Annotated in this window: 54 protein-coding genes and 2 tRNA genes (1 of these 56 cut by a window edge); 36 read left to right on the forward strand and 20 right to left on the reverse strand. The window is 46.1% G+C overall.

The genetic code is table 11. The features are described from left to right. Positions 1-38, reverse strand: partial view of a DNA repair helicase XPB gene (locus AN963_RS20495; protein WP_055746430.1) — the 5' portion only. The gene continues 1,639 nt to the left of window position 1, outside the view; only the first 38 of its 1,677 coding nucleotides appear in the window; the start codon lies at positions 36-38; the stop codon falls past the left edge of the window. 141 nt (positions 39-179) lie between these two features. Between AN963_RS20495 and AN963_RS20500 the strand changes: the two genes are divergently transcribed. From AN963_RS20500 to AN963_RS20520, 5 genes are all read left to right on the forward strand, one after another. Continuing rightward, complete coding sequence (locus tag AN963_RS20500) at positions 180-1,496, forward strand: hemolysin family protein (protein WP_055746431.1); 1,317 nt, start codon at positions 180-182, stop codon at positions 1,494-1,496. 240 nt (positions 1,497-1,736) lie between these two features. Then, entirely contained in the window at positions 1,737-2,747 is a 1,011-nt protein-coding gene (locus AN963_RS20505) for an ABC transporter substrate-binding protein (protein ID WP_055746432.1), read from the forward strand. Positions 2,748-2,840: 93 nt separating this feature from the next. Next, on the forward strand, positions 2,841-3,893 hold the full coding sequence (locus AN963_RS20510; protein ID WP_055746433.1) for an ABC transporter substrate-binding protein: 1,053 nt from the start codon (positions 2,841-2,843) through the stop codon (positions 3,891-3,893). A 28-nt stretch (positions 3,894-3,921) separates the two neighbouring features. Then, positions 3,922-4,854, forward strand: a complete 933-nt coding sequence (locus tag AN963_RS20515; protein ID WP_055746434.1) for an ABC transporter permease — start codon at positions 3,922-3,924, stop codon at positions 4,852-4,854. Next, complete coding sequence (locus AN963_RS20520) at positions 4,847-5,644, forward strand: ABC transporter ATP-binding protein (protein ID WP_055746435.1); 798 nt, start codon at positions 4,847-4,849, stop codon at positions 5,642-5,644. The genes AN963_RS20515 and AN963_RS20520 overlap by 8 nt, the downstream gene beginning before the upstream one ends. Before the next feature lie 11 nt (positions 5,645-5,655). Here AN963_RS20520 and AN963_RS20525 read toward each other — a convergent pair whose 3' ends face one another. Further along, positions 5,656-6,879, reverse strand: a complete 1,224-nt coding sequence (locus AN963_RS20525; RefSeq protein WP_055746436.1) for an MDR family MFS transporter — start codon at positions 6,877-6,879, stop codon at positions 5,656-5,658. Between the two features lie 108 nt (positions 6,880-6,987). Here AN963_RS20525 and AN963_RS20530 point away from each other — a divergent pair, with 108 nt between their 5' ends. From AN963_RS20530 to AN963_RS20560, 7 genes are all read left to right on the forward strand, one after another. After that, a complete protein-coding gene (locus tag AN963_RS20530) occupies positions 6,988-8,811 on the forward strand; it encodes an SgrR family transcriptional regulator (protein ID WP_236708042.1) in 1,824 nt (607 codons plus the stop codon). A gap of 127 nt (positions 8,812-8,938) precedes the next feature. Then, the gene (locus tag AN963_RS20535) at positions 8,939-9,364 is read left to right on the forward strand and encodes a tellurite resistance TerB family protein (protein ID WP_083497011.1); all 426 of its coding nucleotides are present in this window, start codon (positions 8,939-8,941) and stop codon (positions 9,362-9,364) included. 81 nt (positions 9,365-9,445) lie between these two features. Continuing rightward, positions 9,446-10,246: a 5'/3'-nucleotidase SurE gene (surE, locus tag AN963_RS20540; protein ID WP_055746437.1), complete on the forward strand. Its 801-nt coding sequence runs from the start codon at positions 9,446-9,448 to the stop codon at positions 10,244-10,246. Between the two features lie 4 nt (positions 10,247-10,250). Further along, positions 10,251-11,291, forward strand: coding sequence for a hypothetical protein (locus AN963_RS20545; RefSeq protein WP_055746438.1), 1,041 nt, complete (start codon positions 10,251-10,253; stop codon positions 11,289-11,291). A 149-nt stretch (positions 11,292-11,440) separates the two neighbouring features. Then, a complete protein-coding gene (locus AN963_RS20550) occupies positions 11,441-11,929 on the forward strand; it encodes a hypothetical protein (RefSeq protein WP_055746439.1) in 489 nt (162 codons plus the stop codon). Between the two features lie 98 nt (positions 11,930-12,027). Further along, complete coding sequence (gene thpR, locus AN963_RS20555; RefSeq protein WP_055746440.1) at positions 12,028-12,624, forward strand: RNA 2',3'-cyclic phosphodiesterase; 597 nt, start codon at positions 12,028-12,030, stop codon at positions 12,622-12,624. Positions 12,625-12,672: 48 nt separating this feature from the next. Then, a complete protein-coding gene (locus AN963_RS20560) occupies positions 12,673-13,341 on the forward strand; it encodes a hypothetical protein (RefSeq protein WP_055746441.1) in 669 nt (222 codons plus the stop codon). 23 nt (positions 13,342-13,364) lie between these two features. Here the strand turns inward: AN963_RS20560 and AN963_RS20565 are convergent, their stop codons facing one another. Then, positions 13,365-14,264, reverse strand: a complete 900-nt coding sequence (locus AN963_RS20565; protein WP_236708043.1) for a M23 family metallopeptidase — start codon at positions 14,262-14,264, stop codon at positions 13,365-13,367. Between the two features lie 398 nt (positions 14,265-14,662). Here AN963_RS20565 and AN963_RS20570 point away from each other — a divergent pair, with 398 nt between their 5' ends. After that, entirely contained in the window at positions 14,663-15,343 is a 681-nt protein-coding gene (locus tag AN963_RS20570) for a stalk domain-containing protein (protein WP_055746442.1), read from the forward strand. 280 nt (positions 15,344-15,623) lie between these two features. Beyond that, positions 15,624-18,371, forward strand: coding sequence for a BMQ_0737 family morphogenetic spore coat protein (locus tag AN963_RS32290; RefSeq protein WP_269084404.1), 2,748 nt, complete (start codon positions 15,624-15,626; stop codon positions 18,369-18,371). 133 nt (positions 18,372-18,504) lie between these two features. Here the strand turns inward: AN963_RS32290 and AN963_RS20580 are convergent, their stop codons facing one another. The 6 genes from AN963_RS20580 to AN963_RS20605 form a co-directional block, all read right to left on the reverse strand. Continuing rightward, positions 18,505-20,055: a vanadium-dependent haloperoxidase gene (locus AN963_RS20580; RefSeq protein ID WP_055746443.1), complete on the reverse strand. Its 1,551-nt coding sequence runs from the start codon at positions 20,053-20,055 to the stop codon at positions 18,505-18,507. A gap of 261 nt (positions 20,056-20,316) precedes the next feature. After that, the gene (locus tag AN963_RS20585; RefSeq protein WP_055746444.1) at positions 20,317-20,796 is read right to left on the reverse strand and encodes a chemotaxis protein CheW; all 480 of its coding nucleotides are present in this window, start codon (positions 20,794-20,796) and stop codon (positions 20,317-20,319) included. A gap of 100 nt (positions 20,797-20,896) precedes the next feature. Next, on the reverse strand, positions 20,897-21,214 hold the full coding sequence (locus AN963_RS20590) for an AzlD domain-containing protein (protein ID WP_055746445.1): 318 nt from the start codon (positions 21,212-21,214) through the stop codon (positions 20,897-20,899). After that, entirely contained in the window at positions 21,211-21,951 is a 741-nt protein-coding gene (locus AN963_RS20595; RefSeq protein WP_055746446.1) for an AzlC family ABC transporter permease, read from the reverse strand. The genes AN963_RS20590 and AN963_RS20595 overlap by 4 nt, the downstream gene beginning before the upstream one ends. Further along, on the reverse strand, positions 21,948-23,375 hold the full coding sequence (gene pdxR / locus AN963_RS20600) for a MocR-like pyridoxine biosynthesis transcription factor PdxR (protein ID WP_055746447.1): 1,428 nt from the start codon (positions 23,373-23,375) through the stop codon (positions 21,948-21,950). Before pdxR ends, AN963_RS20595 begins: the two co-directional genes overlap by 4 nt. A gap of 161 nt (positions 23,376-23,536) precedes the next feature. Next, positions 23,537-24,058 carry a hypothetical protein gene (locus AN963_RS20605; protein ID WP_055746448.1) on the reverse strand — a complete coding sequence of 174 codons (522 nt, stop codon included), beginning with the start codon at positions 24,056-24,058 and terminating at the stop codon, positions 23,537-23,539. Between the two features lie 95 nt (positions 24,059-24,153). Here AN963_RS20605 and AN963_RS20610 point away from each other — a divergent pair, with 95 nt between their 5' ends. Continuing rightward, on the forward strand, positions 24,154-24,828 hold the full coding sequence (locus AN963_RS20610) for a TerC family protein (RefSeq protein ID WP_055746449.1): 675 nt from the start codon (positions 24,154-24,156) through the stop codon (positions 24,826-24,828). A gap of 45 nt (positions 24,829-24,873) precedes the next feature. Here AN963_RS20610 and AN963_RS20615 read toward each other — a convergent pair whose 3' ends face one another. Both AN963_RS20615 and AN963_RS20620 read right to left on the reverse strand, forming a co-directional pair. Further along, positions 24,874-25,962 (reverse strand): HD-GYP domain-containing protein, encoded by a 1,089-nt coding sequence (locus AN963_RS20615; RefSeq protein ID WP_055746450.1) that lies wholly within the window; start codon positions 25,960-25,962, stop codon positions 24,874-24,876. Between the two features lie 111 nt (positions 25,963-26,073). Then, positions 26,074-26,691: a MerR family transcriptional regulator gene (locus AN963_RS20620; protein ID WP_055746451.1), complete on the reverse strand. Its 618-nt coding sequence runs from the start codon at positions 26,689-26,691 to the stop codon at positions 26,074-26,076. A gap of 225 nt (positions 26,692-26,916) precedes the next feature. Here AN963_RS20620 and AN963_RS20625 point away from each other — a divergent pair, with 225 nt between their 5' ends. The 3 genes from AN963_RS20625 to fabI all read left to right on the forward strand — a co-directional run bounded on the left by AN963_RS20625 (position 26,917) and on the right by fabI (position 28,711). Then, a complete protein-coding gene (locus AN963_RS20625; RefSeq protein WP_055746452.1) occupies positions 26,917-27,639 on the forward strand; it encodes a ZIP family metal transporter in 723 nt (240 codons plus the stop codon). 68 nt (positions 27,640-27,707) lie between these two features. Continuing rightward, complete coding sequence (locus AN963_RS31230; protein WP_161827296.1) at positions 27,708-27,848, forward strand: hypothetical protein; 141 nt, start codon at positions 27,708-27,710, stop codon at positions 27,846-27,848. Positions 27,849-27,937: 89 nt separating this feature from the next. After that, positions 27,938-28,711 (forward strand): enoyl-ACP reductase FabI, encoded by a 774-nt coding sequence (fabI, locus tag AN963_RS20630; protein ID WP_055746453.1) that lies wholly within the window; start codon positions 27,938-27,940, stop codon positions 28,709-28,711. 136 nt (positions 28,712-28,847) lie between these two features. On the opposite strand, the gene AN963_RS20635 is transcribed toward fabI, so the two are convergent. Together AN963_RS20635 and AN963_RS20640 are read right to left on the reverse strand one after the other, a co-directional pair. Continuing rightward, positions 28,848-31,193, reverse strand: coding sequence for a UvrD-helicase domain-containing protein (locus AN963_RS20635; protein WP_055746454.1), 2,346 nt, complete (start codon positions 31,191-31,193; stop codon positions 28,848-28,850). A gap of 81 nt (positions 31,194-31,274) precedes the next feature. After that, positions 31,275-32,639 (reverse strand): hemolysin family protein, encoded by a 1,365-nt coding sequence (locus tag AN963_RS20640; RefSeq protein ID WP_055746455.1) that lies wholly within the window; start codon positions 32,637-32,639, stop codon positions 31,275-31,277. 253 nt (positions 32,640-32,892) lie between these two features. Between AN963_RS20640 and AN963_RS20645 the strand changes: the two genes are divergently transcribed. Both AN963_RS20645 and AN963_RS20650 read left to right on the forward strand, forming a co-directional pair. Continuing rightward, a complete protein-coding gene (locus tag AN963_RS20645) occupies positions 32,893-33,645 on the forward strand; it encodes a YitT family protein (RefSeq protein WP_055746456.1) in 753 nt (250 codons plus the stop codon). A 31-nt stretch (positions 33,646-33,676) separates the two neighbouring features. Continuing rightward, a complete protein-coding gene (locus AN963_RS20650) occupies positions 33,677-34,597 on the forward strand; it encodes an MBL fold metallo-hydrolase (RefSeq protein WP_055747808.1) in 921 nt (306 codons plus the stop codon). Here AN963_RS20650 and AN963_RS20655 read toward each other — a convergent pair. Beyond that, positions 34,567-34,929: a hypothetical protein gene (locus AN963_RS20655; RefSeq protein WP_055746457.1), complete on the reverse strand. Its 363-nt coding sequence runs from the start codon at positions 34,927-34,929 to the stop codon at positions 34,567-34,569. The genes AN963_RS20650 and AN963_RS20655 overlap by 31 nt on opposite strands. Positions 34,930-35,035: 106 nt before the next feature. Here AN963_RS20655 and AN963_RS20660 point away from each other — a divergent pair, with 106 nt between their 5' ends. Then, on the forward strand, positions 35,036-35,884 hold the full coding sequence (locus tag AN963_RS20660; protein ID WP_055746458.1) for a PHP domain-containing protein: 849 nt from the start codon (positions 35,036-35,038) through the stop codon (positions 35,882-35,884). A 90-nt stretch (positions 35,885-35,974) separates the two neighbouring features. On the opposite strand, the gene AN963_RS20665 is transcribed toward AN963_RS20660, so the two are convergent. The 4 genes from AN963_RS20665 to AN963_RS20680 all read right to left on the reverse strand — a co-directional run bounded on the left by AN963_RS20665 (position 35,975) and on the right by AN963_RS20680 (position 38,194). Beyond that, positions 35,975-36,400 carry a DUF3995 domain-containing protein gene (locus tag AN963_RS20665; RefSeq protein ID WP_055746459.1) on the reverse strand — a complete coding sequence of 142 codons (426 nt, stop codon included), beginning with the start codon at positions 36,398-36,400 and terminating at the stop codon, positions 35,975-35,977. Positions 36,401-36,506: 106 nt separating this feature from the next. Further along, positions 36,507-37,019: a TetR/AcrR family transcriptional regulator gene (locus AN963_RS20670; RefSeq protein ID WP_055746460.1), complete on the reverse strand. Its 513-nt coding sequence runs from the start codon at positions 37,017-37,019 to the stop codon at positions 36,507-36,509. 134 nt (positions 37,020-37,153) lie between these two features. Further along, on the reverse strand, positions 37,154-37,603 hold the full coding sequence (locus AN963_RS20675; RefSeq protein WP_055746461.1) for a GNAT family N-acetyltransferase: 450 nt from the start codon (positions 37,601-37,603) through the stop codon (positions 37,154-37,156). An 81-nt stretch (positions 37,604-37,684) separates the two neighbouring features. Beyond that, positions 37,685-38,194 carry a YjcG family protein gene (locus AN963_RS20680; RefSeq protein ID WP_055746462.1) on the reverse strand — a complete coding sequence of 170 codons (510 nt, stop codon included), beginning with the start codon at positions 38,192-38,194 and terminating at the stop codon, positions 37,685-37,687. Positions 38,195-38,353: 159 nt separating this feature from the next. Here AN963_RS20680 and AN963_RS31575 point away from each other — a divergent pair, with 159 nt between their 5' ends. Then, positions 38,354-38,512: a hypothetical protein gene (locus tag AN963_RS31575; protein ID WP_169791937.1), complete on the forward strand. Its 159-nt coding sequence runs from the start codon at positions 38,354-38,356 to the stop codon at positions 38,510-38,512. A gap of 2 nt (positions 38,513-38,514) precedes the next feature. On the opposite strand, the gene AN963_RS20685 is transcribed toward AN963_RS31575, so the two are convergent. After that, entirely contained in the window at positions 38,515-39,219 is a 705-nt protein-coding gene (locus AN963_RS20685; protein ID WP_055746463.1) for an alpha/beta hydrolase, read from the reverse strand. A 270-nt stretch (positions 39,220-39,489) separates the two neighbouring features. Here AN963_RS20685 and AN963_RS20690 point away from each other — a divergent pair, with 270 nt between their 5' ends. The 5 genes from AN963_RS20690 (at position 39,490) to AN963_RS20710 (ending at position 43,338) form a co-directional block, all read left to right on the forward strand. Then, the gene (locus AN963_RS20690) at positions 39,490-40,080 is read left to right on the forward strand and encodes a phosphatidylglycerophosphatase A family protein (RefSeq protein WP_055746464.1); all 591 of its coding nucleotides are present in this window, start codon (positions 39,490-39,492) and stop codon (positions 40,078-40,080) included. A 398-nt stretch (positions 40,081-40,478) separates the two neighbouring features. After that, positions 40,479-40,555, forward strand: a tRNA-Ile gene (locus tag AN963_RS20695). Between the two features lie 43 nt (positions 40,556-40,598). Beyond that, positions 40,599-40,674: transfer RNA gene (locus AN963_RS20700), tRNA-Val, on the forward strand. Between the two features lie 665 nt (positions 40,675-41,339). Continuing rightward, positions 41,340-42,833: a hypothetical protein gene (locus AN963_RS20705; protein WP_055746465.1), complete on the forward strand. Its 1,494-nt coding sequence runs from the start codon at positions 41,340-41,342 to the stop codon at positions 42,831-42,833. Next, entirely contained in the window at positions 42,799-43,338 is a 540-nt protein-coding gene (locus AN963_RS20710; protein ID WP_055746466.1) for a hypothetical protein, read from the forward strand. The genes AN963_RS20705 and AN963_RS20710 overlap by 35 nt, the downstream gene beginning before the upstream one ends. A gap of 318 nt (positions 43,339-43,656) precedes the next feature. Here the strand turns inward: AN963_RS20710 and AN963_RS20715 are convergent, their stop codons facing one another. Then, positions 43,657-44,733, reverse strand: a complete 1,077-nt coding sequence (locus AN963_RS20715; protein WP_055746467.1) for a site-specific integrase — start codon at positions 44,731-44,733, stop codon at positions 43,657-43,659. A 148-nt stretch (positions 44,734-44,881) separates the two neighbouring features. Between AN963_RS20715 and AN963_RS20720 the strand changes: the two genes are divergently transcribed. From AN963_RS20720 to AN963_RS20760, 9 genes are all read left to right on the forward strand, one after another. Then, positions 44,882-45,268: a DUF6979 family protein gene (locus AN963_RS20720; RefSeq protein WP_055746468.1), complete on the forward strand. Its 387-nt coding sequence runs from the start codon at positions 44,882-44,884 to the stop codon at positions 45,266-45,268. Positions 45,269-45,579: 311 nt separating this feature from the next. Next, the gene (locus AN963_RS20725) at positions 45,580-46,944 is read left to right on the forward strand and encodes a toll/interleukin-1 receptor domain-containing protein (protein ID WP_055746469.1); all 1,365 of its coding nucleotides are present in this window, start codon (positions 45,580-45,582) and stop codon (positions 46,942-46,944) included. Positions 46,945-47,336: 392 nt separating this feature from the next. Beyond that, a complete protein-coding gene (locus AN963_RS20730; RefSeq protein WP_055746470.1) occupies positions 47,337-47,576 on the forward strand; it encodes a restriction endonuclease subunit S domain-containing protein in 240 nt (79 codons plus the stop codon). A gap of 72 nt (positions 47,577-47,648) precedes the next feature. Further along, on the forward strand, positions 47,649-47,963 hold the full coding sequence (locus AN963_RS20735) for a hypothetical protein (protein ID WP_161827297.1): 315 nt from the start codon (positions 47,649-47,651) through the stop codon (positions 47,961-47,963). Between the two features lie 596 nt (positions 47,964-48,559). Beyond that, a complete protein-coding gene (locus AN963_RS20740) occupies positions 48,560-49,474 on the forward strand; it encodes a DUF5655 domain-containing protein (RefSeq protein ID WP_055746472.1) in 915 nt (304 codons plus the stop codon). Positions 49,475-49,923: 449 nt separating this feature from the next. Further along, positions 49,924-50,490 (forward strand): site-specific integrase, encoded by a 567-nt coding sequence (locus tag AN963_RS20745; RefSeq protein WP_055746473.1) that lies wholly within the window; start codon positions 49,924-49,926, stop codon positions 50,488-50,490. Positions 50,491-50,533: 43 nt separating this feature from the next. Further along, entirely contained in the window at positions 50,534-52,126 is a 1,593-nt protein-coding gene (locus tag AN963_RS20750) for a type I restriction-modification system subunit M (protein ID WP_055746474.1), read from the forward strand. After that, positions 52,116-53,345 (forward strand): restriction endonuclease subunit S, encoded by a 1,230-nt coding sequence (locus tag AN963_RS31720; protein ID WP_055746475.1) that lies wholly within the window; start codon positions 52,116-52,118, stop codon positions 53,343-53,345. The genes AN963_RS20750 and AN963_RS31720 overlap by 11 nt, the downstream gene beginning before the upstream one ends. A 21-nt stretch (positions 53,346-53,366) precedes the next feature. Continuing rightward, positions 53,367-56,537 (forward strand): type I restriction endonuclease subunit R, encoded by a 3,171-nt coding sequence (locus AN963_RS20760; protein WP_055746476.1) that lies wholly within the window; start codon positions 53,367-53,369, stop codon positions 56,535-56,537. Positions 56,538-57,671 lie beyond the last annotated feature (1,134 nt).

Below are 57,671 nucleotides of genomic sequence, written 5' to 3' on the forward strand. Positions count from 1 at the left end.
CTTTGCACAATCATGGGCAAATCTGGACGGTAAGACAAGTGACTCACCTCACTCGCAAGCTACATATTCATACAGAGCTATGTTATCACAATCGGGAAAAGAAAGAAAAACAGACAGGTAACATTTGTCCTGTGGTGGGAAACAATATCCCAAAGTACGGACGGAAGGGAAGGAGGGTCATGGCGATGTTGGGGACCTGGTTCAATTTGGGGATGGTCGTGATCCTCGTGCTGCTCAATGGATTTTTTGTAGCGACCGAGTTTGCAGTCGTCAAGGTGAGGGAATCGCGCATCGCTCAATTGGTTGCAGAAGGGAACACCAATGCAGTCAACGTGGAAAAGCTATTGCACAATCTCGATGCGTATCTCTCCGCGTGTCAATTAGGCATTACCCTCGCATCTCTTGGGCTGGGCTGGTTGGGCGAACCTGCCGTTGCCCATTTACTGCATCCCGTTTTTCGTTATTTCGGGTTAAATGAGACATTGATTAGCAGCATTTCCTTTATTATTGCTTTCTCTGTCATTACCTTTTTGCATATCGTACTGGGAGAACTTGCCCCCAAGACATTGGCTATCCAAAAAACAGAAACGATCGTGCTGGCTGTAGCGAAGCCGATCATGTGGTTTCACAAAGTCATGTACCCGTTCATTGCTCTGTTGAACTGGTCTGCCTCCCGAATACTTGCGCTGTTTCATATATCGATGGAACCACATCAGGAGGCACATACAGAAGAAGAAATCCGAATCCTCGTCAACGAAAGTCACAAAAGTGGGCTGATCGACAATACAGAAATGATGCTTGTAGACAATATTTTTGACTTCTCTGAGACGATGGCGCGGGAAATCATGGTTCCCCGCACAGACATGGTTGTGCTCAACATTCGCGATCCATTTGAGGAAAATGTGAGGCTGGTGCAAAACGGTCGGTTCACCCGCTATCCAGTCGTCGACGGGGACAAGGATCATGTTGTTGGGAGCCTGCACATCAAGGACATGCTGACAGGATTGCTGGTAGGAGAGCAACGCGATCTGGAGGCGTTGATGCGCTCGGTGCTGACTGTTCCTGAGACGATCTCCATCAGCCGCTTGCTGACTATGCTCCAGAAACAGCGGGGGCAGTTGGCGATCATCATCGATGAATATGGAGGTACCGCCGGTCTAGTCACGCTCGAAGATATCATGGAAGAAATTGTGGGGGACATTCAGGATGAATTCGATGACGAGCGTCCGGAAGTGGAGCGCAATGATAACATCCTTTCCCTCGATGGACGCATGCTCTTGGAAGAAGTCAGTGATTATCTAGACATCGATCTGGAGTCGAGTGAAGTGGATACGTTGGCCGGTTGGATCTATATGCAATTCGATCACTCGCCACGCGTAGGAGATGTAGTGTGGGAAGGCAACTACCAATTTTATGTCGCGGAAGTAGACCATTATCGAATTACACGAGTGATCGTGAAAAAGCTGTCAGTAGAGGAAGCAGTGGTGGATTCCTGAACGAATCCATTGCTGCTTTTTGTTTGTTTATCAATATACTCAAATGATATATATCAATTTTAAAACCTTTTAATTTGGACTAAAAAGGGAAGAAATATCGGCATTATTTTCTTGGATATGGATTTAAAAATGTGATGAAAAAATCTTTTCAACGTAATACGATGTGTTATAATAATTCAGAGTTTGCAAGTAAGCTGGTAGTAGAAAGTAGCGAAGCAGAGCCTAGAGGAGGAAGTTGAGATGAGACGAGCAGTCAGTATGGGACTGACCGCGTTGCTGGCATTTTCTTTGGCAGCATGCGGCAATCAAACAGGTGGAAAAACGGACACAACCGCAGCAAAACCAGGTGAGCAAGTGCAAACTGTGAAGTTGGGTTTGACCCAATTTGTGGAACATCCAGCATTGGATGCCATTCACCAAGGGATTCTGGATGGTTTAAAAGCTTCTGGTTATGAAGAAGGAAAGAATCTGGAAGTTGACTATCAAAACGCCCACGGTGACATGAACAATACCGTTTCCATTGCGCAAAAATACGCTGGTGACCAAAAGGACCTGGTTGTGGCCATCGCTACACCATCCGCACAAGCAGCAGCAAAAGCGATTACTGACAAGCCTGTCGTTTTCAGTGCCGTGACAGATCCGCTGTCCGCACAATTGGTCAGCAGTTTGGAAAAACCAGACGGCAATGTGACCGGAACCTCAGATAAAGTATCGATGGAACAACAATTGAAGCTGATCAAAAAATTCCTGCCCAACTTGAAAAAGCTGGGAGTGATCTACACGACTTCCGAGGTAAACTCTGAAGTGCAAGTGAAGGATCTGGAAGCAGCAGCGAGCAAAGAAGGCGTGGAAATCGTCAAAGCAGGCATTTCGCAGCTGTCAGAAGTACAACTGGCTGCAAATGGACTGACTGCGAAGACAGAAGCCTTGTTCATTCCGATTGACAATACCGTCGTTTCTTCTTTTGAAGCCGTTTTAGGTGCAGCTGAGCAGAGCAAGATTCCTGTATTTGCTTCTGATACGGACACGGTAAAACGCGGCGCGGTAGCCACCTATGGAATCGATTATTACGGCATGGGTAAGCAAACCGGTGAAATGGCTGCGCGAGTTCTGAAAGGACAAGCGGTAGCGGAAACTCCGGTAGAGATTTCCAAACAAGCCGAACTATACATCAATGAAACGGCAGCTGCGAAGTTTGGTCTCACCATATCTGAAGAGCTCAAACAGCAGGCGAAAGAAATCACCAAGTAAAAAAGAGAGCTTCATGCTCTCTTTTTTTCTTCTTTTAAAAATGTTTTATGCGTGTTAAAATTAGAAAAAATTTTTAAGGGGGCTATTTATCAAATGTTCAAACAAAAGAGACCTATGAAAATGATTCAGAGTATTTTATTTCCTTTGTTGCTTTTGTCCGTCACCGCGTGCGGACAGCAAAGCGCCACTCCGGCTAACAATCAAAGCCCGGCGCCAGCAGCGAACAATGCAACTGCTCCAGCTGCTGAAAAGCAACTGACAATCGGGATCTCCCAATTCGTCGAGCATCCAGCCTTGGACGCAGCTCGTGAAGGCTTTATCGCACAGCTAGCGAAAAACGGCTACGAGAAAGACAAGCAAGTCAAAATTGATCTGAAATCTGCACAAGGCAGCATGGATACAGCGATTTCCATCGCACAAAAATTCGAAGCGGACAAAGTTGACCTGGTGCTCGCGATTGCGACACCAACTGCTCAAGCGGCAGCTCAAACAAGCAAAGAGATCCCGATCCTTTTCACGGCTGTTACTGATCCAGTGGAGGCGGGCCTTGTCAAAGCAATGGAAAAACCAGAAGGCAACGTAACAGGGACTTCTGACATGAACCCGGTAGAAGAACAGCTGAAGCTAATTAAAGAAATGAAACCGGACGCAAAATCGGTGGGAATTATCTATAGTTCTGGTGAAGTAAACTCGAAAGTACAAGTGGACGCAGCGAAAGCAGTTGCAGATAAGCTGGGTCTGACTATCCAAGAAGCGGCTATCACGAGCGCAACCGAAGTGAAGCAAGCAGCTGAATCCATGGTAGGCAAAGTGGATGCGTACTACGTTCCAACAGACAACATGGTCGTTTCTGCTATCGCGGCTGTTCTGGGCGTAGCTGAATCCCAAAAAATCCCAGTCATCGCAGGGGAAGAAAACTCCGTGAAGAGCGGTGCGATTGCGACTTATGGTATTGATTACACCAAATTGGGTGCGCAAACAGCTGATATGGCTGTGAAAATCTTGAAAGGCGAAGCAAAACCAGGTGATATGCCTGTAGAAATGCAAGCCGAAATGAAACTGGTATTGAATAAGAAAGCTGCGGAGAAAATGGGAGTGACCATTCCGCAATCGATGCTCGACCGCGCAGGAGAAGTGGTAGAGTAATACATGCAGCAACAGGAGGACTTCTTCTATGAATCTGGCAATAATGGGGGCAATCGAACAGGGCTTGCTTTTTGGAATATTGGCTCTGGGTGTTTATCTGACCTTTCGCATTCTAAACGTACCTGATCTGACCGTAGATGGTAGCTTTGCTTTAGGCGGCGCAATCGCTGCGAAGTTTATCATCGATGGAATCAATCCTTTCCTCGCTACGCTGCTGGCCTTTGTGGTCGGCGGTGCGGCAGGAGCCTTTACCGGTATCCTGCATACCAAAGGGAAAGTAAACGCCCTATTGGCAGGGATCTTGACCATGATCGCGCTGTACTCGATCAACCTGCGCATTATGGGCAAAGCCAATCTGCCACTGTTGCGGGAAGATACGTTGTTTACCTACGTCAAGGATCTGAGTGTTCCGAATTTGGCTGTGGGTGGAGTAACGATTTTGACTGGTGTGGCGATGGTATTCCTGGTGGGTGTGCTGGTTTTGAAGGTAGTGATTGACTGGTTCCTGCATACCGACATTGGTCTGGATCTGCGTGCGACGGGTGACAACCCGAAAATGATCCGCAGCTTCGGTGTCAATACAGACACGACAACCATCGTAGGCTTGGCGCTCTCCAACGGGCTGGTCGCAGTCTCTGGAGCATGGGTCGCCCAGTATCAGGGCTTCGCCGACGTGGGCATGGGGATCGGGATGATTGTCATTGGTCTTGCTTCTGTTATTGTCGGGGAAGTCTTGTTCGGAAGCTCCTCCATTTTCCGTGTGACGCTCGCCGTCATTCTCGGATCGATTGTTTACCGATTAGTCATCGCATTGGCTCTGCAGGCCGGTCTCAATCCGTCCGACATGAAGCTGATCACAGCCTTAATCGTGATTATCGCGCTTACTGTTCCGACCATTGCCAAAGGTATTTGGAAGAAACAGGGCGTACGCACGGTGAGAGGAGGGAGCAGCGATGCTTAAGATTTCGAGAGTCAATAAAGTATTCAATGCGGGAACGGTCAACGAAAAGATCGCCCTGCGTAATGTTAACCTGCATGTCAAACGCGGAGAGTTCATCACCGTCATCGGTAGTAACGGTGCAGGTAAATCTACGATGATGAATATCATCTCCGGAGGAATGCTACCGGATGAAGGTAGTATCACGATTGATGGTAATGATGTGACCCGCATGGGAGAGCATCAACGGGCAGGACTGATCGGTCGCGTATTCCAGGATCCGATGGCTGGGACAGCTCCCAACATGACGATCGAAGAAAACCTGGCGATCGCACTGGCGAGGGGACAACGTCGGAAGCTGTCCTTTGGCGTAAACAACCACAAGCGGGAGCTGTTCCGCGAGCAATTGAAACAGCTGGACCAAGGACTTGAGAATCGCCTGAAAACAAAAGTTGGCTTTCTCTCGGGAGGTCAGCGACAAGCGCTCAGCCTCCTGATGGCGACCTTTACAGAGCCAAAGATTCTGCTCCTCGATGAGCACACAGCAGCACTCGACCCCAAACGGGCACAGTTGATTGTAGATTTGACGGAAAAGATCGTGGAACGCCACACTCTGACGACGATCATGGTCACGCACAACATGGAGCAAGCGTTGAATATGGGAAACCGTTTGCTCATGCTGCATGATGGTGGTATCATCCTCGACATTCCGGATGAGAAGAAACGCACGATGAAACCGCAGGACCTGTTGCGAGCCTTTGAAACGGCCCGCGGTGGTGAAAGCTTTAGCGAAGACCGTTTCTTGTTGACTTAGTCGTTGGTGACTCAGCCTTCCTGTACTATCGGGAAGGCTTTTTCTTTTCTAGCCAGATACGCATACATGGCCCAGCCGCCAATGAGGAGAACAGCTGCGACGAACACGAACAGCGTGGCACCTCCGAAATGGATCAAGACGAGACTGCCCAAATAAGGTCCGCATGTGCGGGAGATGTCCCAATGGGTCCCAGTGATCGCAAAGTAGCGTCCCCGCATCGAGGGAGGTGCAACTCTGGTGACGAATGTCAAAAGCTGTGTAATACCAATGCTTTCGCCAATAACCCAAATCAGCTGCAGGGCGATCAGTGCAGGAAGTGAATCGAGGAAGGCATAGCCGAGTGCAACGATCAAAAAACAGAAGTACGATCCGCTGATGAGCAGGCGTGTAGGGAGCTTTTGCGTCCACTTGACCAGCCAAAATTCGAGAAGGATGAGCATGATGCCTTTTGCGGAGACGAGGGTCGCCAATGTTTGTAAGTAGTCGGGCATCGTTTGCTTGAAGTGCAGTTGCAGATTCGTTTCTGTTTGCGCGTAGAACAAACTGATCGGTAAAGATAAAAACATGATGGCGAGAGCCGGTCGATAGGTCTGTAAGGGGCCGTTCATATACGTTTCAGATGCTGTATTCTCTGACGCGATGGCAGGCTGCGTATGGGGGACCTTCCACCAGACAGCGATTGCATACAGCAGCAGGGACATTGCCGTGAATAAAAAGGCGAGAGCAGGATCGTACTGGTAGATCAACACACCGACTAGAGGGCCTAAAGCAGCTCCGATACTGCCTGCGGTGCTTAAGAGGGCAAATGCGCTCGCCATTTGAGTCCCAGCAATGGAGTCCGCGAGATGGGCACGGCTCGCTGGAATGAACAGGGAGCGTCCTGCTCCGTTGACCACGTAAAGCAAGGCAAAGGCAGCGAGCGAGTCTGCCCACGCCATAGCGAGCATCGCCAAGCCTTGGAGCAGTAGGGAGACCAGCATAACCGTTTTTCGCCGAAACCGATCCGTCACGCCACCAGCAAACAGCGTGAGCAAGATTTCAGAGAATGGTTGTAAACCGATGATCAGCATGGTCCAAGTAATAGAGCTACCGATATGCTCACTCAAGTATAAGACCAAAAATGGAGCAATCATTGCGCTGGATAGAGAAGTGAGTGTTTCTCCGAACAGCCTGACCCACAAGATGGGCGGGTACGTAGCGATTAGGCGTGTGAGGGAATGAGGAATGAGGTTCATGGGTGGCTTCCTTTCTGATTGAAATCGTTTATTATGGTTTCGTCATATTTTACGTTGGCAAGGCGAGGAGAAAAAGCGTACGATTATGCCTACAGGAATTTCATGTTTTTGAGAGAAGAATCGGTGGTGGTATCGATGCAGCTGGTAGAACAATACGTGCGTTTATTTGCAGGGCGTCCGAATCTGAAACAGGGGACACCTGCTGACATATCATTGGCGGAAGTTGCAGATATTCTGTATTGCACACATCGCAATGCGACGTTGACGTTAAAGAAAATGCAAAACCAAGGGTGGCTCCATTGGCAGCCAGGTCGAGGGCGAGGAAACCGCTCTGTGCTCACCTGCCTGCTAGCACCAGACGATCTGGTGTTTACGGTTGCCAAAGAGCTCGTACAAAAAGGGGACATACAAGGCTCCAGACAACTGATTGGTCAGTATCAACAGGAGTGGCAGGGGCTAGAGGAAGATTATTCACGGTGGATGAGCAGCCAGTTTGGTTTGAGCGTTTCGCGGGAAAAAGGAAATGGGGAACGAGTGGACACCCTGCGTTTCTTTGTTAGTGGTCCGTTTCGCATCCTCGATCCGATTCGGGTGCTGTTGCGCTCGCAAACTCATTTGGTCAAACACATTTTCGATACGCTCGTCCGATTTGATCCTGCGACGAGAACAATCGTGGGTCAGCTCGCCTTTTTCTGGGAGTCTGATGAGCTAGGGAAAGAGTGGACGCTGTATCTGCGAAAAGGAGTCTTGTTTCATCACGGGCGTCAGATGAACGCAGAGGATGTCTGCTATTCGTTGCTACGCTTGATGGAGGCACCATCCAGGCATCGTTGGCTGACTCATTCGATTCAATCTGTCCAGGCCATAGAGGATCACATCGTTATCGTGACTCTGCAGCAGCCGAACCATTTATTTCTCCATGCATTGAGCAAGGAGTACGTATCTATTGTGCCAAAAGATTACGTGGTACAGATGGGAGAGGGCTTTGCAGCTAGGCCAGTGGGTACTGGACCCTTCAAAGTGATCCGCAACGATGACTCTATGCTCGTCCTCGAAGCGTTTCAGCCTTATTTCGCTGGGCGCCCATTCCTCGATCGCGTCGAGCTATGGTGTGTGCCTGAGTTGCAGGATGAAGCAGAAACGAATCATCTACAGCTACTGAGGTGTACGACAGGAGCGGGAATCGTGCCCGAGCAAGATGGGGTTTGGAATGGCGTGTCCCGACACGAACAGAGCTTTCAATATGTAAGTCTCAATGGAGCCAAGCCGGGTCCTTTACACGATCTTTCCTTTCGTGCGGCTGTGGCAGCTATTCTTTCTGGGGAAGCGTTGCGGGCGGATCTGAAAGGCTCGAGGCAGCCTGTGGAGGCATGGGGGGAAGCAGTCCCGTTTTTACCCGAAGAAGAGATGAGCGCTTTCCTGAAAAATGGGAAGGATTGTGACTATTCCGGGGAAAAGCTGCTTTTATATACGTATCCTGATCTGGATCATGTGGAAGATGCGATGTGGATTCAGGCAAGATGTGCCCAATATGGGATTCCTATTGAAATCGTCTACGTTGATCCTGAAGAGCTGGCGCAATCGGCGATGCTCCGGGAGGCTGATCTAATCGTAGACAGCGCGAATGTGGACGAACGATTGGAATTATCCTTGCTGGAGTTTGTCTATGCGGAGGCGCTGAGCATCCACCATCATGTAGACGAGCAAGGCAGGAAAAAGGTAGAGAAGCAGATGAAAAGCTTGCTTGAGGCGAAAACCAAAACCGATCGTGAGGATGAGATGAAGAAAATTCTCGCGATTCTTCAGAAGCGACACACGTTTGTCCCGCTGTATTCCAATCGGATCGAGATGCAAGCACACCCGCGTTTATCCGGTATTTCTCTGGATGCGTATGGGTGGGTTGACTTTTCTCGGGTTTTTGTGCGAGCATAGCTGAAATTTTGTCACATTTTAGTGTGAAACCGCTTTCGTTTTTCAACGTATAATTAAGTAAAGAGTTTTTTGCCGTTTTAAAAACAATTTCTTATTGGAAAGCAAAACGGTAGGAGGAGGAAGTACGGTGTATACGAAAACAGAGAAGGACAAACATCTTGTGTTTGCTTCCATACGCTTGATGATATGTGTCGGACATGCCGACGGTTATATAGGGAATAAAGAAGTGAATCGGATTCATGAAATGGTAAATTCAGAACATTTCACGCTGAAGGAACGGCAAATCTTGATGGACGACATGGACTATCCGAAGCGTCCTGAGGTCATTGTCGAGGACATGATCGACCTGACTCAATCGGAAAAGCTGATGATGATGCGCAAGCTCTATCATATGGCGCTGATTGATCGCAAGCTGTCTCCAAAGGAATCGAAAGAAATTGCTCGGATTGCCTGCCTGATTGGGATTTCTGAGGAGAAACAGGCACAGGTAGAAGAGTGGATTACCGATGGGATCAGATGGCGTGAGCGCTGGGACGAAATCGTGGCAGATTAGAAAGGGCCCCATTCACATTGGGGTCCTTTCACCTTTTTTTGGTACAATAAGGAGAAGGCTAGCAAATGAGGAGGACAATCTATGTTGCGTATCTTGATTACGAACGACGACGGTATTGAGGCGCTGGGGATTAAAAGACTGGCGGAAGCACTGCTCACGCTAGAAGATACAGAAATTTACATCGTTGCACCCCAAGAAGAAAAAAGTGGCGTCGGGCATGGGGTTACCTTTCGCAGTGCGTTGGAACCGCAAAAACATGACTTCTACGGCCTTCCAGTAAAGGCATGGGCTATCAATGGAAATCCCGCCGACTGTATCAAAGCGGCGTATCATCTTCTGTTCGAGGACGATCAAAAACCGGATCTCGTCTTTTCCGGCATAAATGTGGGGACGAACCTCGGGCGTGACATTTACTATTCAGGCACGTGCAGTGGGGCTCGTGAAGCAGTTATTCTCGGGGTTCCTGGTATTGCGCTGTCCTATGACAACTGGTTTGATCAAGATAACTACGGCGAAGTGGTCCAGATGATTCAGCCACTCGTCAAAGACTTTACGGAAAAAGCGTTAAAGGGCGAGCTGCCACAGCAAGTATTCTGGAATGTAAACATCCCACATGTGCCGTTGGATGAAGTGAAAGGCATCGTGCCTGCTTCGCTTTCCTTGAACCATTACGTAGATAAATACAACCAGGAGGGAGCGGGCTACTTCTTGATGCGGGAATATCCAGCAGTCATGCCGCTTGCCGAGCCACTCGATTACGACTTGCTCAAAAATGGATACATCGCCATCACGCCGGTTCATATCGACGCAACAGACCGCAGTCTTTTGAAGCAAATGGACGAATGGTCATTCGTCAAATCGTCTGGGAAACGTGAGGGATAACGAGATGGCGGAAGAGTTCGAGCCGCGGATCGAGCTGGATGCGACAATCGTGTCACCGGATAGGGAGACGGAGGGCGAACGGCTGGACCCCGAGCGATTTCATGATTTGTACAAGCTGGCCGGGGAGGAGGGTCTCCCTTACTTTGCCCGCCTGAACGGTCGTGGCGAGGCAGAATTGTTTCTCGTATTTGAATCGGTGGATGCCTTCAGCGAGCAGACACGTGACGCAGTCTCCATTGAATTCAAAGCGTACCAAAATAAATTGCTCGCCGTGATCTGGACCTTGTCTGATCCGCTGCAACCATTAGGGTTTCCACTTAGTTTTGACATACAAAAGGCGGAAGAAAGGCATATGGCGCAAAGCATCCTGAACCAGGCAGCGACGCCCATTCACTACCTGGCATATGAGGAAGGGAACCTCACGCATATATACACGGAGTCCATCTCACTCTCTGCCGAGGAAGTAGAACGCACGGAAGGGATGATCCGTTCCTTGTTCGCGGGGACGCCAGAGGAGCTGCCACATGCAGCCGAGGTGAGGGAAGAAGAGACGGAGACAATCTATGCGCTGTCTTTGTCCAGGGAAGTGCTCCAGGAGGACGGAGTGGCATTTGTTCTCGACTATCGCCGTATGATGGGGGCACATGGTGAGGAAGAGGCGCAGCACTTGCTCATGAGAACGGTGCAGCAGGCCGTCTGGGTCATGCGAAGGCACTCCCGAAGTGAGGTGAGAGATTCGACCTTCTCCATATGGGTTGCCGAGAAAGGGGAGCTCTTGTATCTCGTGGTGACACCTCAGCTCACTCATCTGTTCGAAGTCGTACATATGTCTGAGGACGAGGCGAATCCATTTGCTCGTTTCCTCATGACCTTGCCAGCATTCGTGAGATGTGAGGATGTAAGCCCTCTACAAACAGGTGCCTACCCTTTGTTGCGATATGAAAAAGGACGTCTCTATCATTTGGAGTTGGATGAGCACGTGCAGGTTCGATTAGATGAACTGCATCGGGAAGCGTTTTCAGGGCATCTCAATCCGTATCAGTAAATATTGCAACATTGTGAAAACGAATTTTCATAGGAATGTTTTTCACTTCGATGAAATATGGGTAAATAAGTCATTTTTCAACAAAGGAAACGACAAGGAAAATTTCGAAGTAGGTAGGACAGACAATCTGCTGGGGAGAGGTGACAACGATGTACGCTGTTCAACCCGATGTACTACAGTACGTTTCCGATTGCGCTCACCGTTTTCAAGGGGAGATCGAACAACTGGCCGAGAGTCATGCACTCACCATAGAGGGTGGATTACCTGCCCTGGAGCTGCAAGTTCAACCACAATTTCAAGCATTGCTGGAGTATACGTTGTGGGGAGAGTCTGGAGTCGTAGCGATTCACGGTAAGCTACAACTGCGAAACGAGATTCTGTCGTCGAAGGATTCCTTTTCCATCATGATGAAATTTTCCCTGTCTCATGATCCGAATCTGGACATCGAGAGCAAAAAACTACGCATCGAAGAAATTCTCTATGGAGAAGTTGATCTGTTTTGGAACATCCCTCCCGCCGGTCACGTCGGACATGTAGAACTGACCATTCGCTTTTCTTATCAGCCTGGCTCAGGTCGACTTGGTGAATATGTACGCAGTGTACTGGGCATCGTAACGGGTAAAATGATAGCTGCCTAAAGAACCGAGTAGAAGAGTGGGCTCTCCGTAAATAGGAGAGCTTTTTTGCTGCATGTCTACCACGGGGATTATCGCTGGAAGGGAGACGAATTATAGTTATGCGACTATTCGTGGCTCTGGATATACCGCAGAATGCTGCCTCTTACATAGCCGACGTTCAACAACGCTTGCAACAGGATGTGAACGTCGACCGTTGGCAATCCTTGCATAACCTGCACCTCACCTTGCATTTTTTAGGCGAAGTGCATGAATCGCTCATTCCGGCCATTTGCGAGGACATGGATATTGTCAGTGCCATCATCCATCCGTTTTCCTTGAGGGTAGGGAGTTTGGGGGCGTTTCCACATGCCGAACATCCCCGTGTGCTCTGGCTGGGACTTCGTGGTCAGACAAATCCGCTCAAACAGCTGCATCTGTTGTTAGGCAAGCGCTTTGACCTGCATGACGGTCTGTCCTACGATCGTAAGCGGTATCGCCCACACATCACACTCGCGCGCGGGCCCCATGTGCAGGGGAGTGGTCTGCCCCTTCTGGAGTGGAACGAACGATATTTGGCTATCGAGCCACCTCATTGGCAGGCAAAGCACGTCCATTTGTATCTATCTGAGCTAAAACCAGAGGGAGCCGTCCATTCCATTATCCACACGAGCACGTTTGATAAAGAACACAGCAAAAAACAAGCGGTGCCTGAATAGACTGGAAGAAAGGACCAGGGAGACCTTCCAGAAAGCGGTGGAAAACGGATGGGTGAGTTCACGACCGGCATTCTTTATCCACGCAAATACGAACCGAAAGTACTGATTGCCTTGTCCAAGTCAGAACAGCCGTACTTCCACAGGAACGTCAACGGCGACTGGAACGCTTTTTTCCTGCAGGACGAGTGGCTGGAAACATCGGAAACTCTGCAATTTCTTTTGCAGCTGTCCAAGCAATTTGTGCCGTTGCTCTGGTTTCACGACGCGGAAGATAACGGCTGGGGCTTTCGGATGTTCGATGCTGGCTACGAGGTTTCCTCCGCAACGATCAGTTACTCGTTGGACGTAGAGATGGCGGAAGAAGAATTTGGCCGGCTCTATCCAGAGATTGACCTGCAGGAAGGAATCGGAGAAAGTGAAGACGTACGGCAAAAGTATGAGGACATCCTGGATCGGGTAGTGCGATCGGAGCTGTATCGGCGAGAAGTAGGGAAAGGCATCACCAGGATTAAACCGCAGACGTTTAACCGGATTGCGGGTCCGAAGCAAGTACAGCAGCTGCGCTCGCTATTTGACCTGCAGTTGTTGACCGATGTGGACGAAGAGACAGGAGCTTCGTTGCTTTACGATTCAGTAGATCTGTTCAAGGAAATCTTGGGCATTGAAGAAATGGTATGGGTCAATTACGCGTATTTAGCGAGCGGTGGGAGAGAGTAGAAAAAAGAGGATGCTATGTGATCTCACACATAACCATCCTCTTTTTTTTGCCCCTTTACGGTATCTCCCTGTACGACTCGATCGATGCCTGCAAAACGGATACGTACGGATCGTGCATGCAACAGGTCAGAGGAATCGGACACCTGCATATGCAAGTGAGGCTCGCTCGAATTGCCCGAGTTGCCGCACAGCCCGATCATTTGTCCTACCTCTACATGGTCACCTGGCTGTACGGTGATGGAGCGGTGCTTCAGATGTGCAAGCAAGCTGTATTCTCCGTTGCCGTGATCGATTTCCACGAAATTGCCGGCAGCGTAGTCTTCATTTACCGTGCCAGGCTCGTTGTCCCAGATGGCGTTCGACACCTTGAGGACAGTTCCAGCGGCTGGAGCTACGATTGGTTGTCCAAAAGCGAAATAGCTGTCGTTGCGCTTCGGATCGCCATGGAAAGTCTTCTCGTTTCGCATCACGAGAAAATCAAATGCATAGCGTTGGCTTGGATAAGCGTAGTGATAGTTGAGCAGCTCGTTGGTGCCGCCCCAATAGGTAAACCACTCACCATGGAACGGCATGTGATACGTTCCTTTCGTGAGGGCTGTATCGGTATCGGGAAAGGATGATAAATGAGCAAGTCGCAGACCGAGGATCGTTCCGTCACGATCAATCGCTGTCGACAGTCCTTTTTGTCCACTTTCATCAATCCATACATAGCGAAGTGTGTCGCCCCAAGGGACGATGGAAGCAGGAAGTAGCTGGTAGCCCGTTACCCCCTGATGAAATTCAGAAGCAAAAGTACCAAACTCTTCTAGACTTAGTTGTTCCCGAAAGGAAGCGCTACAAGCTTCGTAGAGCGCTTTGTACCCTCCAGCTATGAAAGCGGCAGGGATCCAGTCTGCCTGGTCCATTCGATGATGTCGTTCCAAAAGAATCATCCTCCATTCGTATATATAGTACGGATAAAGCCCAGGGAGAGTTTCTCTTCCCGATACATCCACGGCAAACCTGATTTCCGCTGGATGGTCTATAGCCTGTGGATAGCCTTGCCCATCTTGCTTTTGTGGAGAATATGTACCAATATCATTACCAATTTTCCTGTGAGTTGGTCAAAATGATAAGTAACCAATATAAAATGATAGAACATCCTCCGAATGAAACTGAGCATAGACTCATATGGCCGTCTATCCGTTTGATATGGCCGCCTCTGTGCGAAAAAAGAAGGACAATCAGTATGGCAGGAGGAATACCATTAAATATAAATGCAATATTCTGTAAATGATAAATCGTTGAGATCAAACGAAATCATTATGTAGGAGGATCAGAAATGAAACGACTAACGATTGGCTTGGTCTCCACCATTTGTGCTTTCGCTTTATTTGGCGGCGCCTCTCAAACCCAAACCGTTACCGCCAGCGGTGGATTGGGGGAGCAGGTTTTTCAGAAAAGCTGCATGGCATGTCATGGGGCGGATGGAAATAGCGGAAGAGCTCCCGATTTGGTTACGCAAACATTTAAACAAAATCACCAGGATTTCAATGCGTTAAAGGCGGGCATTCAAAAATCTATGCCAAAGAACGCACCAGGAAGTTTAACAGAAGCAGAATATCAGGCAGTTGCTGAGTATGTATGGATGCTGAACGGCAATACGTTGGCAAACGAAAAAATCAGTGTCTTCGTAAATAAGAAAGAACTGAAATTTCCCGTTCCACCCGTATTGAAAAATGGTACGACGCTTGTCCCCATGCGTGAAATATTCGAGGCGTTCGGCGCAGAGGTGAAATGGGATCAGGCAACAAAAATGGTGACCGCTGTGAAAGGGCAAACCACCGTGAAGCTTACGATTGGAAGCACGCAAGCTTCGGCAGGCAGTCAAATAATCAAATTGACGCAGGCAGCACAAATAATCGAAGGTAGGACGTTTGTTCCCCTACGTTTTGTCAGTGAAGCATTGGGTGCAAAAGTAGAGTGGGATGAAAAAACGAAAGTCATTACGATCTCACAATAAAAGTAAAGAAGCGAGGTTAACAAGGAGAATGGCCTGGTGATGATGAAACGATCACCAGGCTTTTTGTATGGAGTAAGGGACGTCAATTTTTGAAGGGGAGTAGCACCTTGCTTGATTGGTAGTAAGGAATAAGACGTTCCTTTTCGGAGGAAGGTCTCTTTTTTTGCATGAACCCGTTTACCCGCCTAGTCCACTTTTGTCGGATGGACATAAACATAGATTGCGAAATGGTTTATACGCGTCAAAGATTGTCAACCTTTTTGAAAGGGAGCGAGGTAATATGCCCAGACGAACATTTGAATACACGGGCGAGCGTCAAACCTTTACGGTTCCGCCTTCTGTGACCTCCGTGACCATCAGGGCGGTCGGAGCAAGAGGAGGGACTACCCCCACTGGCGAACGACCCGGAAGAGGATCCTTTCTGCAGGGGGAATTTCCTGTCACTCCCGGTGAGGAACTGAGCATTCTGGTAGGAGGGGTTGGCGCAAACGCCGCTCTGGCAATACGTGGCGGCGGAGGAGGAGGAGGCTCGTTTGTCTGGCGGTCCACGGGTCCAGCTACTATCGTCAACCTCTTGATCGCTGCCGGGGGTGGTGGTGGAGCAGCCGCTCTCGCTGCCGGATCGGATGCCGATGCATCCAGCCCGGATGGTACAGGAGGAGAAGGACAGGGAGGTGGCGGTACCGCCGGAGGGGGAGGCGGAGGCGGAACAGAAACTGGCGGTGGTGGCGGTGGAGCAGGCATTGAAGGAAATGGCTTCGATGGAGAAGCTGGAGGCAGAGGCGGTAGAGCGATTAACGATGGCGGTACTGGCGGGGGTGCCGACGGGCCTGCAGGCGGTGGTGCTGGAGGTTTTGGTGGCGGTGGAGGCGGCTCCGTTGCGGGAGGAGGCGGAGGTGGTTTCAGCGGAGGCGGGGGCGGTCAAGGTGACGATCTCCTAGTTTCCGGCACTGGCGGCGGTGGAGGAGGTTCCTTTAACGCTGGCATCAACCAGAATAATCAATCTGGTGTCGGAGCTGACAACGGCGTGGTTATCATTTCCTTTGAAGAGCTCTCCTTTGGTTTTACGGGTACTATTCAAACCATTATGGTTCCGCCTTGTGTGGATACAGTTACCATCTCTGCAGTGGGGGCGGAAGGCGGCGCTTCCGACAATTCCGCTGGTAGAGGCGCTTTTATCCAAGGAGATTTCGCCGTAACACCAGGTGATGTACTGAGCTTTCTGGTAGGTGGTCTGGGAAATCCTCCTATTTTTGGCGGTGGAGGAGGCGGGGGCTCGTTTGTTTGGAGAACCATGGGGGCTGTTACACAAGGTAATCTCTTGGTTGCCGCGGGAGGCGGTGGAGGAGGTGCATCGAATACAGGCGGTTCGGACGCACAGTCATCAAGCCCAGACGGCACTGCGGGTACAGGAGGTGGAGGAGCTGGCGGTACAGCCGGATTTGGTGGTGGTGGAGGACCGTTTCAGAATGGAGGAGGCGGAGGAGCTGGCATCATCGGTGGTGGTGTCGCAGGAACCCTCGGCGGTGGAGGAGGAATAGCGATCAACGCTGGCGGTGCAGGAGGCCCAGCCGGTCCGAATGGGGGACCTGGTGGTCTCGGCGGAGGTGGAGGCGGCTCCCTTGGGGGCGGCGGCGGAGGTGGTTTCAGCGGAGGTGGCGGAGGTACGGGCTTGGGAGCATTAACCGGTGGCTTTGGCGGAGGTGGAGGCGGTTCCTTTAATGGCGGCTTCAACCAGGTCAATTTTTCAGGTGTGGGAACAGGAAATGGTGAGGTTTCTATCAGCTTTGGAGCTCCCCAATTGAACTGTCCTCCCGTCATAACGACACCCGCTCCCCCAATTCCAAACAATCTGCAGGAAGAGTGCATCCGCGTCCAAAAGGTATACGACTGGGTAGTAGCCGCCAACAGGGACCGGAACAAGGTACCAATCCCCGACGATTGCCGTCCGCTGGTAGATGCAGCGATACGTGCCGGTCAAAATATCACCATCCAATGCGTGGAGACGATCGTTCCACCGACATTCCCGCTGATCCCCAAACCTCAGCCCACACAGTCCCTGGACTTTTCTTGCACCATTATTGGCATCCGGCGGGAGAATATCATCGTCAACGGAAACGTTGTCCGCGTCGGGATCGTCCGCTTCCTGTTCGGCGCAACGCTCTTAATCCGCGTATTTGCCAATGGTACGCTGTTGTGCGAATTCCCGGCCACCATCCAATTCGATGACGAAATCGTGCTGTGCCTGCCGGAACCGTTGGATGAATCCAACATCCTCTGCCGCATCACCGCTGTCGAGTGCAACCCGATCGGCAATGTGTTCCTGGGTGGCATGGTAGAGCTGGAAGTCATCATCTGCAAAGAGATTCAGGTAGAAGCGGAAGTGAAGCTGGAAGTGTTGGCGAAGTTCTGTCGGCCAAGTCCAATCATTCCTGTACCGCCGCTGACTCCTTCATTCATCTGCCCGCCGATTATATTCCCGCCACAGTGTCCGGATCTCTTTCCGCGCAGAAACTGCGACTGCCAGGGAACAGCCAACGCTCTCTTGACCAACTCTACCGTCTTCTTCGACGGTGTGGCAGAAACGGGAACAGAGCAATTGCTCGCCGATATCTGCCCGAGTTGCGATCCAGGAAGCAGCACGTTCTCCTATACGTTTGTCGATACGGTGCCAACTACTCCGACACCTACGCTGACAGACGAAATCCTCGGCGATTTCAGCTTTGTCTTTACGCCTGTTCAGATTAGCTCGCCTACTTGCACGGCCCTCCCAGGTGGTGGCCTGCAGCTAGTGATTACTGCTACCGGAATCCGGACGTTCACCTTAACCGGCACGACCGATACCCTCAGTGCCGAGCTTACGTTGCGTGAACTTCCAGGTCCCTTTGATGAATTCCGTTTACGGCTGATGAACGCTCTGGGCGTAGTTGTATACGACACAGTAACCAAGCAGGTTTTTGATCTTAACATACAGGTGCAGGATTGCCGCACGTTTCAGGATGTCATCCTCACTCCTTTCAATCCATGATTTATTTGAGTGAGCTACTAACAGAAAAACAAGTAAGAAGTAAATAGAAATCCGTGGTTATAAACCAGAGAGGAAAATACGAAAAGGACCGAGGCGAATTTTTCACCTGTGGTCCTTTTCATGCCTCGTCTGTTTAGATAGTAATGGCTTTTCCATCAAACTTTGTTAGGGAGAAACCGCAAAAATCTTCATTGTAGGTATCCTTGTAATCCTTCAGAATCCCGATGGCAACTGATTCACCCAGCTTTAGCCCTTCTATTCCGTCTGAGCGCCAGTGTACACCGGCCGTGTCGCGGCCAAGGGCTATATTGGCTGCGAGTTTGTTCAATTCTCCGCCAATTGTCAGAGGTGTCCCCGAGTAAGGAAGCAATGAAAGGCCATCAGCACTGGCTTCGACCGGATTCGGGATCACGAAAGATTCGTTGCTAAACGCCTTCAACATGGTAACCCCAGCCCCAGCAATGCAGGCGTGACCAGCGGGGTAGGAAGTATGAGTAGGGCAGCCCTCCGGATAGGCCATGGGCAACAGGTAGCTACCAAATGTGTTGAAGACCTTGGAAACAGCTTCCGACTGGAGCAGTTCCGAGTTAATGGGGTAACTGGCAGCGCCAGTCAAATGGTTGTGGACGCGCCCCCCGAACTCTTCTGGCCGGAGACGGCGATGAACCAGCCATTTCTGGAACCAGGAAGCCTCCAAAGCGGAACGAGCCGACCTAACCACAAAATCCAAAACGTGTGGCCCACCAAAGGTGACAAAACCGATCTGGGTCGCCGAACTAAGATAGGGGTTGGCTAGATCCAGCGCACTCTGTCCAAAGCCAAGAAGAATCAAACAAGCAGCTAGAAAGGCTTGGAAGGTGAAGTCACGATGAACCCATTCTCCTAAATCTCGACCGTTGCGGATATAACGAGGCGTTGGGTCGAATATATTCAGCGCAGCAGGAGACAATCCGTTCTGGATATCCAGCCATTCCTTATAAGTGGTCATGTGGTCATCGCCTGCCACTGTAGTTCGATATCGCTGGACCATCGTTGTGGCCCCGTGAGGGATGTCCTTCCACAGAAATTGGGAGATATAAGGCCCCACAAGGTCTCCGGGCGTATTCCCCCTAAACAAGTTCTCGGTTGTTACCATTCCACCGACTTTTGGACCGCGAAAATCGGAAAAGCTCGATAAATCAGATGCAGCGGCTTTCGAGTGCGGGCTCGTGCCAAAATCAGCAAAAGGCACATCGCGGGTCAGCGCTTGCCAGTAAAGCTCCGCCATCTCACCGGCCTCCCAGGCACTGCTGAAGTCAGGGGGTGCAATCATGCCTAAATGATGGGAATCGGGCCCCGCCAGATCGAATGCATACGCGCCCTGGGGATTCGTAAGCTTTACAACACCCCCTAAAGGGATCGTTTCAAAATTGACCGGATCACCTGTCTTTAACGCTTTCATGTAGGCCTCATAGGCTTTTGGATCAACTTCACCGAGGCTATTGTGCGGCAAACCTTTGGAATAGTTGCCGATTTTATTTGAATACAATTCTTCATCTCCGTTGCACGGATGGGGCGGTAGAGGACGATCCTCTTGGAACTCCGCTGCTTCCTCACGAATGGAAGCTGATTGCTTGCGACGGATCTTCGCTTTTACCGGACCGATTTCATACGACTTCCGTTCGTCTTTTTCATCATTTTTCATAATTGATATCTTCTCCTAAGTATGTCAATGACCTCGATGTAGTATATTGTTTTTGCGTGTATTGGTAATGGGTGCTCATCCTAATCAGCTTTGATTTGGTCCGGTGACTGGGGTGGCTCCCGTTTGCGGAAAAGCGGCTGTCGCTGCTCTCCAAATGGCAATAATGTTGTTGTAAATAACAAAGAATGGATAGAGATTCAGATGTTTTCTGAGATCCCTATCCATTCTTTTATACTGATAAAATTCCTTATTATGATTTATTTATTTCTTTTTCCATTGCCCAAAGATTTCATCGACATCCAGCAGCATGATCAGCTTGTCATTCAGGCGAGCAATCCCTTGCAAGTATTTTCCTTCTACCCCCGCGATGATCGGTGGAGCTACCTCAATCAAGCTTTGAGGAATACTCATGACTTCCGATACAGCGTCAACGATAATTCCTACATTTAGGTCTTCCAACTGCAAGTCGACGAATCGAGTGTCGTCCGTTTCAGGGACTGGTTCGAGACCAAACATACTTCGCAGGTTGATAATCGGCAAAATACGCCCACGTAAATCGACGACACCTTCCACATAAGGAGGTGATTTGGGAAATCGCGTTACAGGCAAAGGCTTGATAATTTCTCGCACGAGGGAAATAGAGAGCCCGTAGTACTCACTTCCCATTTTGAACAGGATCGATTGCGAAGTAGCACCTTCTACATCCCAATCCGCCCCATGATTTCGCTTCGTCAGTTCCATTTACGTATTCCTCCCCGAACCTCTTACCGTTATATACCCATATTGTACCATGGACAAACCTTTCTCGTGTTGATTTTTCCGTTCGGCCAAGACGTTGGGCCTACTGCCAAGGGATTAATCCGAGAGAAGAGAGAACGACCAAGCCGAGGCTCACGCCAAAGCTGAGAAGAATGTTTTTGCTCCACGCCATCAAGAGGAGGCAAACGACACTCGCAGCGATCAGCATAGGCTGGATGACTATCTGATCATTCTGAACAAACAGGGCAGGGAAAATGAGTCCTGCAAAAATACCTACGGGAATAAAGGTCAGCCCATTTTTGACTCGTGGCGATAACCAGTGATCGGGCAAGCGCAAAAAGGCACGACGGGATAAGTAAGTAACGGCTGCCAGGAGAACATACAACAAAATCAGATTCATGCGGTCTCCACCTTTTGTCCCGAATTCTGATTCTCTTTTTTTTCTGTACCTATGGTGGGCCAGACATAGCCAATCATAAAGGCTACCAGTCCTGCAACAAGTAGATGCAAGCCGTTTGGAAGAAGCAAAGCAAAGATTACGGCCAAGCCTCCGCATAACAAGAACGTCAGGGTACGGGTAAACGATGTCAGCTGATAGAAGGCAAGCGCGACGAACATGGCAGTGAAGCTAAAGTCGAGACCGAGAGAAGCGGGATCAGGAATCCATTGACCTGCGACAGTGCCGAGCCATGTGCCCAAGATCCAGCTAGCCAGGAACGAACCGCCAACCGCTACAATATAAGAGGCTTCACTAGGATGCTGGCGAAATCGATTCAAGCTAATGGCGTACTGTTCATCTGTCAGGAGATAGGCGAGACCGTTGACCTGTGCTGAGGAAAAACGCTGGTAGTACGGAGATAGCGATAGCCCCATCAATAAATGACGAGTGTTGAGCATGCAGGTGGTCAACACGATAGCCCACATGCTGGCGTGATCTGCAATCATGGCGATGGCACTAAACTGAGCGGCACCGGAGTACACAAAGGCTGACATCGCCACGCTCTGCCACGGAGATAGGCCTGCTTGACCAGACATCATCCCGAAAATGGCGCCAACCAGGATGTAGCTGGCAGTTATGGGAAGGGAATCCCATATACCCCTGTGAAAAGATGCCTTGGATTGCGCGGACCATTTCATGAAAATGCCTCCTTTTGTTTGCGCAGGACGTGCGTCAAAATGGACATGCCTTGCTCGATACGCTCAGCCCCTTCGTGGGTATAACAGAGGCGAATGTACGGCTGTTCCGCTTCCCGAACGAGAAACATGTCCCCGCACGTAAAGGAAACACCAGACTTCATGCAGGTATGCATGAGTTCCCGAGGGTTCAGCTCTTCTGGCAGTGCGATCCAGAAATAAAGTCCACCCGCTGCCTTTTCATACTGGATTCCCAGCGAACGAAGCGGCGCTAGCTGTGATTCCATGAGCTGAGCTTGCTCTCGGTACAGATTTCGGGCAGTGGCCAGGTGAGGGGCTAGCTCACCGTTTTTCAAAAACGAAGCCAATGCGATCTGCCCGAGTGTGTTTGTCGAGATCGATAATTCCTTTAGACGGGTAATTAATTGAATAAACTGTTGATTCCCCGCGATCCAGCCCGTTCGAAGCCCGGGAAAGAGTATTTTGGAAAACGTATTGAGGTAAATGACATGGCCGGATTGATCCATGGAATTCAATGGAGAAGGGGGTTCGGCATCGAGGTGCAGGTGCCGGTATGCGTCGTCCTCTACAATGGGAATGCCGTAGCGTTCACTCAAGGCCAACAGCTGTTTGCGACGGACAAAAGATAGGGTACGTCCCGTCGGATTGTGAAAAGTAGGGACCGTGTAAATAAAGCGTGGGTGGGAGCGAGCGAGAATCCCTTCTAGCACATCCATTCGCATTCCGTCTTGGTCGAGAGGAACAGGGATGATCTGTATGCCCAATGATGCGAAAAGCTGGAGGGAGCCAAAGTACGTGGGCATTTCCGTCACGATGCAGTCTCCTGGTTTGGCCAAAATGCTGGTGATCAAATAAAGCCCTTCCTGCGATCCGCTGGTGACGCAGACTTGCTCGGGCGAGGAGATTTGTTCCATGCCCATCCATTCGACGAGTTGTTCGCGCAGGAGTGGCAAACCGTGCACGGCGGTAAAAAAATAGGACTGTACCTTCTCAGCCGCTGCCTTGACGTAGTCAGGAAAACAGGAGGAGGACAACGTGTGCTTGCCGCCATCCCCGTGAGCAAAATTGATCGTATCGGGATACGCGTCTGTGATCGACAGGAGCTCAGCCATATGGGAGGGGGAAGAGGCAAGGTGGTTGTAGCTGGATTGACTGTTCCAGTTTACCCTCGTCAGGAGCGGAGCAGGAGGCAAGGCTTCGACCCTTCTGCCGCTGCCCATACGTCCCGCGATAAACCCCTCTGACTCCAGTTCGGCATAGGCTCGCACGACGGTATTGCGACTCACTCCTAGCCGGGTGGCCAGCTTTCGTTCTGGCGGTAAATGGGAGCCAATTGGGAGTTCCCCACTTAAAATTTGGTATTTGAGTTGATTGTAGACTCGGGTATAGATTGGATTTCTTCCCATGCTGACGCTCCTTTTGGCGACTCCATTCTTTTCCTCACTATACGGATAATTGTTTGGCAATAAAAGAGCCAATTCTTTCGATATAAAAAGCCATACTAAGAAAGAAACAAAAAAAGACTGACTGGCCGTAGCCTGTCAGTCTGCTTGGTGCATCTGCCGGTTTAAGGTTCCTGCAGTTCCGTCAGTGAAATTCCTTGTTCCAAGGCGAATTCAAAATCATCCACATCATAAAATTGAACGGGTACGATATATTCCAAAATCCGATCCTGATAATCCGGCTGGTCTGTGATCAGCGGGACCTCAAATCGCATGGACGTGAGCAACAGCTGTGTCTCGACTGGATCAAAAATTTCTCCCCACATGGCGTTGTCTTCTACCTTAATAATCGTCAAGGTAACTCCATTCGGGAAGGTAAACGGCACTTTGGACCACGGTGCGATCAGACCTTTCTCCAGCCGCTTGCGATTAAACGGATCTTGGAAGAACTGGCTCATTTCCTGCATGATCTTGCGCACGTATTGATCGTCGCCAGAGTAGGGCATGATAGGTTCTGGGCTTTGGATGAACTCGTCCAATTCATAGATTGTCGACGCGGGTATCAGATATTCTACCGGTTGCGATGGGGACATCAGCTCCCCGTAGATAGCCAACATGATCGCCTCGGTAACGAATTGTTTCGACATTTCGACAACCCTCCTCCTTACCATCATACTGAATTCCTGGAAGGACAACAACCCTAGACGGGGTACGGAAGGGTCTGTTTTTGGAGGGATTTTCCTTGTTTGATTCGGCTTTTATCTCATCCTTGTTGGTCATTATTACCATCAACATCGTATTGAGTGGGGATAATGCCGTAGTAATTGCGATCGCTTGCCGCAAGCTGGCACCTGCACAACGTAAGAAAGCGATCCTCTGGGGAACCTTCCTGGCGGTGATCGTACGTGTGATCGCAACAGTTCTGGCAGTTTATTTGTTGAAAATCCCGTTCCTTTACTTGGTAGGTGGCGTCGTCTTGCTCTGGATCAGCTACAATTTGCTACGCGAAGAGGATGAAGACAACCAGATTAAATCCAGTGAAGATATGGTACAGGCTGTCAAAACTATCGTGGTGGCGGATGTCATGATGGGCTTGGACAACGTCTTGGCAATTGCAGGGGCAGCGAATGGCAATATTGTGTTGATCGTCTTGGGTCTTATCATCAGTGTTCCGCTCATGGTCTTTGGCAGTCAGCTCATCCTCAAAGCGATGGAGCGTTTTTCGTGGCTCGTCTACTTGGGGTCTGCCGTCTTGGCATGGGCAGCTGTCAACATGATTACCAACGAAGAGGTGATCGCTGACTGGCTTTCGCAGTGGACAGGACTCGAAGCTGTCATCAAGATCGTCATCGTGGCACTCGTACTCCTCCTTGGTTATTGGCAGCGAAGTCATCACGACCAAGCTCATGCAGAGTAAAAAGACGAAAAGCTGGGACGAATATGTCCCAGCTTTGTGTATTGATTACAGCGTTTTTACGATTGTCACGCTCATATAATCCTTCTCGTACAAGTTGATCTCGTAGGGAGAGGCGATGGCAGAACCATCGGGATCTTGCAGGATGCGAATCGTCGGTCGATTCACAGCCAACGAGTTTACATGTGAGACGACACCGACTTGTCCTGTGTTCAGCTGGACGGTTGAGGCGATGGGGTAAATCGCGACGTGCTGCAAAAACACCTTCAAAAGGTCCAGATCAAAATAGGAATTGCCTGTTGCAAACAAAAACTCGGTTGCATCGCTTGGTGTGTAGCTGTTGCGGAAAGGGCGTGGCGAGATCAGAGCGTCATAAACGTCGGCGATCGCTACGATGCGCGCATACTCGTGAATGTTCATGTCTGAGAGCTGTCGTGGATATCCGGAGCCATCGTACCGTTCATGATGCTGCAGAGCACAGTGGGCAGAGACGACAGAGATATTGTACTGACTTCGCAAAATATTGAAGCCGTCTTCCGTATGATATTGAACCCTTTTGCGTTCTTCGGCACTCAGCTCTGTCTTTCTGCTCCACAGCTCCTTGGGGACTTGTGTCATTCCGATATCAAATAACAGGGCGCCGATTCCGAGCTCCATCAACTGCTGCTGGTTGTACCCTTTGGCCAGACCGACAACTCCCGCCAGCACCGCCACATTCACGGCGTGGTGAAAAAAGTAGCCGTCCAAAACATGAAGATGGGAGAGGTTGACCAATACATCCCGTCGACTGCTCAGGTCTGTGATGATTTCCCGGAACACCTTTTGAAAAGTGGACCCAAAGTCAGGTAAAGATGTACGCCGCTTCACCAGTGGCTGGTCCATCAAGGTCGTCATCGTTTTGTAGACCGCATCAACGGCGTCTTTTCGGGTCTCATCACGAATGGCTTCTTCCGGGATGATATCTTCGGTATGCTTGTCTTGAATGTAGAGCGTGTCGATACCCAATTGAACAAGCCGATCGATATAGCGCGAAGTCAGTTCTACTCCTAGACCCAGTAGAACATTCCCATTTTCCAGGAATACACTTTTTGCTACTACATCGCCCGGCTTAACCGAGGAAATATGCAATTTTCTCACGACGAAAGTCCCAGTCCTTTTCTTGTTGAAATGTAAATCGTCCTGATTTTCCGGTAATTCAGTTAGCACAAATATAGCATAAGAAAAGGACAGAGACTACTACTTACCCTGTTAATGTTCTGCAGCCCGGTCGGAACGAGTAAACCAACGGAAAGGATTCAGCGACCAGCGAGGCTCATGGCGAGCATATCGTTCCTTGCGTCGGGTCAGACGCTGCTGCATCAGATCCATTTCAAATGTGACGCGACGGATTTCCAAGCGCAGAGATTCCTGCATCTCTTCGATGTCCGTAATTTTTTGCAGGATGGTCGACTGCATGTGGTTGAGTGAAGTCAATTGGGTAAGTTCATTTTGAAACTGGATCAGTGCATTCTGTACACTTCGCTCCATTTCACGCATTCCCGGATCCAGCTTGTTGGAGGTTGCCAGAGTGATCGCCGTTTCTTCAGAGGAGGACAGCTCCTCCGACAAGAGCATTTCTTCTGGAATTCGACCTTCATCAATGAGCTGACGTTGAATTTCGCGCAGAGAGCTGTTGCCACTATCTTTTCGTTCTTTTACTTCTTTCAGTAGAGTAAAGCCGTTTTCGCTGATCAAATAGTGACCCTGCGGATTTTTCAGTCGCTCATGCGCAGGTACGAACAAGTCCAGCCAGTTACGCAGTGTACGAACGTGCACGTCAAGGCGATCAGCTACCTCTTTCGAAGCCATCCAAACTTGTACATCCATCCCGAATCACTCCTTTTTTCCCCTCGGTATTCCCGGTGGAGTCATTATAGCACCATTTTTTTCCGGGTAAGAGAGAATCGACAAAGGTTCTAAAAACTAGTGTAGATTCGTCTGTTTTGGACAGTTCTGCATTTTTTGTCAAATGAATGTACAGACTCATAATGACCGGGACAGGCGCGTACAATGGAAGGGACCTAACCATCATGTCGAGGAGAGGACCGTACGATGCCACCTGTCTTCTGGATTGTCTTGTTGTCTGCCGCCGCTGCCAGTAGTATCGGCGGACTTTTATTATGTTGGCGCGCCTGGTCCGAGGAAGCCTTGTTTGCCATGATCAGTGCGGGAGCCGGGCTTTTGCTGGCCATCACCATGCTTGACTTGCTACCGCACGTCCTCGAAGGGGAAAATCACCACATGATGCCCTTTGTTCTGGTCGGATTTGCGGTGCTGTTTGCTATCGAAATGATTGGGAAGGCAGGAGGCGAGCTGGGATCGACAAGCGTCATCGGAGTGTTGACAGGATTTTTACTGCACGCTTTTGTCGAAGGTGTCTCTCTGACCGCGAGCCTGCGAATGGATACAGAAGTAGGCGTATCGGTTTTGCTGGCGCTGCTGCTCCACAAGATTCCGGATGGGGTAACAGTCGCATCCTTGCTTCTCGCGGCTACACGTTCACGACGAAAAGCGTTCTGGGGGGCTACCTCCCTCGGGATTGCTACGATTGTAGGTGCCTGCAGCATGGGAGTGGTCGAGAAGATTTTCCCGCCGGCTTGGTCTCCGGTGATGCTCGCAATTACGACAGGGATCTTTTTGTACGTCTCGGCGAGCCACCTCGTCCCCTATATTCAACATGCGAGGAAAGCCCAGCTAGGGGTGTACTTCTTTGGGGCAATCCTTGCTTATATGATGCTGACAGCGTATTTATCCGGAAATCATACACATGCATAAACACTCCTTTCTTTTGCCAGTCTAAGAAAAGAATGGCTCGAAGACTGAGCAAGAAAGGACGTGACCACATGGATCGGGTACAAGGACAAGAGCAACTCGAAGAATCTGTGCAACGGCAGGCTGAATTCCCGGAAACAGGGACGTCACTTAACCCGCTGGAAGAACCGTGGTGGGATGCTTCGACACAATCCCACACTGGCAGTGAGTAGAGAGTAGGACATCCCCTTTTTCCATACTCGTAACCGTGGACAAGATCGGTTATAATGTGGAATATGTTGGAAAGGGGCCGATGCATGCTATGAATACATTGTTAGAGGGGAAAAACATCGTAATCATGGGAGTGGCTAACCATCGCAGCATTGCTTGGGGAATCGCCCAATCACTACACAAGGCTGGTGCCAATCTAATCTTTACCTACCAGGGAGAGCGTCTACGCGAAAACGTAGCTGAGTTGTCCGCAAAGCTGGGCAAGGAATCTCTCTTGGTCAACTGCGATGTGACCCGTGATGAGGACGTGGAAGCAGCTTTTGCTGTGATTCGGGAGCAGGTCGGCGTCATTCATGGACTGGCTCATTGCATCGCATTCGCCAAGACCGAAGAATTGGAAGGGGAGTATGTCAATACGTCCCGTGATGGGTACGCATTGGCGCAAGACATCAGTGCTTATTCGCTGGTAGCAGTCGCTCGGGCAGCACGTCCACTGATGACAGAAGGAGGCAGCATCGTCACCATGACCTATTTGGGTGGAGAACGCGCCGTTCCAAATTACAATGTCATGGGGGTAGCAAAAGCTGCTCTGGATGCTTCCGTACGCTATTTGGCGAATGATCTGGGGAAAGAAAACATCCGAGTCAACGCGATTTCTGCCGGTCCGATTCGTACGCTGGCTGCAAAAGGAATTCGCAATTTTAACTCCGTTTTAAAAGAAATCGAAGAAAAAGCGCCATTGCGTCGGACCATCGATCAGTCTGAGGTGGGAGATACGGCATTGTTCCTGTTTAGCAGCTTGTCCCGTGGTATTACGGGCGAGATCTTGCACGTGGATGCAGGCTACAGCATTATGGGCGGCTAATATTGATACATGCATAACAGGCTCACCTTCTGCGCACACTTAACGTAAATGCGAGGAAGGGAGCCTGTTTTTTATGTTTCCATTGATTACGAACATGGAAGAGTTTTTGATTTATATGGGTGGTGGCTTCCAGTATCTACCTGCCCATTTCAGCGACGAAGCGGGAGATCCTGGTCTTTCTGCCGAATCGTTCTCGGGGAATTCCGATGCACAGGCTGTGACGGGCACGGGTAATCGCGACGTATAGGAGCCTGCGTTCTTCCTCGAGTGCGGCACTCCCGCCTTTGCGCAGCTCGTCCAGCGTATACTCGTGAGGCAAGGCACCTTCGACCAAATCCGGCAAAAAGACGTGGTCGTACTCGAGACCTTTTGCTCGGTGAATACTTAATACATGTACTGCTTCGTCAGGGAGTGGCCGCTGCGTGCGCCACTCTTTTTCGCGTATCGCCATTTGATCAATGTAGTGGAGAAAATCGGGTACAGTCGCATGGCGCTTGGCGGCAGCCAATATTTGCTGCAGTTCGTCGCTCCAGCGGTCTTTGCCGTCTTCCCGATTCTTCGCACGTTTCTTTAAATATTCGCGGAGCTTGCCATCCTCAAAAATTAGTTCCAAAGCCTGCGCAGCCGAACATTCACGACAGGAAGTGAGGATGTCCGCTACCGCCTGTAAATGCTTGCGCTGGTATGGCTTGAGCTGCGTCATTTGCGGCAGGACGTGGAGAATGGGGAGGTCCTCCAATATCGCCTGACTGCGTAGCGCATTCCACATCTCTTGGGAAATGTAGAGCGTAGGCAGAATTTCTTTTAACGCGTCCGTATCATCCGGATTCATAGCTAGGCGTAAATATTGCAACGTCCAGCGCACCGTCTGCCGCTGGTAGAAGGAATCTTCCTCCTGCGTGTAGTGGAAGGAGATGCCTGCTTCACTCAGACGCTCCAGTATCGGACGTGCGGATTCATTCGTGCGAAACAAGATCGCGCATTCGCCTAAAATGGCACCCCGCTCTTGCCGATGGATGATTTCATCGACGATGCGAGAGGCTTGTTCTTCCTCGTCCTCCGGCTCGAAAAGATACGTGTCTCCCTCTTCGCGATGAAAGGAACGGCATTCTTTTTCCCATCGTTCCCGGTTGTGACCGATCAAGGAATAACCGAGACTGACGATAGAGGAGTGAGAGCGGTAATTGACTTCCAATGTGATCGTCTGGGCTTCAGGAAAATCTTTGGTAAAGCCCAGTATGTACTGCGGATCACTCCCGCGAAATCCGTAAATCGACTGATCATCATCGCCAATAACGCACAGATTGTTCTGTGGAGCAGCCAGTAGTTTCACCGTCTCATACTGGATGCGGTTAATATCCTGAAACTCGTCGACCATTACGTGGGTGATTCGCTCCTGATACCGTCGCAAAAGCTGGGCATCTTCTCGCAGCATCTCGTAGCAGCCGATCAGCATGTCATCAAAGTCGAACCAGTTATGCTTTTTCTTGGCTTCCTCATAGACCGGATAAAGCTGCTGAGCCTGTCGCTCCGTATCGTTCGCAGGTTCCCGATACGCCACATCATGGGGGAGGATATATTCATTTTTCCAGCGGCTGATGACGCCGAGTGCATCGAGTGCTTCGTTTTCCTTGAGCGTGAGCAGATCGTCATGACCCAAAAGCGCACCTGTTTCCCGCAAAAGACGCCACTTTTGCCATTCTTTTTTCAAAAGGCGCTGCTGGTCCCAAAGAGTAGGCTGATGGTGCAGAAGCATCCGATAGAAGATGCTGTGAAACGTACCCGCAACCAGTTCGCGTGCTTGACCAGGAAGAAGCTGCCGGGCAATGCGCTGGCGAATTTCCTCGGCTGCCTTGGTCGTAAAGGTAACGACCATGATCTTTTTAGGTTCTACGCCCAGATCCTGGATGAGGTGAGCCGTACGGGCTGTCATCACGCGCGTCTTGCCACTTCCAGCTCCAGCCAAAATGAGCAAGGGACCATCTGTGGTATGAACTGCACGTTGCTGTCCTGGATGCAGCGGTTCATTGCGCTTTTGCTCTGCGAGATGCTGGATGCTCTTTTTGGGCGTCAGCCTTTTACGAAAGATAGGTGGCTTGGGAGTAGGGGGAGGCACCGTGACACTGCTTCCGATCGTTCGTTTTTGGGGCAAGCGAAAGGAACCGATCATCTCGGTGTCATCATCTACGTCTTCTTCAGCGGGCTTGTCCTCTAGGAGCGGAGCCGTCGCTGCTGCGGCTTCTTCCTGTGCTTGCAACCAATCAGGGGGCAAGACATCTGCTTGCTCGGAGCTAGGACAAGACACTCCCTCTGGGTGTGCGAAATAAGGTTCAAAGGAGATTCCTGCGATCAGGCGCAAAGGCGATGCACAGGCTGGACAGCGTACCTGATCCTGTCGTGCTGCCATTCGCCAAAACGGTATGCGATTGTAGGTCTCCGGTTGCAACAGGATGGGTTTGTTGTCGAGAAAGGCATGTTTCATCAGGACACCTCAGGTTGATAGTAAGGATGAAAGAAGAAGTGCCCCCTGGCCGCAGGGGACACTTGCCAACTTGTTGTGTCGTTAGGATTGTGCGTGTAATAGCACCGTGTCTTCGGGAAGGGAGGCAGGATCATCTTCACCTACGTAGGAAATGCCTACCCGGGTAATGCGGTGATTTTCCAGCTCGCTGATGGTGAACAGATAGCCTTGGAACATGACGGCTTTTCCGTGCCCCACTTCCTCATTCAATTGGCTGTAGAGCCAGCCGGCGATCGTGTCGACCTCGTCAGACACCACTTCAATCGTAATGTAGTCATTCAGCTCTGTCAAAAGCGTTTTTCCGGAAACGGACAACGCATTGCCCGCGCTTTCCTCGATTTCAGGTCGTTCGTGTTCATCAAATTCGTCTTGGATGTCGCCCACGATTTCTTCGAGGATGTCTTCCATTGTCAAAATGCCAGCCGTCCCTCCATATTCATCGATGACGATGGCAAGTTGGGAACGTCGCTTCTGCATCAGCCGCAGTACATGGCTGATTTCCATGGACTCCGGCACGGTCAGCAGCGGGCGTAGAAAATCTTTTAGTTCTGCTTTGCCAGTAGTCAATGCGGAGAGGTAAAAGTCTGAGGTATGGACAAATCCGATCAACCGGTCTTTATCCTCATGCGCGACTGGAAAGCGTGAGTGGCGCGAATCTCTCATGATTTCCAAATTTTCATCGAATGTATTGTCGTCGTATAGACAGATCATCTCAATGCGGGGAATCATGATTTCCCGGGCAAGTCGTTCTGAAAACACAAAGACGTTGTCGACGAGCGCCAGCTCCGTCTGATCGATGTGGCCACTCTTGTGGCTCTGGGTGACGAGCAGGCGAATTTCTTCTTCCGTGTGAGCGGATTCGTTTTCAGAGGCAGGCTCGATGCCCAAGCGTCGCATGAACAGATTGGCAGCTCCGTTCAACAGCCAAATCAACGGGTAGCTGATCTTGTAGAAAAACATCAGCGGACCTGCAGTCCACAGAGAGGTCGCTTCTGCTTTTTGAATGGCCAACGATTTGGGTGCCAACTCTCCCAAGACAATATGGAGAAACGTGATGATCGCAAAAGCGATAGCCAGCGAAATCGGGCTTTCCAAATATTGAGGTAAATGAAAAAATGCCATCATGGGTTCGACATAATGGGCGATTGCAGGTTCACCAACCCAACCTAAGCCGAGCGATGCCAGCGTAATTCCGAGCTGGCAGGCAGACAGATAGGCGTCCAGTTGCTGGGTGACCTTTTGCGCGTAACGGGCACTCTTGTGATTGCCCTCGCTTACGAGCTGGGTCAAGCGGGTTTGGCGGACTTTTACTAACGAGAATTCTGCTGCGACGAAGAAACCGTTTAGAAAGACCAAAAACAGCACAAGCAGCAGATTCAGCGTAAGCTCCCCTATCGGACTCTCCAAGCATACCTCCAGCCTCCCGCTGTGCGAAAGGAGGAGAATTCACCTCCGTCTGATTGAGAATGGTAATTCCAATGTACGATGAAAGCCACGTAAACATTCGTATCTTCCTTGTTATTGGATAGTATACCAATAGGTCAACCGAACAGTCAAAACGTTCCGACCTGCTAGAGCGCATTCAGAAAGCGGTTGGACATACCCGATTCATCTGTGTCATACACATAAACGAGCAACTGTCCAAAGGGAGGGGAGGGGCATGTACTGGTTGACAAAAACGGTCGCGATACTGGCTGGTAGCATTCTGGTGGCAGGAGGCGTCAATCTGTTTTTGGTGCCCCATCGCTTGATGGACGGAGGCATGATCGGCCTCGGCCTACTCGCGACTTACTACATGAAATTGCCGCCCGGGCTCGTGATGATTTTCGTCAGTATTCCTGTCTACATCGTTGTGTTTTTTCTTGATCGTCGGCTCTTTTTCCACAGCTTTCACGGGATGCTCATCTCATCCTTTTTCATTGATACATTGTCCGTACTGCGCGGTTGGAACCATTGGACGATAGCGAGTTCTTCTATAACAGGAGGCGTCTTGATCGGAATGGGCATCGGCTTGATGCTTGCCTACGAAACCAATACGGGAGGGACTGATCTGCTTGCCCAATTCCTCGCGAGGAGATTCCGCATGCGCGTCGCTGTGCTCATCCTTTTCATCGACGGATTGATCGTCGCTTGCTCGCTGCAGACCATCGGTGTAGAGAGAACCGTTTTTTCGCTGCTTACTATCATTGCTGTCGCGGCTACCACTCACATGTTCAGTGGGCTGGGGAAGAGGCGACCGCCCTACACCATTTTAGGTCGGCTGGGCTCCTTTCGTGCGAGTGAGCGCGCCGCGTTCAGTCCCATCAGAGCGTCGAACAGACCTATCACAAAATCGATCTTCATGGGCGCAACAAGAAAGGGGGAAGGGAAGGGGGAATTTATGGAGAAAATAAATAGGAAAAGGATGAAATGAGGGACCTGTCTTGTCTGCTAATACTCCTGAAATGATTACGGAACGGGTCGGTTATTTTCCCGGTCACGTGAATATTGGACTCGTGATCGGAAGCAGCGGTGCCATTTTGATCGACTCCGGTTTAGATACCCAAACAGCGAAAAAGTTGAAAAAAGGACTGGACGCCATCGCCCAGCCCTTGTGTGCCATTATTCAAACACACGCTCATGCCGACCACTTCGGTGGCAACGCCTACCTGCTCGGATGCTGGCCGGAAACTCAGGTGTACGCGCCACCTTTAGAAGAAGCAATTATCCGTTATCCGATTCTCGAACCGATCTACCTGAATATGGGTGCAGAACCTCTCTCAGATTTGCGAAACAAGTTTTTGCTAGCCCAAGCTTCTCGGGTGGACCATCTCCTTCCACTGGAGGGTGAAATCGAGATCGATGGCGTACCATTCTCCATCCTTTCTCTGCCGGGACACAGCTGGCAACAGGTAGGCGTCGTGTGTGACGACATCTGCTTTGCGGCCGACAGTTATTTAGGGGAAGAAATATTGGATAAGCACAAATTGCCGTTTCTCGTGGATGCTCATGAGACGATCGCAAGTCTGGAAAAACTACTGGCGTCCAGCTACAAAGGCTATATACCTGGACACGGGCCGTACACCACCTCCTCTCAAGGTGCTGTGACCAAAAACATCGAGCTTCATCACAAAATTTATGCGGTGATCGAGGACTTATTACAGGAAGAAAATACGTTGGAAGAGGCATTAGCTCGCCTATGTGAGCGCTTGCACATTTCCATAGAGAACGCCTCTAGCTTTGTACTATTTCGGACAGCGTTCATGGGATATCTCATCGGCTTGCACAAACAGGAGAGAGTTGGTTATCGTTTTATTCAAAACAGGTGGTTGTGGAAGAAAAATGAGATCGTTGTTCAGGACGGAGCAGAGGGTGCTGAGAGGTAGTCTGCGATTTCAGCCAGCTTGTGCTCGGCTGCTTCACGGACGGCTTTAGGAATGAAAAAGACTTCTTCGGAAGCAGCACTTATGTAAAACTTTGCTTCCAGATAGGGATGCCCCAGCTTGACAGTGAGCTCACCTTTTCCTGTCGTCGTGTGAGTATAGTTCGTAGGAATTCGTAAAAAGTAGGTACTGCTGCTAGCGGAGTCATACATGACGACATCATACGTGGGTGTGGCGTCCCCTCCTGATCGTTGAAAGCCCTGCAGTCTCAACATCTTGTCGACGTAGGAGAGTGGCTGCACGACACCGGTCAGGGTTTTGTTTTTTAACCGCATGAACATCCTCCTCGGCTCAACCTTTAAGTATTCAGGTTTGGTATCATCCTATGTAGGGCATTCACAATTCAGACTTGTAGAAAAAGAAAAGAAGGAGTGGACCAACATGAATCACCATGCTGATTTACATACGCATACAAAAGCATCCGATGGTACGTGCGATCCGGTGGAAAACGTACGCCTCGCCAAAGAAGCCGGACTGACGGCTGTCGCTATTACCGACCATGATACGGTGGCAGGTGTTCCGGCTGCATTGGAAGCCGGAGCGGAATTAGGTCTAGAGGTCATTCCCGGTGTAGAGGTCAGCTCCGTGGGACGGGGACAAGATATTCACGTACTCGGTTACTTTGTTCCGTATGAGGACCCATCCTTTCAAGAACGGTTGGTCGGCCTGCGGGAAACGAGGCATGAACGCAATCAGCTGCTGATCGCTCGGCTACAGGAACTGGGGATTCCCATTACTTTGGAAAACGTGTATCGCCGCAAGCAAGGAACGGACAAGAATATCGGGCGACCCCATATTGCCGAAGAACTGATGGAGCTCGGTGTGGTTGCGTCCATCAATGAGGCGTTCGAGAAATACTTGGGCAAGGAAGGCGCTGCTTACGTCAATCCACCGCGGATCTCGCCACAGGAAGCGATTACCTTGATCAAAGAGGCGGGGGGAGCGGCTGTCTTGGCGCATCCTGGCTTGTATGACGCCGACGATTTGGTGCAGGAGCTGATTGCCTTTGGGCTGGATGGGATCGAAGTGAATCATCCGGACAACAATGCTGAACAGCGCGCCCGTTACACAGCTTGGGCAAATGAACATGGCCTCGTCATGACGGGAGGTTCCGATTTCCACGGCTGGCGCGGGGAAGAGCCGTTTCATGCGATGCTCGGGACGCATACGGCACCGATGGAAGCAGTGGAGAGGCTGCGTCAGGTAGCAGCGAATCGGAAAGGGAAATAGGTTGGTTACGCAGTGAAAGGAAGCCCCCGACTGCCACGTATGAAAACGTGTGGACAGGGGCTTTCGTACGTTCGATCTACACGACACTACTCAATCAGTCACAGCGAGAACAAATGCAAGCCCGAGCCACAGGCAGAGTGGGCTATAGAACCATGTATCGTTTCGGGCAAAATGTGTTTGCCTGACTCGCTTAAAAAATCCAACGTAGCGGAAATCACCCATAGCTCGGAGGCAAAAGACGGCTGCACAAAGGATGCACCCCCATCGGATCAGCCTCTCAGATAGGAGCGCGTACAGGTAACCGCTCTGAGCGAGGAGCAGATAACTGGCAAAGAAAATCAAAAACGCCACACCTACTGTCGCTGCCTTTCCTGGTGAAAAGAGGCGGCGGGAATCATCTTCTCTACGGGGGATGGTAGCCTCCAGTCCCCATTTTCCACCGACTACCCAGTATAGATGGAGCAGGGAAAGGAAGAGTAAAATGGCAGCCGAGGATAAGATAAAGGCGATTTTCATGACATCATCCTCCTGATTATTGCGATTTTCAAAAGATACGCATCCGTATGTTTTGGGTACTGAAAATCCTAGGCAACAGTGTGAAGCCGTTGCAATGGGAAAATCTTCAGGTCCACTTCAATAACATCTCCATCGGATCCTGAATGGGGTAAGGGGTGTCAAGCTCAGAGCGGACCAGCCATCCCACGTACAGGAGATAGGCGAGGTGAGCCCGTGCTTCTGCCTCAGCTGGTGGCGCTCCCTTTTTTTGATAAAGGGTGGCGACATAATGAATTCGCCGCTTCTCAATGGTCGCGATTCGTTGACTGAGAACAGGGTTTTGTTTGGCCCAAGAATACATCGCTGCTTCCACCTTTTTCTCGGTCGCAAAGACAAAGGACAAAAGCTGTTCCAGCGTACTATCCGCATCGTGGGCGTTGATGATTCGCTCTGTCGCATGCTCTTCCCAATAGTCAATCATGGAGTCAAGCAAATCCTGACGATCCTGAAAGTGATGATAAAAGCTTCCCTTGCTAATGTTCATCCGTCGGGCAAGCGCTTCGACTCGAACCCCGTCAATGCCTGTTTCGGCCAATGTTTGGAGGCAAGCCTTGATCCAATCCTCTCGCATATATTGCATGATTCACCTCGAAGATACGGTAGCGTATGTTTTCGTTTCCATCCTATTCCTTTAGGGGACGCGTGTCAAATAAAAAAAGCCCTCGATTCGTTTGAACGAACTCGAGGGCATGTTCATTTTAGGTACTCTGTTGATTAACGCAGCGCTTTTACCATCGCGATATGCTCGATACCCGCTTCATCAAACACGTCACCATGTGGCTCATAGCCGAGCTTTTCATAGAATCGTTGTGCATGTGTCTGCGCATTCAGCTTCAAGGTCTCATAGTTTTGCTTGTGAGCATTTTCTTCCATCGCGAGCATGATCAGACGGCCAAGACCCGTTCCGCGCTCCGTTTTGTTGACCGCGACACGCTCTACCTTGCCAACGCCTGGGGCATAAGGACGCAAGCGGCTAGCGCCTACGGGAGTTTCCCCAGCATACGCGACGAAGTGAGTCGTTCCGCTGTTTGCTTCATCGTGCTCGTCGATTTCCAGATCGGCTGGCACTTCCTGTTCTTCGATAAACACGAGACGGCGCACAGAGAGGGCATCCGCCATTTCTTTTTCAGATTGCACGGTTTGGATCAGATATGTTTTGTTCATGCTGAAGAAACACGTCCTTTAATGGCAAAAGATCCCTCCCTGCCAGGGTGACAGGGAGGGTCGTTGGGTACGCATGTAAGGTTACTTTTTCAGCAGGAAGGTCTGGTAAACGCTCCAGATGCCATCCTCCAGTTGATAGATTAGGTGGAAGCGATCCACTTCAGAAGTCAGATCGATCTTGGCCATGCTCATCTGCCCGGTCAGGTCACGCAGCTCATCGTCCGATAGATCGCGTCCGATGGTCAAATGAGGAACGTAAGCATAAGTTTCCTTTTCGTTCACACATTGGTTGGCGATCTTTTGATGCAGCTGAGTGAAGGGCTCTTTATTTTGTAAAGCCAGGTAGATCACATTGGTGGTCGGATGGAAAGACGATACCCGATGAAATTGAGCCGTAAAGCTCTCAGTAGAGGAGGCGACTTGCTCCAGGTGACTTACCAGTTCTGGCAAGTTGGTCTCATCTAGTTCAAAGCCTTCTTTCAACCGGATATACGGAGGGATCAGGGCATATGCCGAGTCGTAACGCTTCCGGTAAGAGTTGGCGACCTCTTGCACCTTGCTGGACGGGAATACTACGATACTGTACATCATGAGAACCACTCCTCCTTCACTATCAAACAAGTATCTTTATTTATATGGTTATCTTGCTATTTTAACAGAAAATTCTTCATTTGTGTAATGTTATGCGTGGGTCTGTATATTCCTCCTGCCACAGGAAAGACTGTGTAGTGCAGGGAGGTGCCGTACAACATGTATATGGCCATGATGATCACATTTATTTTTCTAGTCCTGCTTTTACTGTCTGTGCTGACCTTTACCATCCTCTCAGCCATCCGCAGAGTGGAGTTTGAAGAGGCGCTGGTTACACCAGTGAAGGACGAAGGTCCGCAAGAAGAACAGCCACGGTAAGTTTACCCAAACAGCGAACGCAGCATACGCGGTAAATTCGCTTGCCAGTGGCCCCACGTATGGTCACCCTCAAAGGTCTCGTAGACCAGGGTGGCCATTTTCGTTTGCAAAATGTCACGCAGCTCCTCGTTTGCAGCTACGAGATCCAGTGGCCCGCGAGCGGAGGTAACAGCCGTTTCTTCTGTGCCAATCTCCAGATAGATCGTGTAAGGTACTTCAAATGCTGTATCTGCTACCCGACGATTCAGCTGTGCATCCATCGCAATCGATTGGCAAGCGATCTGCCCAAAGGTGTGGGGATACGCGAAGGCGGTAAACAAGGAAACCACGCCGCCCAAAGATTCACCGATCAGCGTCCGTGCATTGCCCAGTGTCTCCGTCGAGTAATGCGAATCGATATAGCTCACGACCTCATCCGCCAGAAAACGCCGGTAAGCGAGATGCTCGCTACCATCCGGGTGGTAACGGTCTTGACGCTTTTTCTTGTCCACGGGAAGGAAGACGGCCACCAGGTCAGGCAGTTCTTTTTCCCCGATCATGCGATCCAACAGCGTAGCCATCCGGCCCATCGCCAGGTAGTCATCTCCATCCTGTATGTATAGGACGGGATAGGAATAGAGCGGAGAATAGCGCTCCGGGGTATAGACGATCAGCTTTTCCGGCGTTCCCAAATGCCGGCTGTCCAAGATGATTTCCTCAAGAGCCACAAGCTTGTCCTCCTTATGGGATGTTCTGGTGAATATTATACAGGAGAGGACGTGCTTGGACGAGAGTCGTGTGTGGGAAGTGAGATATTTAGTAAACGTGATTGGGGAAAGGTAAACAAAGGCATCATTTTTTTCTTCTAGTCCACCAGGCTTGGCTCCACTTTACTTAAAACTTTTCCACTCCGAGTGAAACATTGTCGCAATTTTGTCACCATATGATACTATGGTAGAAAACGACTTCACTCGATTTGCGGAAGGGGTTGTCTCTATATGAAGAAGCAAGTGCACAGCATCGAAGTCAGAAACGCCGCCCTCAAACGCCTGGCAGAACGAGGAGTAACGGTGGAGGACATTGCAGAAATCGTGTATCTCATGCAATCGCCTTACCATCCTGACCTGACGTTGGCACCATGTATCGAGAGCGTGAAAGCAGTACTGGAAAAAAGGGAAATGCAACACGCCATCCTAGTTGGCGTTGAGTTGGATACGTTAGCGGAGAAAGGCTTGCTGTCCGAGCCGCTCCAGTCGATTATTGCATCAGATGAAGGCCTGTTTGGCTGCGACGAGACATTGGCGCTCGGCTCTGTTTTTGGTTATGGAAGCATCGCGGTGACTACCTTTGGGCATTTGGATAAGCACAAGGTAGGGGTCATCAAGCGTCTGGATACCAAATCTGCGGAGGGGCGTGTTCATACCTTCCTGGATGATCTCGTAGCGAGCGTGGCTGCTAATGCGTCAAGTCGGATGGCTCACCGGATGCGGGATGAGCAGGAGGCCGAGGCGGCGCGGGTGGAAGCGCTCGGTGTGGAGCTGAAGGTCGTCGAAGAGAAGGATGGAGATGGGACCGAGCAGGCTGGGTAAGGTGCTCGGTATAATGTTTGAATAGATGAGGATCATGGAGCCATTCTCTGCTCGAGGGAGAGTTGTTGTGGTTGTTGTTGCAATTGGCTACACGCTGCAACTTTCGTAGATTAGGCTGAGCAGAGAATGGCTTTCTCATGTGAGGGTTGTTGCGTGGATAGATCGGGTGCGCAATGAATAGCCTCGCATTTCTAACGTTCGTCTTGGATTCGTTTCGGGAGAGTTCCTGTCTAGGTGAAAAAGAGGGGAAAATCCTGCATAAAATGAATCCCGGACATGTATTTTTTGGTGACCTTTTGGTGGGAGTGAAAAAATTTACTAGAAAATATGTTTTTCCTCTTGAATTTCGTTTTGTCATGCTGTATAGTAATAAATGTGATCGACGTCCGGTGCGATTGGGGCCCTTAGCTCAGTTGGTCAGAGCGGTCGGCTCATAACCGATTGGTCGTAGGTTCGAGTCCTACAGGGCCCACCATTAAACGAGTACATTGATGTTTAAGATCACATACATATCCCATGATCCGGTAGCTCAGTTGGGAGAGCACCATCTTGACAGGGTGGGGGTCGCTGGTTCGAACCCAGTCCGGATCACCATATTTTTAAATTAAGCTCCTTGATAATTCAAGGAGCTTTTTGATATTTTTTTGAGGTGTAAATTTTGGAAAAGGGGTGGAATCTGTGCTGATATAACTAATATTATAAGAACTAAGTGTATTGAGGCGTTCAAACGTGTGGGTATTAAAGTAATTTACATAATATATATTCTGGAATGGCAAAACGAGAGTTATAGAGTCGGTCCGATAATTATTGGTGCGTCCGGTGGAGTTATGGGTTGCGTCCATAGTAGTTATGTTAGTCATTTTTAGTTCAAAATAAACTGCATGTTAACTTGCTTTAAATATGAGAATTCAATACGACGTAGTTATTAAGGCTGTAAGTAGGCATGAAGAAGGAGTTCAATTTCTAAATGAAGTAAGGTTTAGGAGCGAAATAACGACTATTTTTTGATTATTGCTATTGTAATTAGTCTATAAAAGAATTCCAACAAATAAATAGGGTAACCTAGTTCTAAGTTGCTTTTTTATTACCATATTTATTCCACACAATAGATCTGTTTCTAAAAATCAAAGTCGAATTTTGTCGTTAAATAGTAGATGTTGGAACAGGCAAGTTAGATTATTCTTATAATAATATAGTTTTTTTGTACCAAAATATTTTGGGACTTAAGATGTGGCATTGAATAAAGGAGAGTAGATTTAATGACAGAGGCATTAGCACAGCTACCAAATACTCAATTAAGTAAAACTATCGGTAGTCTTGCACTCTTAAAAACAACATGGGAAGTAAGACAGACGGATTATATTGATAATTTTGTTCCGTTTCTTGCGACTTTAATTAAAAAGCAAAAATACTTGAGTATTAATGTCAATAAGGTCTGTGATGACTTTAAAAACGAATTTGGCCTCATAATTCCTTATCATCCAATGATAGGTTTAATAAATCGAGCACAAAAAAAGGGACTTATAAAAAGAGGGGCAGATTCATACGAACCAGTATGGGAAAAAATAGAGAGTATTCAATTTGAACCGGATGTGCACGATCAATTAAGAAAAATAGAATATATAATTGACGAAATGATTTCTTTTAACCATAGGGTGTTTGCAGCGCAAACGTCAAGAGAAGAAGCAGAAAGTAATATATTATCTTTCTTAAAAGAATATGATGTTGATATTATCTACGACATTGAAAACAATGTATTTCCGAACGTAACCATTGCCTCAAAAAACAGATTCTTTACTTATCGATTTATACAAAACGCTTACAAGAGCAACCCTAAAATATTTGAATACATAATGGATCTTGCGATTGGGTCAGTATTAGCAAACTCAATATTAAATAATGACATAGTTAACATGAGTGGAAAGTTAAGCGGGATTAATCTATATTTTGATACTAGGTTTATCCTTAGATTATTAGGTACTGAAGGCGAAGAAAGAAGTGAATCATACCAAGAATTCTTAAAGTTACTTAGTGAAGAAGATGCTAAACTTTACATTTTCAATCATACATATGATGAGATTATAGGAATTCTTAAAGATTCCAAACGTAGAATCAGAAATACTAAAACAGACTATTCACAAGCTAGTCCGGTACTTTTATATTTTATTCAAAAAGAATTCAACGAATCTGATATCGATAGATTTATTACTAAGGTCGAACTAGTAATTAGCGCAAACAATATAAGCATCCAAAACGCTCCTGAACCTGAAGAACTTAAGCTGTTCCAAATAGATTATGATAAATTATTAAAAACAATCGTTGGGAGATATAAGCGAAGGAATCCCTCATATAATGAGAAGGAAAAAGAAGATGCTCTATTAAAAGACGTTAAGTCAATAGAAGCAATATATAAATTTAGAAAAGGAAAAAATCCGAAAGCTATTAATGATAGTGTGAGTATTTTTATTACAACAAATACAGCTTTAGCACAAGCAGTTAAATCTTTTGGTTTATCTGAGAACGTACATTATCGTATACCAGCATGTATTACAGATGTATTACTAGGTACTATATTATGGTTACAATCCCCAACTCAAGTAACAAAAATAAATGAGAAGAAAATAATTGCTGATTGCATTGCAGCTTTACAACCAAATGAGCAATTATTAAGGAGATTTCTCTTAGAAGTAGATAAGTTACAGCAAGAGAAAATGATTGATGAGCGAGAGGTATTTACTATTACGTTCATATAGAGGTGCATTAGATGCTTTAGAGGAGAAAACTTTCGGAGATATAAACAACTTTACTGACCAGACAGCTGAAGAAATACTACAAGAAATTAAAGATGAAATTCATGGTCAGGCAGTCGAGATGTTTGAAATGGAGAAAGAACAATTAGTAACTAAACTAGATGGTTATGAAAGAAATATACATGAATTAGAGAAAAAAAATGATATATCTGAACAAGAAATACGATCTACTCATAGTAATTTAGATAAGATATCTAATAATGTTGCTACTGTGTTAAGTTCGCTGATATATGTTCTACTAATTTTCGTCATAGCAATTGGTACGTGGGCTCAATTTAAATCTAGTTTTCTAGAGCAAAGCATTTATCTCAGAGTCGGTTCAATATTATTGACACTTATTTTAGGGGCACTTAGTGTTTACTCAGGTTTTAATATTAAAAACACTCGATTTAAAACTAAGGAGTATATAAGAAATAATGTCTATAACTTTTTAACAGGAAAAAGGTGAATCCCATAGATACACAAGTCCCGATAATGTTTATTATCGGGTTCTTTGTTCAGTTAAAAGACACACAGATTGAATTAAATTATCTTATGAAAATATCGTCGAGCGATCCTAATATTGTAAAAGGAATAAACCAGTGAAAGTGAAAAGAAACCCATAAGATGACCGCCCAGCTTCAGATCTAGGATATTTCAATAATCATTGTTCCGTCATGGAGAGTTAGAGATGGGTCCCTAGTAAGTGTGTTAGTCTTAATTAGTAGAATAACAAATTTGGTATTATTATGGATTTAATGTAATCAACCGATCGTTTATTAAACAACTATGCAAAGAATGCTTTCCCGAAAGCATCTGCAGCATCTCGCTGCATATTAGGGAATAGGTGACTATACGTATCTAAGGTCATTCGTGTGTTTGCATGTCCTAAACGCTCAGCAACGATTTTGGGATGTACTCCTTGTAGGAGTAAAAGAGTGGCATGGGTATGCCTTAAGTCATGAAAGCGAATATCTGGCAAATTAGCTTTTTCAATTATGATTTTGAATTGTCGATTAAGATTACGAGGATTTATCGGGGTTCTTTCTTTTGACTGTACAACTAGACAATCGGGGGCATCTTTCCAAAGATTTAATTCTTCCATTACTTTCGTTGGCAATGAAATGGTTCTACGACCAGTTTTTGTTTTGGGGGCAGAGTTAAATTGTTTACCATCATGACTTAATGTCTGCACAATGGAAATATTCCTATTATTAAAATCGACATCTTTCCAACGTAAGCCAAGTATTTCACCTTGTCTCGCTCCACATGTTAAAGCAAGTAAGAAAGCAAGATAGTAACTGTATCCTACCGCAGCAGACAAAAATCTCCTCGCTTGTTGAGTATCCCATACTTTTATTTCATTCTTTTCTTCCCTAGGAGCATCCAACATGTTAGCCACATTACGATCTAATAGTTCCCATCGTACAGCTTTATTCAAGGCTGCCTTAATGAGAGTATGGATCTTTCTTCGATTTATACTTGACATTTTATCTTCAGCAGCTAGTTTATTGTAGAAATTCTGCAATGAAAAAGGCTTTAACTTTCCTAAAGGAATATGTCCAAGAGCCGGAATAATATGCTTTTGTATAGCCCACGTATAATAACTCAGTGTTGAAGGGCGGACTCGCAATTTCTTATCTATCAAAAATTGCTCCATAAATTCTCCGAATGGCATTTGAGAGTACTCGTTGTAGTAACCATTCTTAACTAATACTAGTAATTCGTTTCCAGCCTGGAGTGCTTCTCGTTTTGTTCGAAACCCACCTTTGGATTTTGTTATCCGTTTTCCTTCGGGCGTTTTACCTATAGTAATACGGTAATACCACGTGTTTCCCCGTTTTATTACATAAGGTTTTTGCATTATCAATCGCTCCTCTACCTAATCTTATACAGCACTGCAGTATTTGGTAAAATGGTAACAATATCCTCTGAATAAGTGGAGAGCATATTCAAACAAACAAGATTGGTATATTCAAATCAAACACTTCAATAGATGGGGGCGAAATTCTGTGGGAAGATATGGAGAGGCTGCAACGAACGCAGTGAATTTCTTACACGATAATATTGCTTCAACGCCTTTGAAAGCATGGGAAATGGCTACGATAAAAATATTCGGAGAGGGGACATGGGGTCAGGTTAAAGGGTGTCCTAGAAGTTCATTCTTAGGTCTTAGTGAAGAGGGATTGATAAAAGGAGTCCCTAAAGGACATTATACTAAATCGCAAAAGATTAAAAAGTGTGTAATTAAAGCAGTTGAATTAATTAAAAACAATTCTGAGCTAGCTGATAACCAATCCAACTTATGGAAACAAGTTGTAGAAGGAAGAAACATTTCACATAATTTTCAGATGGATAAAGTAATCTCTCTCTTGAAAAGCAAATTCATTGACCTTTAATTTTAAGGATCTAAATTGACCAGGGGTAACGAAAAAGTTCCGATAATCATTGTTATCGGAACTTTTAAGACATAGGACATAAAATGCCATTTCCTGCAATGGGAAAATACTGGTATAATCCAAGTGAAACTGGAGGAGTAATCAACACTATAATATCTTTATCGATTATTCAACTAATAGATTTTGATTTTTGGAAATTATTTACAAAATGAGCAATGATAATTTTTGGGGATTAGATCACTTCTTGATAATACTCATTAAAAAAAGATCTTTCTTATTATTGACAGTAAATGTAGAAAGGATGCGAAGTAGTGATTCCCCCTAAAACATTTATTTCGTATTGTTGGACAAGCGAAGATCATAAATACTGGGTGTTAAATCTTGCTAAAAGGCTAAAATCAGATGGTATTGATGTATCTATTGACATCTGGCATCTAAAGCCGGGTCAAGATATTTATCATTTCATGGAAAAAAACGCAATGTCTTCTGATATAGATCGAATAATCGTAATTTGTGATCGGGGTTACTATTTAAAAGCAGAAAAGAGGATTGGAGGAGTAGGTACTGAAACCCAGATAATTTCTCCAGATGTTTATAATAATGTTAATCAGGAAAAGGTAATTCCGGTTGTTGTGGAAAAAAATGAACAGGGTATTCCCTATATCCCATCTTATATGAAATCTAGATTATATATTGATCTTTCCACAAGAGATAAATATGAAAGCGGGTATCGTAATCTAGTCAGGCATATATTAGGTGTTCCGGAGGAGCCGGAACCAGAACTAGGCAATTTCCCTTCATGGTTACAGGAAAACATTAAGGAAGATGGGCAGAATGTTAATGATAAAAAAAGACAAGAGATTGAGATAGAAATTATTGATTCTAATAAAAACATAAAATTATTACCTGAAACTGAATCAATGCTAGATCGTTTCCTACTGGTGTTTAATGCTCATGGAATAAATATTAATGAGATTCCTTTTTTACTCCCTAAGGAATTTGGAATTACATTACAAAATTTTATTACTAAAAATAGTATTATCTCTATTCTTACTAATGACCTAATTGAATGGACAGCAAAAACCTTTAATGTGAAAAAATCCTGGATTCTAGGAACTACAGATATACTTTCTAGTTACCCTTATGAGTTATTTGGATACTATAAAAGGATTAATAGATTTATTGCTCGTTTAATCGATCTTCGGAATAGCTCGGTGAAAGATCTTGAAGTTAATTTCATTAAAGTAGGATCAGATGAACTTATCGCTAACGAAGATCGAAAGGGAGAAGTGCTACTAACATTATCCTATAACAGAACTATTGGTACTAATAAAATCGCTGATATATTTGAACCTACCCATGATATCTGGTATTGGGGATATTGGCGCTCAAGATTTCAAATTAAGTCAATAATTTATATTTGTGAAAAATGTTCAGTTATTACTAACGGTTATGAAATCTCAAAATCAGAAGTTGAAAACTATAGAAAAGGCTTTCCATCAGATTTTCATACGAAATTTAACAGCATCAAATGGTATCCAGAAGATTATGTAACCAATCCTAAAAATCAAATTAGTAAGGACTCAGAAGAGTACCCACTTGTTATTAATTATATTAATGAACAAGGTTATATGGATTGCTTGAATGAGATCCTTAATCAGCACAAATCTAATTAAATTCCAAAGTTGTGTTTAGTTTACAAATACAACTATATATCCTAAGGGTTCGTCGACTTACTACATGACTGTACAATAATAACCCAAATTCTGCATCAAAAACTTAAAGAGGGATTTTAAAGATTAGAAGGCTAAACCATTTTTAGATTTAACATCATTAAATCCAGAATGCTGGATATATACTTTTTACTAAGGATTGGTTGGAATGGAAAAGGTCAGTTGGCGGGAAGTTTCGCTCGGAAAACTTGTCGCGATGGGAGCGAACGCTGGAAGACGCTGGTACATGGATGTCGGAGGAGAGCAGCGAATTATCAGCTACCGAAGCTCGTCAGAGGATCCGATGCTCGTAGCCGACGATCAGCGTCTTGAACGCTTAAGGGAACGAGGAGTACATGCTCTATCCGAAAGGGACCATTCTCGTTTCCTTGGGTAGATATTCGCGCGGCGTCGGCATGCTGAAGGAAGTTGCACTTGCAGAGGTAAAAATCTGCGGTTTACGGGCCAATGTAAACGACGTGCTACCAGAGTATTTGTTTCATGTGCTGCGGTGGTATCGAATGAAGCAGGAGGACCGCTGGAGTCAGCGGCAGCTGAAGAGCTTGCCGATCCCGCTGCCGCCGTTAGTTGTTTAGCGCGATATCATCGAATTTGTATCAAAGCTGAGGGAGATCCAGGATCGTCGCAAGCGGCTGATCGCCAAGGTCTTGGATTATATCAAGGCCCAGTACGAGACGATCATTGTGAAAGGGTCCACGTATCAATTCCGAAGCACACTAAGCCGTTGGATCGCATGCGTCGAGGTAGGTCGTCAGCTTCCCGCACATTCCCTCCATGAAGGCACGTGGTATTGGAAGGGAAGGCCTGATCCATTCTTCAAAAGGCCGCAATTTACGAAGGTAGGATACAATGACAATGAATGGTTAACCCAGTATTCTGCAGTGATTGCCCTGCCAGGCGATATTTTGTGGTATCGGTACGAAAACGAGTATACCGAAGGAGCGGTGATCGTCCATCGATGAGAACGACCCGTCGTCATCTCGAACGACTGGATCAAGATCACGCCGTTACCGGGCGTTCCCTCGGAGTTCTTAGCGGCGTACATCAAGGCAAATTACCAACACGCCGGAGCATTGTTCCAATACCGGGATCGAAGACACATTGCTGATATCATCTAAGTAAGACGGTTACCTTTTTGGCGGTGGATAACCGCTTTTTTCTTTTTGATATATTGATAATTGTGCATGTGGCCATGGAAAATTGAGACTTGTGTGAGCTGGAGACAGCAGAGATGTCCTAGTTAAAATAAAAGTTAACTAATAATCTAACCATATGGAAAAAGAACGGACAACTGGCCCCAAATAAACCGTCACTCATTCTTTTAGGGCTGTGTGAATCACCTGTTCTTGAACAAACTTCGCACAGCGGAGGAATGAACCTCCGCTCAAGCCTTATGTCTATCTTAGCTTATGAACAAAGAAACCTAACAGTTTCTCCAAAAATGATAAACGGCATTAGATCTATAATCACTTTTATCGTATTCCTTCTTAAATTTAAGAGGAAATTAGCCCTCATATCTAAAATGTGTTTAAAAATGAATAGTAAGTGAGGCAAAAGTATGGGAGATATCAAACTCTTTCGGATTAATAGCAGCCAAGTGAAGGAACTTCAAGGACATTCAGTAGCAATTGAAAAATCATTGCAAACACTTATTGAAAGACATCTTGAATCATTTCTTGGCGTGAGATTTTTGGCTACAGAATATTCAACAGGGAAAACACATGCAGGGAGGATAGATACACTTGGTATAGATGAGAATAACTTTCCTGTAATTATTGAATATAAGCGATCATTAAATCAAAATGTAATTAATCAAGGATTGTATTATTTAGATTGGTTACTAGACCATAAAGCAGAGTTTACGTTACACGCCATGAAGAAGTTTGGGAAGGAAATTGAAAATCAAATTGATTGGACTAGTCCTCGGTTAATTTGCATTGCGGGAGATTTTACTAAGTTCGATGAGCATGCAATTCAACAGATAAATAGAAACATACAGTTAATCAGATATAAAAAATATGAAGAGGATTTATTTCTATTTGAACTAGTTAACGCTACTTCAATACAACCTATTACGGATGTAACTCCTACATTACAAGGGGTAATAAAAAATCAATATAAAACTGTTACCGAATATTTATCACAGGCTAACAAGGAATTAAGTGACCGATATGAAGCATTAAAAGCATTTTTGTTAGCTTTAGGTGATGACGTTCAAATTAATGTTCTAAAAAACTATTTTGCTTTTAAAAGAATAAAGAACTTTGCATGCGTTGAGGTACATCCACAAACCGAGAAAATTTTGGTTTACGTCAAAGTTGATCCAGATTCAATTACTTTAGAAGATGGCTTCACTAGAGATGTTAGAAACATAGGTCATTTCGGAACAGGGAGCCTTGAAATCAAAATCGGATCTGATAATGACCTTGTGAGAGCGAAACAATTGTTAATAGAAAGTTATGAGTTAAGCTAGCATCCTGAATTACATAATTGACATTATAGGTACTATATGCTCAGATTGGGGACTGAGAATAATTGAACCCATCCATTTTTTAAAATTTAATGCTTTATAAATCCCGTCACTATGTTAAACTACTAAACTATTTAAAATTTGAAGTTATTCCGGGGGTTTTTATAAATTTATTAATTTTTAGTAAGTTTACCTAAAAAAGAAAATTTCAAATCACGAGCAAAGATTAAAAGTTGGAACAATAGTATTAATTTGATAATATCCCCATAGAAACACAATGTAATTGTGTTTCATTGATAGAATCGGGCGAATCCGCGTCATTACTGGCTTTTCTCTCAATTTCGCCACAAGCGATAAATTTCATAGACCTTGAAAGCAACATATCGTAAAATTAGATGTGGATATGTTTCATACATAAAGAGAGATTCGACGGAAGGAGATTCGCCCGAAAAATGGAATTCGTTCAACCGATTCGCGATAAGAAAAAGATCGAAGCGATGAAGAGAGTCCTGCGATCGAATTTAAGAGATCACTGTTTATTTGTTTTAGGGATTAATTCCGGACTCCGGATATCGGATCTATTAGATCTCAAAATATCGGACGTGATTGATCCTCGAGGGAAGGTAAAAGATAGGATCGATATCCGTGAGGAAAAGACCGGAAAGTCGAAAAATTTTCCGATCGGTGATAATGCTAAGAAATCGATTCGGGAATATTTGTTGACTCGGAATTATTCTCTCGATCAACCTCTCTTTATTTCTCGTAAAGGGGATAATCAACCGATCAACCGGGTTCAGGCTTATAAAATTTTGAATGCTGCAGCCGAAATGGTGGGTATTGAAGAAAAGATCGGGACCCATTCTATGAGAAAGACCTTTGGCTATCATGCCTATCAAGATGGAAGATCAATCGAATTGATCCAAAAAATATTAAATCATACATCTCCCTCTGTAACCCTCCGGTATATCGGGATCACACAAGACGAGATGGACGATGTTTATCTATCGATCAATTTATAATTGAAACAATTAAAACAACAATAGAAAAAGTGAGGAACACAACATGGCTGATTTAAACTCAAAATTATTTAGTGCCGCAGACAACTTGCGAAGCAAAATGGATGCATCAGAATACAAAAACTACTTATTAGGATTGATCTTTTACAAGTACTTATCTGATAAGTTATTAGAAAAAGTAGTTGAACTAGCAGGTGAATCGATAGAAGAATATAACACACAAGAAAAACAAACTCAACTGTATAGGGAATTATTAGCAGAAGAAGATACAAAAAATGACTTGATTGAAACGTTAGTGGATACATTAGCCTATGATATTGAACCAGATTATTTATTTAATGTATTAACCAATCAAGCTAAACAAAACACGTTTCAGTTGAATGACTTGAATAAAGCCTTTATCGATTTGTCTACGAAATATGATCAGTTTAATGGATTGTTTGATGATGTGGATTTGAAATCAAAAAAACTGGGATCAGATGATCAACAACGAAACATTACCATTACAGAAGTACTTAAGAAACTAAATGATATCGATGTGATGGGACATAATGGCGATGTCATTGGGGATGCCTATGAGTTCTTGATTGGCCAATTTGCCTCAGAAGCTGGTAAGAAAGCTGGAGAATTCTATACACCTCATGAAGTATCTGACATGATGGCTCGTATTGCTGCAATCGGTCAAGAAGACAAAAAATTGTTTAGCGTATATGACCCAACAATGGGATCAGGTTCCTTGATGTTAAATATTAGAAACTATATTAACCATCCAGATAGTGTAAAGTATCATGGGCAAGAACTAAATACAACGACCTTTAATCTAGCTAAGATGAACTTGATCTTGCATGGTGTTGATAAAGAAGATATGCGTTTACGTAATGGGGATACATTGAACAAAGATTGGCCGACAGATGAGCCTTATACCTTTGATGCTGTCCTTATGAATCCACCCTACTCTGCAAATTGGTCTTCTGATGATACATTCTTAGATGATTCTCGTTTCAATCGTTACGGGAAGTTAGCGCCAAAATCAAAAGCAGATTTTGCTTTTGTTTTACATGGATTCTATCATTTGAAAGATACGGGAACAATGGCAATTGTCTTACCGCATGGGGTACTGTTCCGTGGAGCTGCAGAAGGTGTGATTCGTAAGAAATTATTAGAAGATGGTAGTATTTATGCCATAATTGGTATGCCTGCAAACTTATTCTTTGGGACATCGATTCCAACAACAGTCATAATCTTGAAGAAAAATCGTACCACTCGTGATGTTTTATTTATTGATGCAAGTAATGAGTTTAGGAAAGGAAAGAACCAAAATAAACTTTCCAATGAAAATATTGATAAGATTGTCGAAACCTATAAGAAGCGAGAATATGTTGAGAAATATGCCTATTTGGCTTCCTTTGATGAAATCAAAAAGAATGATTTCAATTTGAACATCTCTCAATACGTAGATAGTTTTGAGGAAGAAGCACCTGTTGATATGGCTAGGATTGGCTCAACAATTCAAGACATTCGAAAAGAAAAAGCAGAACTAGAATCTAGCATATATGACATGATTTCTTCGCTACAATTTGATGAAGAAAATGCTGAATGGATTAAGGGTGCATTAGAGGTGTTTAATCGTGAAAAATAACAATACACCAGAAATTCGATTCCCAGGGTTTACCGGAGAATGGGAAGAGCGTAAGTTGGGAGAAATATACACAGAGAGGAAAGAACGAGGATACGATTCGTTACAGATCCTTTCCGTTTCCATCCATCATGGTGTTTCAAACGAAGAATTAGACAGTAATACTTTAGGGAAAAAAGTGCGCAGAAGCGAAGATAAGTCTCTATATAAACATGTTTATTTCGGTGACCTTGTTCTTAACATGATGCGTGCGTGGCAAGGGGCAATCGGAGTCGTAAAGTCAGAAGGGATGGTAAGTCCTGCATATATTACTGCTATTCCCAGTGCACAGCTTTACCCTCTGTTTATGGATTATTGTTTACGTCGAGATGAAACGATTAATCAGATGGACAATCTCTCTTATGGAGTCACCGACTTCAGAAAAAGACTATATTGGGACTCGTTTATTAACGTAATGTGTCGCATACCTTCTGTGCCTGAACAGGAGAGAATTACGGCCTTCTTCACCCACCTTGACAACCTTATCACCCTTCATCAGCAAGAACTAACCACCCTCAAACAAACAAAACAGGGATTCTTGCAAAAAATGTTTCCGAAAGAAGGGGAATCCTTGCCGGAAGTTCGTTTCCCAGGATTTACTGGAGATTGGGAACAAATTCGATTAGGGGACAGAGCAACAATAAAGGGTAGACTTGGATGGAAAAGCCTTAAACAAGAAGAATATATTTCTGATGGGCCAAGCATGATTGCGGGAAAACACATTAACAATGGGGTAATAGACTGGAGTGCAGTGGATCATATACCACAATGGAGATATGATGAATCACCAGAAATTATGTTGAAAAATGGAGATGTAATCTTTTCGAAAGATGGTTCTCTCGGTAATCCTGCTTTAATTTCTGGTTTAAATATCTCAGCAACTATAAATTCTACTATGATGCTAGTTCGAGTCGATGAAACGATTGATCCTTCATTTTTCTATCAAGTAATGAAAAGTGAAAAATTTGAGCGATTAATTTATTTGAAAGTTTCCGGTAGTAGCATTCCTCATTTATTCCAAGCAGATATGAATGAATTTATGTTCCTAGCACCAGTAAAGGAAGAGCAAATCAAAATCGGCAACTTTTTTAAACAACTAGACGACACCATTGCTCTTCATCAGCGTGAATTAGATGCCTTGAAAGAAACGAAAAAAGCATTCCTACAAAAGATGTTTGTATAAGTAAGTAGAGGCGGGAGAAACATGACAAAGATACCACATAATGATGAAGCTGAGGTGGAACGTCGCCTGATTGAAGTGTTAGGGGAAGGGTATAATCAGTGGAATTATCGTCCAGATTTAAAATCAGAAGAAGACCTATGGAAGAACTTGCGTGAAATAATCACGCAAAATAACTTATCAGAAATTGGGGAACATCCAATTACTGATAAAGAATTTGACACTATTAAAACAGAATTATTATCGAAAACACAGACACCCTTTGATGCTGCTAGATGGCTCAAAGGGGAGAACGGAATTGCTCGTATTACGATTGAACGTGAAGATGTTTCCCTGGGTTCAATGGCGTTGGTGTTGTATTCCAATCAAGACATTGGTGGTGGAATCTCTACATACGAAGTCGTTCATCAGATTGCGAAACAAAAGGCAAACGTTGATGGTCGTGATCGCCGATTTGACGTGACACTCTTAATCAATGGGTTACCAATTGTTCAAATTGAATTGAAACAGGTCACTGCCAAAGACGGTGTATTCCAAGCTTTTAATCAAATCAAGAAATACGCAGAAGAAGGAATGTTTAGAAATAATATCTTTTCTACTCTTCAGTTATTTGTCATTTCCAACGAACAAACGACTCGCTATTTTGCCAATGCAATGCCAAAAGACATGCATAAGAAATTTGTTTTTAGCTGGCGAACAAAGGACAATAGAAAAGTAGAAAATCTCTATGAATTTGTGAAACAAGTCTTAAATATTCCAGATGCGCATCGATTGATTGCCAATTATACGATTGTTAGTGAGGAACAAGATAACAAAGCCTTAATGGTATTACACCCTTATCAAATTCATGCGATTGAAGCCTTGTTTACTTCTGCCATGAAACATGAATCCGGATATGTTTGGCATGCGACCGGTTCAGGAAAAACGTTGACATGTTTTGTTGCTACGAAATTATTAGCTCGTAAATCAGGTGTAGATCGTACAATTATGCTCATTGACCGAAAAGACTTGGACAATCAAACTACCACTGAATTCACCAAATTTGCTTCCGAGTTTAATACCGGTATATCTTCTGGGAATGCCAAGTCTAATAGCTTGATTATCGGTACTGGAAGTGCGAAGGAGTTAAGTGAAAATCTTCTGTCTAATGCAAATTCTAATACAGTGATTATTACCACTCGTCAAAAATTAGAAAATGCCTTGCGCTATGCTCAAAGACAAGAGGAACAAAAAGGAACCCAACGCTTTAAGAAATTACTGGGACAACATATTGTCTTTATCGTGGATGAATGCCATCGAGCGTTAAGTGCAGAAGGAATGGAAGAGATTAAGGAATTCTTTCCAAACTCTACATGGTTTGGTTTTACTGGTACGCCTATATTTAATGAAAATAAAAAACAAGCTAAAGGCCAATTAGCTCGCACCACTCGGGATCAATATGGAGAAGAATTGCATACTTATACCATTAAGAATGCATTAGATGATGGGGCTGTTTTAGGATTCCAAGTAGAGCACGAGGATACGATTGAACCAACATCATTAAATAATTATATTTTTACTCAACTGCGTCAAAAAGAAAAATACGCTCATTGTACTGATGATGAAATTAACAACATTATCGATCAAATGGATGGAATTGAGAAGGAAGCATATCTTGAACCATCTACTTTCGAAAGTGATGAACATATTCAAAAGGTCATTTATAAGATTTTTCGACCGGATAATGCCTATACCAAATTTGATTTTCAAAATGGCCGCCCACAAAAATCTGCCATTTTAACAACAAGTTCCATTGATATGGCGAAACGCTACTATAAGGCAATCAAGAAAATGACCAAAGATCCAGAGTGGTTGACGAAAGAATTTGCTGACCATCCGATTCGAACGGGCCGTACGATTGAAGATCCGGACTTTCCTCGGATTGCTATCACCTATTCGATACAAGAAAACGAAGATAATTCCAAACAAAATGAAGATGAAATGAAAGAAATTATCAAGAACTATAACGATTATTATCATACAGCTTGGTCGATAGAAGATATTGAACGATATAATGGCGATATCAATAATCGTTTAGCTCGTAAGAAGGCAGAGTTCAAAGAATTAGGGAAACAAATTGATCTTGTCATTGTCGTAGATCGCTTATTAACTGGATTTGATGCACCAACGATACAAACGTTATTTGTGGATCGAAATTTAAGTTATGCCAATTTGATCCAAGCCTTTTCTCGAACCAACCGTACTTATCCAGGAAAGACAAAAGGACTGATTGTGACATTCCGAAAACCTTCGACAATGGAACAAAATGTAAAGGATGCGACAAAGTTATACTCGCACGCACAAGAGGAATCCAAACTTATTTATCCAACTTATGATGAATCGAAGAAACGCTTCAAAAAGGCTCACAAAACGTTGCAAACACTGGTGCCAAATCCAACCGATATTAACGAGCACTCTTCGCTTGAAATTCGGATTGAATTTGTGAAAGCTTTTCAAGAGCTAAATAATGCCTTCGAAGCTTTAATTACGTATGATGATTACAACGATGAGATGGAGAAATCAAAAGTACTTCAAGAACAGGTAAAGGCCTTAGAAGAATATATTGGCGTGTATAACACGGTTAAGGGATCGCTAGTCGATGAAGGGCGTAGTGGCGGACCAGAACCAGGACCAAGACCAGATTTCTCAGATATTGAATTCTATGGAGAAAATGCGATTAAGATCTATGATATTGACTCAACCTATATTGATCGATTATTAGAAACGTACTCAGCCAATAATCAGAATATCCGTGAAGAGATCGAAAAAGTACTTCAAAAACTGAAAAAATCAGAAATTGTTAAAGACGTATATCGTGCGATTTTAAACGCTATTGATACCAAAGAAATAGATTCAGATGAAGATATTCTTGTAGTGAAACGACGATTCTTCACTGAATCCTATAATAAAGCGATTGAACAATTTGCGAAAACTTGGTTTGTGGATGAAGGGGAGCTGCATTCATCTGCTATTCAATATTTGATAGGAACAGAACCAATTCCGAATATCGGGGGAATCATCAACAGCAAGCAATTTGATAAGTATAAAGCCGTTCATCCAGATGCAAAACCGTTGAAATACGGACCAGAATTGAAGCGTCAGTGGAGAGAGACATTAGATGGAATAATTGTACCTTTGAATGACGAGTTGAGATAAAATCGTTTATAGGTATTACTAGATAATGCTTATAAAGAACAAGACCGAAGGAATAGATCCCTCGGTCTTTCTTATGTTTAATAATCTTTCATTTTGGTTCTACCGATAACAAACGTGCATAATCTAAACGGGAGCATAGGGCATCAATTAGACCAGGTATAAAATAGTATAGTGAAGTAGAAAATTGTGACGAATATTTGACCAGTAATCACTAATCACGAGATTTTGTGACCAATGAGTTGAACTATGTAATGTCGCTCTAACCCATGATATCATTCGTTTGCAGGAGAAGGTCGGAATTGAACCCATTAGACGCCTCACGGACGTCACACTCGTATTTGATGACCAAATGGAAACAACAGTCTCAAAAAGGGTTCCCATAATCATTGTTATCGGAACTTAGCTTTTTTTTGTACCCATGAAACATTTATTCTAGTAATCTCACTTTGGTCACAAAATGGTCACACACTCCAGAAAATCGGAGGATACAAGCGGAAACTATCAATTAAACACCCGAAAACCCTTGATACAACTGGGTTTTCGGGCACTCCAGGAAACAAACGGAAACGGCTCTATACAAATTGACAGGGTGGGAGGCCGCTGGTTCGAACCCAGTCCGGATCACCATAACAGAACGTTTAAAGCCCTTGATTATCAAGGGCTTTTTTGATGCATACAGATTTGTTTTTTAGATTTATACAGTATCAATTTTTCGAAAGGGGTGAGATTCTGGTGGGAAAAAGCTTCGGGTGGGAGCCTAAACGAATTGGGGGAAGCGGATTTAAGGGACTCTTTTCTCGGGGAAGAGTCGGTGTTTGGTGGTAATTCGATTTCATCTTTCGTAGCGGTAAAACAGCGTTCAGCGATTCAGAAGCATTCTTATCGGCAAAACACAAAACGTGTGCGTAGGTGTTGAAATGGAAATGTCGATAGGATGAGCATCCAGAAAGCAACAGAGTATTCGCTTTTTTATCAGAGCGCTCGTAATTTTGTGTTTGTCATTCTGCTTGGGTATCCAATTTTCGCTTAGCTCTCCATCGTGCCGTACAAGACAAAAGGCTTTCACTCACCGGGAATCCAGGTGGGAGAAGGCCCATTTTGTAAAAGAAAGATAACGACCCTCCACTAGATGGA

Source organism: Brevibacillus choshinensis, assembly GCF_001420695.1.
Lineage (GTDB): Bacteria > Bacillota > Bacilli > Brevibacillales > Brevibacillaceae > Brevibacillus > Brevibacillus choshinensis.

Excerpts from the sequence above, each read along its gene's own strand:
- AN963_RS20500 (WP_055746431.1), top strand. The coding sequence starts at position 180 with ATGGCGATGTTGGGGACCTGGTTCAATTTGGGGATGGTCGTGATCCTC.
- AN963_RS20505 (WP_055746432.1), top strand. The coding sequence starts at position 1,737 with ATGAGACGAGCAGTCAGTATGGGACTGACCGCGTTGCTGGCATTTTCT.
- AN963_RS20510 (WP_055746433.1), top strand. The coding sequence starts at position 2,841 with ATGTTCAAACAAAAGAGACCTATGAAAATGATTCAGAGTATTTTATTT.
- AN963_RS20515 (WP_055746434.1), top strand. The coding sequence starts at position 3,922 with ATGAATCTGGCAATAATGGGGGCAATCGAACAGGGCTTGCTTTTTGGA.
- AN963_RS20520 (WP_055746435.1), top strand. The coding sequence starts at position 4,847 with ATGCTTAAGATTTCGAGAGTCAATAAAGTATTCAATGCGGGAACGGTC.
- AN963_RS20525 (WP_055746436.1), bottom strand. The coding sequence starts at position 6,879 with ATGAACCTCATTCCTCATTCCCTCACACGCCTAATCGCTACGTACCCG.
- surE (WP_055746437.1), top strand. The coding sequence starts at position 9,446 with ATGTTGCGTATCTTGATTACGAACGACGACGGTATTGAGGCGCTGGGG.
- AN963_RS20545 (WP_055746438.1), top strand. The coding sequence starts at position 10,251 with ATGGCGGAAGAGTTCGAGCCGCGGATCGAGCTGGATGCGACAATCGTG.
- AN963_RS20550 (WP_055746439.1), top strand. The coding sequence starts at position 11,441 with ATGTACGCTGTTCAACCCGATGTACTACAGTACGTTTCCGATTGCGCT.
- thpR (WP_055746440.1), top strand. The coding sequence starts at position 12,028 with ATGCGACTATTCGTGGCTCTGGATATACCGCAGAATGCTGCCTCTTAC.
- AN963_RS20560 (WP_055746441.1), top strand. The coding sequence starts at position 12,673 with ATGGGTGAGTTCACGACCGGCATTCTTTATCCACGCAAATACGAACCG.
- AN963_RS20570 (WP_055746442.1), top strand. The coding sequence starts at position 14,663 with ATGAAACGACTAACGATTGGCTTGGTCTCCACCATTTGTGCTTTCGCT.
- AN963_RS32290 (WP_269084404.1), top strand. The coding sequence starts at position 15,624 with ATGCCCAGACGAACATTTGAATACACGGGCGAGCGTCAAACCTTTACG.
- AN963_RS20580 (WP_055746443.1), bottom strand. The coding sequence starts at position 20,055 with ATGAAAAATGATGAAAAAGACGAACGGAAGTCGTATGAAATCGGTCCG.
- AN963_RS20585 (WP_055746444.1), bottom strand. The coding sequence starts at position 20,796 with ATGGAACTGACGAAGCGAAATCATGGGGCGGATTGGGATGTAGAAGGT.
- AN963_RS20590 (WP_055746445.1), bottom strand. The coding sequence starts at position 21,214 with ATGAATCTGATTTTGTTGTATGTTCTCCTGGCAGCCGTTACTTACTTA.
- AN963_RS20595 (WP_055746446.1), bottom strand. The coding sequence starts at position 21,951 with ATGAAATGGTCCGCGCAATCCAAGGCATCTTTTCACAGGGGTATATGG.
- pdxR (WP_055746447.1), bottom strand. The coding sequence starts at position 23,375 with ATGGGAAGAAATCCAATCTATACCCGAGTCTACAATCAACTCAAATAC.
- AN963_RS20605 (WP_055746448.1), bottom strand. The coding sequence starts at position 24,058 with ATGTCGAAACAATTCGTTACCGAGGCGATCATGTTGGCTATCTACGGG.
- AN963_RS20620 (WP_055746451.1), bottom strand. The coding sequence starts at position 26,691 with ATGGATGTACAAGTTTGGATGGCTTCGAAAGAGGTAGCTGATCGCCTT.
- AN963_RS20625 (WP_055746452.1), top strand. The coding sequence starts at position 26,917 with ATGCCACCTGTCTTCTGGATTGTCTTGTTGTCTGCCGCCGCTGCCAGT.
- AN963_RS31230 (WP_161827296.1), top strand. The coding sequence starts at position 27,708 with ATGGATCGGGTACAAGGACAAGAGCAACTCGAAGAATCTGTGCAACGG.
- fabI (WP_055746453.1), top strand. The coding sequence starts at position 27,938 with ATGAATACATTGTTAGAGGGGAAAAACATCGTAATCATGGGAGTGGCT.
- AN963_RS20635 (WP_055746454.1), bottom strand. The coding sequence starts at position 31,193 with ATGAAACATGCCTTTCTCGACAACAAACCCATCCTGTTGCAACCGGAG.
- AN963_RS20645 (WP_055746456.1), top strand. The coding sequence starts at position 32,893 with ATGTACTGGTTGACAAAAACGGTCGCGATACTGGCTGGTAGCATTCTG.
- AN963_RS20650 (WP_055747808.1), top strand. The coding sequence starts at position 33,677 with ATGATTACGGAACGGGTCGGTTATTTTCCCGGTCACGTGAATATTGGA.
- AN963_RS20655 (WP_055746457.1), bottom strand. The coding sequence starts at position 34,929 with ATGCGGTTAAAAAACAAAACCCTGACCGGTGTCGTGCAGCCACTCTCC.
- AN963_RS20660 (WP_055746458.1), top strand. The coding sequence starts at position 35,036 with ATGAATCACCATGCTGATTTACATACGCATACAAAAGCATCCGATGGT.
- AN963_RS20665 (WP_055746459.1), bottom strand. The coding sequence starts at position 36,400 with ATGAAAATCGCCTTTATCTTATCCTCGGCTGCCATTTTACTCTTCCTT.
- AN963_RS20670 (WP_055746460.1), bottom strand. The coding sequence starts at position 37,019 with ATGCAATATATGCGAGAGGATTGGATCAAGGCTTGCCTCCAAACATTG.
- AN963_RS20675 (WP_055746461.1), bottom strand. The coding sequence starts at position 37,603 with ATGAACAAAACATATCTGATCCAAACCGTGCAATCTGAAAAAGAAATG.
- AN963_RS20680 (WP_055746462.1), bottom strand. The coding sequence starts at position 38,194 with ATGATGTACAGTATCGTAGTATTCCCGTCCAGCAAGGTGCAAGAGGTC.
- AN963_RS31575 (WP_169791937.1), top strand. The coding sequence starts at position 38,354 with ATGTATATGGCCATGATGATCACATTTATTTTTCTAGTCCTGCTTTTA.
- AN963_RS20690 (WP_055746464.1), top strand. The coding sequence starts at position 39,490 with ATGAAGAAGCAAGTGCACAGCATCGAAGTCAGAAACGCCGCCCTCAAA.
- AN963_RS20705 (WP_055746465.1), top strand. The coding sequence starts at position 41,340 with ATGACAGAGGCATTAGCACAGCTACCAAATACTCAATTAAGTAAAACT.
- AN963_RS20710 (WP_055746466.1), top strand. The coding sequence starts at position 42,799 with ATGAGCGAGAGGTATTTACTATTACGTTCATATAGAGGTGCATTAGAT.
- AN963_RS20715 (WP_055746467.1), bottom strand. The coding sequence starts at position 44,733 with ATGCAAAAACCTTATGTAATAAAACGGGGAAACACGTGGTATTACCGT.
- AN963_RS20730 (WP_055746470.1), top strand. The coding sequence starts at position 47,337 with ATGCTCTATCCGAAAGGGACCATTCTCGTTTCCTTGGGTAGATATTCG.
- AN963_RS20740 (WP_055746472.1), top strand. The coding sequence starts at position 48,560 with ATGGGAGATATCAAACTCTTTCGGATTAATAGCAGCCAAGTGAAGGAA.
- AN963_RS20745 (WP_055746473.1), top strand. The coding sequence starts at position 49,924 with ATGGAATTCGTTCAACCGATTCGCGATAAGAAAAAGATCGAAGCGATG.
- AN963_RS20750 (WP_055746474.1), top strand. The coding sequence starts at position 50,534 with ATGGCTGATTTAAACTCAAAATTATTTAGTGCCGCAGACAACTTGCGA.
- AN963_RS20760 (WP_055746476.1), top strand. The coding sequence starts at position 53,367 with ATGACAAAGATACCACATAATGATGAAGCTGAGGTGGAACGTCGCCTG.